Source organism: Butyrivibrio sp. Su6 (assembly GCF_900108105.1).
Classification (GTDB): domain Bacteria; phylum Bacillota; class Clostridia; order Lachnospirales; family Lachnospiraceae; genus Butyrivibrio.
Window position 1 is genome coordinate 57,672 of record NZ_FNUR01000006.1, and the last position, 57,671, is coordinate 115,342.

51 protein-coding genes (2 of these 51 cut by a window edge) are annotated in these 57,671 nt (G+C 40.6%); 41 read left to right on the forward strand and 10 right to left on the reverse strand.

The annotated features are described in order from the left end of the window. The 7 genes from C4S54_RS08295 to C4S54_RS08325 form a co-directional block, all read left to right on the forward strand. Positions 1-1,323: the 3' portion of a PTS fructose transporter subunit IIABC gene (locus tag C4S54_RS08295; RefSeq protein WP_103869114.1), read on the forward strand. It extends 597 nt beyond the left edge of the window; only the last 1,323 of its 1,920 coding nucleotides appear in the window; its start codon lies beyond the left edge, outside the window; it ends in the stop codon at positions 1,321-1,323. A gap of 79 nt (positions 1,324-1,402) precedes the next feature. Then, positions 1,403-1,666, forward strand: coding sequence for an HPr family phosphocarrier protein (locus C4S54_RS08300; protein ID WP_022773040.1), 264 nt, complete (start codon positions 1,403-1,405; stop codon positions 1,664-1,666). A gap of 52 nt (positions 1,667-1,718) precedes the next feature. Continuing rightward, positions 1,719-3,425, forward strand: coding sequence for a phosphoenolpyruvate--protein phosphotransferase (gene ptsP / locus C4S54_RS08305; RefSeq protein WP_103869115.1), 1,707 nt, complete (start codon positions 1,719-1,721; stop codon positions 3,423-3,425). Between the two features lie 117 nt (positions 3,426-3,542). After that, positions 3,543-5,162: a clostripain-related cysteine peptidase gene (locus tag C4S54_RS08310; RefSeq protein WP_103869116.1), complete on the forward strand. Its 1,620-nt coding sequence runs from the start codon at positions 3,543-3,545 to the stop codon at positions 5,160-5,162. 143 nt (positions 5,163-5,305) lie between these two features. Beyond that, positions 5,306-5,782, forward strand: coding sequence for a MarR family winged helix-turn-helix transcriptional regulator (locus C4S54_RS08315; protein WP_103869117.1), 477 nt, complete (start codon positions 5,306-5,308; stop codon positions 5,780-5,782). Positions 5,783-5,834: 52 nt separating this feature from the next. Then, positions 5,835-7,589 carry an ABC transporter ATP-binding protein gene (locus C4S54_RS08320; protein WP_103869118.1) on the forward strand — a complete coding sequence of 585 codons (1,755 nt, stop codon included), beginning with the start codon at positions 5,835-5,837 and terminating at the stop codon, positions 7,587-7,589. Between the two features lie 2 nt (positions 7,590-7,591). Continuing rightward, positions 7,592-9,532 carry an ABC transporter ATP-binding protein gene (locus tag C4S54_RS08325; RefSeq protein WP_103869119.1) on the forward strand — a complete coding sequence of 647 codons (1,941 nt, stop codon included), beginning with the start codon at positions 7,592-7,594 and terminating at the stop codon, positions 9,530-9,532. A gap of 72 nt (positions 9,533-9,604) precedes the next feature. Here C4S54_RS08325 and C4S54_RS08330 read toward each other — a convergent pair whose 3' ends face one another. The 8 genes from C4S54_RS08330 to C4S54_RS08365 all read right to left on the reverse strand — a co-directional run bounded on the left by C4S54_RS08330 (position 9,605) and on the right by C4S54_RS08365 (position 14,835). Then, positions 9,605-9,967 carry a response regulator gene (locus C4S54_RS08330; RefSeq protein ID WP_022773049.1) on the reverse strand — a complete coding sequence of 121 codons (363 nt, stop codon included), beginning with the start codon at positions 9,965-9,967 and terminating at the stop codon, positions 9,605-9,607. Between the two features lie 176 nt (positions 9,968-10,143). Further along, a complete protein-coding gene (locus C4S54_RS08335) occupies positions 10,144-10,554 on the reverse strand; it encodes a hypothetical protein (RefSeq protein WP_103869120.1) in 411 nt (136 codons plus the stop codon). A gap of 3 nt (positions 10,555-10,557) precedes the next feature. Continuing rightward, the gene (locus C4S54_RS08340; RefSeq protein WP_022773052.1) at positions 10,558-11,079 is read right to left on the reverse strand and encodes a hypothetical protein; all 522 of its coding nucleotides are present in this window, start codon (positions 11,077-11,079) and stop codon (positions 10,558-10,560) included. Beyond that, positions 11,080-11,574 (reverse strand): DUF4860 domain-containing protein, encoded by a 495-nt coding sequence (locus C4S54_RS08345; protein ID WP_103869121.1) that lies wholly within the window; start codon positions 11,572-11,574, stop codon positions 11,080-11,082. Between the two features lie 13 nt (positions 11,575-11,587). Then, a complete protein-coding gene (locus C4S54_RS08350) occupies positions 11,588-11,929 on the reverse strand; it encodes a hypothetical protein (protein WP_103869122.1) in 342 nt (113 codons plus the stop codon). 4 nt (positions 11,930-11,933) lie between these two features. Continuing rightward, positions 11,934-12,989, reverse strand: coding sequence for a type II secretion system F family protein (locus C4S54_RS08355; RefSeq protein WP_103869123.1), 1,056 nt, complete (start codon positions 12,987-12,989; stop codon positions 11,934-11,936). 10 nt (positions 12,990-12,999) lie between these two features. Further along, positions 13,000-13,992 (reverse strand): transglutaminase-like domain-containing protein, encoded by a 993-nt coding sequence (locus tag C4S54_RS08360; RefSeq protein WP_103869124.1) that lies wholly within the window; start codon positions 13,990-13,992, stop codon positions 13,000-13,002. Positions 13,993-14,001: 9 nt separating this feature from the next. Further along, a complete protein-coding gene (locus tag C4S54_RS08365; protein WP_103869125.1) occupies positions 14,002-14,835 on the reverse strand; it encodes a histidinol-phosphatase HisJ family protein in 834 nt (277 codons plus the stop codon). 197 nt (positions 14,836-15,032) lie between these two features. Here C4S54_RS08365 and gap point away from each other — a divergent pair, with 197 nt between their 5' ends. From gap to C4S54_RS08420, 11 genes are all read left to right on the forward strand, one after another. Next, a complete protein-coding gene (gap, locus tag C4S54_RS08370) occupies positions 15,033-16,058 on the forward strand; it encodes a type I glyceraldehyde-3-phosphate dehydrogenase (RefSeq protein ID WP_022773061.1) in 1,026 nt (341 codons plus the stop codon). A 163-nt stretch (positions 16,059-16,221) separates the two neighbouring features. Further along, positions 16,222-17,460, forward strand: coding sequence for a phosphoglycerate kinase (locus C4S54_RS08375; protein ID WP_103869126.1), 1,239 nt, complete (start codon positions 16,222-16,224; stop codon positions 17,458-17,460). A gap of 27 nt (positions 17,461-17,487) precedes the next feature. Next, positions 17,488-18,234, forward strand: a complete 747-nt coding sequence (tpiA, locus tag C4S54_RS08380) for a triose-phosphate isomerase (protein ID WP_022773064.1) — start codon at positions 17,488-17,490, stop codon at positions 18,232-18,234. Positions 18,235-18,429: 195 nt separating this feature from the next. Continuing rightward, on the forward strand, positions 18,430-19,215 hold the full coding sequence (locus tag C4S54_RS08385) for a histidine phosphatase family protein (protein ID WP_103869127.1): 786 nt from the start codon (positions 18,430-18,432) through the stop codon (positions 19,213-19,215). A 130-nt stretch (positions 19,216-19,345) separates the two neighbouring features. Then, positions 19,346-19,846: a shikimate kinase gene (locus C4S54_RS08390; RefSeq protein WP_022773066.1), complete on the forward strand. Its 501-nt coding sequence runs from the start codon at positions 19,346-19,348 to the stop codon at positions 19,844-19,846. Positions 19,847-19,889: 43 nt separating this feature from the next. Beyond that, entirely contained in the window at positions 19,890-20,873 is a 984-nt protein-coding gene (locus C4S54_RS08395) for an acyltransferase family protein (RefSeq protein ID WP_103869128.1), read from the forward strand. A gap of 39 nt (positions 20,874-20,912) precedes the next feature. Then, entirely contained in the window at positions 20,913-23,987 is a 3,075-nt protein-coding gene (locus C4S54_RS08400) for a DEAD/DEAH box helicase (RefSeq protein ID WP_103869129.1), read from the forward strand. A gap of 150 nt (positions 23,988-24,137) precedes the next feature. Then, on the forward strand, positions 24,138-24,446 hold the full coding sequence (locus tag C4S54_RS08405) for a hypothetical protein (RefSeq protein WP_103869130.1): 309 nt from the start codon (positions 24,138-24,140) through the stop codon (positions 24,444-24,446). Between the two features lie 30 nt (positions 24,447-24,476). Continuing rightward, positions 24,477-25,505, forward strand: a complete 1,029-nt coding sequence (locus tag C4S54_RS08410; RefSeq protein ID WP_103869131.1) for an extracellular solute-binding protein — start codon at positions 24,477-24,479, stop codon at positions 25,503-25,505. Next, positions 25,498-27,207 (forward strand): sensor histidine kinase, encoded by a 1,710-nt coding sequence (locus tag C4S54_RS08415; RefSeq protein ID WP_160110730.1) that lies wholly within the window; start codon positions 25,498-25,500, stop codon positions 27,205-27,207. Before C4S54_RS08410 ends, C4S54_RS08415 begins: the two co-directional genes overlap by 8 nt. Positions 27,208-27,255: 48 nt before the next feature. Continuing rightward, entirely contained in the window at positions 27,256-28,008 is a 753-nt protein-coding gene (locus C4S54_RS08420; protein WP_103869133.1) for a response regulator transcription factor, read from the forward strand. A gap of 16 nt (positions 28,009-28,024) precedes the next feature. On the opposite strand, the gene C4S54_RS08425 is transcribed toward C4S54_RS08420, so the two are convergent. Further along, positions 28,025-30,592, reverse strand: a complete 2,568-nt coding sequence (locus C4S54_RS08425; RefSeq protein ID WP_146059975.1) for a bifunctional diguanylate cyclase/phosphodiesterase — start codon at positions 30,590-30,592, stop codon at positions 28,025-28,027. Positions 30,593-30,788: 196 nt separating this feature from the next. Here C4S54_RS08425 and C4S54_RS08430 point away from each other — a divergent pair, with 196 nt between their 5' ends. From C4S54_RS08430 to C4S54_RS08510, 17 genes are all read left to right on the forward strand, one after another. Further along, positions 30,789-31,961, forward strand: coding sequence for an ABC transporter substrate-binding protein (locus tag C4S54_RS08430; protein ID WP_103869135.1), 1,173 nt, complete (start codon positions 30,789-30,791; stop codon positions 31,959-31,961). A gap of 64 nt (positions 31,962-32,025) precedes the next feature. Further along, positions 32,026-33,732 carry an ABC transporter permease gene (locus C4S54_RS08435; RefSeq protein WP_103869136.1) on the forward strand — a complete coding sequence of 569 codons (1,707 nt, stop codon included), beginning with the start codon at positions 32,026-32,028 and terminating at the stop codon, positions 33,730-33,732. A gap of 57 nt (positions 33,733-33,789) precedes the next feature. Further along, complete coding sequence (locus C4S54_RS08440) at positions 33,790-34,851, forward strand: ABC transporter ATP-binding protein (protein ID WP_103869137.1); 1,062 nt, start codon at positions 33,790-33,792, stop codon at positions 34,849-34,851. A gap of 129 nt (positions 34,852-34,980) precedes the next feature. Beyond that, complete coding sequence (locus tag C4S54_RS08445) at positions 34,981-35,679, forward strand: MgtC/SapB family protein (protein ID WP_103869138.1); 699 nt, start codon at positions 34,981-34,983, stop codon at positions 35,677-35,679. Between the two features lie 155 nt (positions 35,680-35,834). Further along, positions 35,835-36,386 (forward strand): TetR/AcrR family transcriptional regulator, encoded by a 552-nt coding sequence (locus C4S54_RS08450; RefSeq protein WP_103869139.1) that lies wholly within the window; start codon positions 35,835-35,837, stop codon positions 36,384-36,386. Further along, positions 36,383-37,333, forward strand: a complete 951-nt coding sequence (locus C4S54_RS08455) for a MurR/RpiR family transcriptional regulator (RefSeq protein ID WP_103869140.1) — start codon at positions 36,383-36,385, stop codon at positions 37,331-37,333. The genes C4S54_RS08450 and C4S54_RS08455 overlap by 4 nt, the downstream gene beginning before the upstream one ends. Further along, positions 37,333-38,589 (forward strand): NAD(P)/FAD-dependent oxidoreductase, encoded by a 1,257-nt coding sequence (locus C4S54_RS08460; protein WP_103869141.1) that lies wholly within the window; start codon positions 37,333-37,335, stop codon positions 38,587-38,589. The genes C4S54_RS08455 and C4S54_RS08460 overlap by 1 nt, the downstream gene beginning before the upstream one ends. A gap of 28 nt (positions 38,590-38,617) precedes the next feature. Continuing rightward, entirely contained in the window at positions 38,618-39,280 is a 663-nt protein-coding gene (cmk, locus tag C4S54_RS08465; RefSeq protein ID WP_103869142.1) for a (d)CMP kinase, read from the forward strand. Between the two features lie 15 nt (positions 39,281-39,295). After that, on the forward strand, positions 39,296-40,150 hold the full coding sequence (gene ispH, locus C4S54_RS08470) for a 4-hydroxy-3-methylbut-2-enyl diphosphate reductase (RefSeq protein ID WP_103869143.1): 855 nt from the start codon (positions 39,296-39,298) through the stop codon (positions 40,148-40,150). Next, complete coding sequence (gene rpsA, locus C4S54_RS08475; RefSeq protein ID WP_103869144.1) at positions 40,131-41,270, forward strand: 30S ribosomal protein S1; 1,140 nt, start codon at positions 40,131-40,133, stop codon at positions 41,268-41,270. The genes ispH and rpsA overlap by 20 nt, the downstream gene beginning before the upstream one ends. A 161-nt stretch (positions 41,271-41,431) precedes the next feature. Next, entirely contained in the window at positions 41,432-42,217 is a 786-nt protein-coding gene (locus tag C4S54_RS08480) for a CheR family methyltransferase (RefSeq protein WP_022773093.1), read from the forward strand. A 148-nt stretch (positions 42,218-42,365) separates the two neighbouring features. After that, a complete protein-coding gene (locus C4S54_RS08485; RefSeq protein WP_103869145.1) occupies positions 42,366-42,755 on the forward strand; it encodes a NusG domain II-containing protein in 390 nt (129 codons plus the stop codon). Between the two features lie 31 nt (positions 42,756-42,786). Beyond that, positions 42,787-43,281, forward strand: a complete 495-nt coding sequence (locus C4S54_RS08490) for a Gx transporter family protein (RefSeq protein WP_103869146.1) — start codon at positions 42,787-42,789, stop codon at positions 43,279-43,281. Positions 43,282-43,503: 222 nt separating this feature from the next. After that, entirely contained in the window at positions 43,504-46,026 is a 2,523-nt protein-coding gene (locus C4S54_RS08495) for a hypothetical protein (RefSeq protein WP_103869147.1), read from the forward strand. 105 nt (positions 46,027-46,131) lie between these two features. Next, complete coding sequence (locus C4S54_RS08500) at positions 46,132-47,448, forward strand: GTP-binding protein (protein ID WP_103869148.1); 1,317 nt, start codon at positions 46,132-46,134, stop codon at positions 47,446-47,448. Positions 47,449-47,480: 32 nt separating this feature from the next. After that, entirely contained in the window at positions 47,481-48,428 is a 948-nt protein-coding gene (locus C4S54_RS08505) for a TIGR03943 family putative permease subunit (protein ID WP_242973767.1), read from the forward strand. Positions 48,429-48,450: 22 nt separating this feature from the next. After that, positions 48,451-49,428: a putative ABC transporter permease gene (locus C4S54_RS08510; protein ID WP_103869150.1), complete on the forward strand. Its 978-nt coding sequence runs from the start codon at positions 48,451-48,453 to the stop codon at positions 49,426-49,428. Positions 49,429-49,510: 82 nt separating this feature from the next. Here C4S54_RS08510 and rpsT read toward each other — a convergent pair whose 3' ends face one another. Further along, entirely contained in the window at positions 49,511-49,774 is a 264-nt protein-coding gene (gene rpsT, locus C4S54_RS08515; protein WP_022773104.1) for a 30S ribosomal protein S20, read from the reverse strand. A gap of 279 nt (positions 49,775-50,053) precedes the next feature. Between rpsT and lepA the strand changes: the two genes are divergently transcribed. From lepA to dprA, 6 genes are all read left to right on the forward strand, one after another. Then, complete coding sequence (lepA, locus tag C4S54_RS08520; RefSeq protein ID WP_103869151.1) at positions 50,054-51,862, forward strand: translation elongation factor 4; 1,809 nt, start codon at positions 50,054-50,056, stop codon at positions 51,860-51,862. A 1-nt stretch (position 51,863) separates the two neighbouring features. After that, complete coding sequence (gene hemW, locus C4S54_RS08525) at positions 51,864-53,030, forward strand: radical SAM family heme chaperone HemW (protein ID WP_103869152.1); 1,167 nt, start codon at positions 51,864-51,866, stop codon at positions 53,028-53,030. 24 nt (positions 53,031-53,054) lie between these two features. Continuing rightward, entirely contained in the window at positions 53,055-53,648 is a 594-nt protein-coding gene (yfbR, locus tag C4S54_RS08530) for a 5'-deoxynucleotidase (RefSeq protein WP_103869153.1), read from the forward strand. A 73-nt stretch (positions 53,649-53,721) separates the two neighbouring features. Next, entirely contained in the window at positions 53,722-54,783 is a 1,062-nt protein-coding gene (locus C4S54_RS08535) for a type IV pilus twitching motility protein PilT (RefSeq protein ID WP_103869154.1), read from the forward strand. Positions 54,784-54,956: 173 nt separating this feature from the next. Next, entirely contained in the window at positions 54,957-56,525 is a 1,569-nt protein-coding gene (locus C4S54_RS08540; protein ID WP_103869155.1) for a YifB family Mg chelatase-like AAA ATPase, read from the forward strand. Between the two features lie 4 nt (positions 56,526-56,529). Next, positions 56,530-57,671: the 5' portion of a DNA-processing protein DprA gene (gene dprA, locus C4S54_RS08545; protein WP_160110731.1), read on the forward strand. 61 nt of this gene lie beyond the right edge of the window; the window shows 1,142 of its 1,203 coding nt (coding positions 1-1,142); it begins with the start codon at positions 56,530-56,532; its stop codon lies beyond the right edge, outside the window.

The following is a 57,671-nucleotide window of genomic DNA, read 5'->3' on the forward strand; positions in this document are numbered from 1 at the left end:
GGAATTGATATCAAGGTTGAAAAAGACGGTTCAGCCGGAGCAAAAGATGTTCTTACTGCAAAAGAGATCGAAGAAGCAGACGCAGTTATCGTAGCATGTGATAAGAATATTGATATGGGCAGATTCAATGGAAAGCCTGTTATCATCACATCTACTAAAGAAGCTATACATAACCCTGAAAACCTCATTAAGAAGGCAACTGACGGGGATGTTTCAATTTATCATCACTCAGGAAAGATCTCAGCTTCATCAGAAGCTACTAATGAATCAGCAGGTCGTCAGGCTTACAAGCACCTTATGAATGGTGTATCACATATGCTTCCATTCGTTATTGGTGGTGGTATCCTTATCGCTATCGCTTTCCTTTTGGATGATTTCTCAATTGACCCAAGTAACTTTGGTAGCAACACTCCTGTAGCTGCATGGTTTAAGTCAATTGGTGGTACAGCATTTGGATTTATGCTTCCAATTCTTGCCGGATTTATTGCACAGAGTATTGCAGACCGTCCAGGTCTTGCAGTTGGTTTCGTAGGTGGTGCACTTGCAAGCACAGGTGCTACTTTCGTTTCACCTGGCGGAGATGTTCCTTCAGCTTTCCTTGGCGCTTTGGTTGCTGGTTTTGCAGCTGGTTACCTTGTACGCTTCATGGAAAGGATCTGTGAGAAACTTCCACAGGCACTTGAAGGTATCAAACCTGTACTTATCTATCCTCTTTGCGGTATCTTCATCATCGGTATTGTTATGTGTGCGATCAACCCTATCGTTGGTGCTCTTAACGCATGGATAACAGCTCTTCTTGAAGGAATGGGAACAGGTTCTATGGTAGTTCTTGGTATCCTCCTTGGAGCAATGATGGCAACAGATATGGGTGGCCCTCTTAATAAGGCTGCTTACGCATTTGGACTTGCAAGTCTTGCTAACCAGAATGAGACAGGTCATATGATCATGGCTGCAATCATGGTTGGTGGTATGGTTCCTCCAATTGCAATCGCGCTTGCTACTATTTTCTTTAAGAATAAGTTCACTCCAGCAGAGAGAAAGTCAGGACCTGTTAACTTTATCATGGGTCTTTGCTTCATCACAGAGGGTGCTATCCCATTTGCAGCAGCTGATCCTATCAGAGTAATCCCATCTCTTATGGTTGGTTCAGGTGTTGCCGGAGCTCTTTCAATGGCATTTAAGTGCACACTTAGAGCACCTCACGGTGGAATCTTCGTATTCCCTGTAGTTGGTAACGTAGCAATGTATCTTGTAGCTCTTTTGATTGGATCTGTTGCAGGATGCTTTATGCTTGGTCTTCTTAAAAAGAACATTGAAGACTGATATAACACAAATTGATGATGTACAGCCGCTTCTTTAAGTGGCTGTACATCAGGTTTTCATTTTAGAAAGGATTTAAAAAATGGTATCACAGGTAGTAAAAGTAACAAATGAACAGGGAATGCACATGCGTCCGGCAAGTCTTTTTTGTCAGACAGTAACTCCTTTTAGCAGCGACGTTAAGGTTGTTTTCAACGGAACAGCTTATGATGCTAAGAGCGTTATGATGCTTATGAGCGCTTGCATCAAGTGCGGTGCTGAGATCGAGATCCAGTGCGATGGTCCTGATGAAGCAGAAGCTTTAAAGAAGGCCGTTGAACTTGTTGAGAGTGGTTTAGGAGACTGACGTTCTGGCGAGGATTGAAGATCCGAGAGCAGAACTTCAATAGGAGGTACGCATGTATAAAGGAATCGCCGCATCACGCGGTATAGGAATCGGAAGTGTCTGCGTTATTGTTGAGCACGATCTTAAATTTGAAGCGAAAAAGATTGAAGATATACAAGCTGAAAAAGAACGTTTTAATAAAGCTGTAGAGGAATTCATAACCGAAACAACTGCTCAGGCTGAAGACATCAGGAAAAAGATTGGTCCCAAAGAAGCTGAAATCCTCGAGGGCCATATAGTTATGATTTCCGATCCTTCCATGGCCGGAGAGATGACCAAAATGATCGATTCAGGCCAGTGTGCCGAGTCTGCTGTAGAAGCAGTTTGTGACATGTTTATTGGCATGTTCTCAAAGATGGACGATGACATGATGCGTCAGAGAGCTTCAGACATTAGCGATGTTAAGATCTCTATGCTCAAAATTCTCCTTGGTATAAAGGACATAGATATAAGTAAGGTGGCTCCGGGAACAGTTCTTGTGGCTAAGGACCTCACTCCATCAATGACATCTCAGATCAACAAGGAAAACGTTGTTGGTATTCTCACAGAGGTTGGTGGAAAGACTTCTCATTCAGCTATTTTGGCAAGGGCGTTGGAAATACCGGCAGTTCTTTCTGTTCCTGATATTACAAAGCTTGTTAAGGATAAAGACACTGCAATAGTAGATGGTACAGAGGGCAATGTATATATTAATCCTGAGGGAGACGTACTTTCACAGTACATTTTAAAGAGAGAAGAGTTCATCAAAAAACAGTCTGAGCTCAAGGGATTCTTTGGAAAAGAGACTAAGACTCTTGATGGCGACACTGTTGAACTTTTCTGTAACATTGGTACTCCAAAGGATGCTAAAAAGGCCATTGAATGTGACGGTGAAGGAATAGGTCTTTTCCGTTCAGAGTTTTTGTTTATGGATAACAATCATATGCCTACTGAAGATGAGCAGTTTGCTGCTTATAAAGAGGCAGCTGAGACCATGGGTGGAAAGCCTGTGATCATCAGAACTCTGGACATCGGTGGAGATAAAGATATACCTTATCTCAACATGAAAAAAGAAGAAAATCCATTCCTTGGATACAGAGCTGTAAGATATTGTCTTGGTAATAAGGACAGCTATATGATCCAGCTCCGTGCAATAGTCAGAGCAAGTGCATTTGGTAAAGTTAAGATCATGATTCCACTTGTAACCTGCGTTGATGAACTTAGAGCGGTAAAAGAGCTGGTAGAAGAGATTAAAAAGGATTTCGATGAGCAGGGAATTGCCTATGACAAGGATATTGAAGTGGGCTGCATGATCGAAACTCCTGCTGCATCACTTATAGCTGATATTCTTGCAAAAGAAGCAGATTTCTTCTCAATCGGAACTAATGACCTTACTCAGTACACAATGAGCGTTGACAGAGGAAATGCTGATGTTGCATACCTTTATTCAACCTTCCAGCCATCTGTGCTTCGTTCAATAAAGAACATCATAGAATGTGGAAGAAAGGCAGGAATTCCTGTAGGAATGTGTGGTGAGGCTGCAGCTGATCCTATGCTGATTCCTCTTCTTATATCATTTGGACTTACAGAATTCAGCGTTAATCCTGTTCTTGTTCTTACTGCCAGATGTGTTATCTCTAAGTGGAGCAAGGAAGAGGCCGATAAACTGGCTGAGAAAGTCATGGCCCTTGATAACGAGAAAGAAATCGCAGCTCTTTTAAAAGAGTCTGCAAAAGAATGATCGTATCAGATTATTTATATAATTAGATAATATAAACATATGGTAAAATAAAACTGCCGGGATACAGAGCGTATTCTGGCAGTTTTTTAGTTGCGTTGGGAAAAAGGGGAGGACTTAATGCTTAAAAAGATAGGGAAAACTATACTGATACTTCTGGCAATACTGGGGATCTTGTTTATTGTTATCATGCTAATACCTACGGATGATGAAAGTCCTGAGACGGTACAGACAGGTAATGATTTGACAGAACAGCCACAGGAAAGCAGTTACACGAATCCTTATGCTGATATCGATGTGGTATCAGTGGATACTGACGCAAAATCAGCCACAATAATGATCTACATGAATGGATCAGACCTTGAGTCAGAGGCGGGGGAGGCATGTGAAGATATAGAGGAGATGCTTACCTCTGGCATAGGGAATAATGTAAATGTCATTATTCAGACCATGGGGACAAAAAAGTGGCATGGCTTTGGGATATCTTCACAAACGGCACAGACATACAAAGTAGATAACGGAAATCTTGTTTTGGTGAGAGATAATCTGGGACAGCTTGACTGCACAGCAAAAGATACGTTATCGGAATTTGTGGGCTTTTGTAAAACAAAGTATCCTGCTGACAGATATCTTTTTGTATTTTGGAATCATGGCGGCGGCCCGGTTTATGGATTTGGTTATGATGAGTGGCAGGATGAAGAAGACAGTCTCACCATTGATGAGATGGCAAAAGCTTTTTCCGAAAACAGTGACATTCAATTTGACATGATCGGAATGGACTGCTGTATTATGGCCAGCATGGAAACCTGTTACGCCCTTTCGCCTTATTGCAAATATGCTCTCCTTTCAGAGGATTTTGAATCAGGACTTGGTTGGAACTACAGCAGGTGGATGAAGTCTTTTGAAGAAAATCCGGGAATGGCAACACCTCTTTTGGGAAAATATATTATTGATGACATAATAACAGACAACGAAAATGAAGATGGCGGTGATTCAGCCTGTCTTGCTCTTTTTAACGTATCGGTTGCCACAGATCTATTCAATGCCTGGAAAAATTATGCATATAAAAATGAATATAAGCTTCTTGACAAGAATTATAGTAGAAACCATAAGGCTAAAGGAAGAGCGATTGAGGAATGGGATTTTTGGGGATCTGATGGTAGCGATGTAACTCTTTCAGATTATTACATAAGCGACATACTGGCCCTTATGGAAAGTGTGGATAACAACAGTGATGAGGCCAAAAAGCTTATGTCTGTACTTAAGGCTTCTGTGGCATATTACGGGCACACATCAGACAAAAATGAGCTTACAGGACTCTCGGTTTCGCTGCCCTATGGAGACTCTGACTTTTATGATAAGTTGAAAGATGTCTTTAAAGGCATATCTTTAGACAATGAGTATATCGAATGGCTGGGATCATTTGTTTCAAGTGACGGATATGATGACTACTACGATTATGGTGGTTTTGAGGATGGTTGGAGCGGTTGGGGATCCTACGAAAGCGATTATGGTTTTAACTACAGCAGTGGTGGCTCGGGGCAGTATTTCTTTGATGGCGATGATTATGAAAATGACTGGGTATATGATCACGAAGAAAAAATCTGGTACATGTATGAAGGAGATGTCCTCTATCTATATGATGACGAGACCAATACTCTGTTCTATTACGATGAATATGAGGACAAATACTACTACTACGATGAAGATCAGGATGACTGGTTTGAAGTAGAGGAATAAGTAAATATGAAATTTTTATGAAGTTGGTTTTGACTTATTGACAACATGTAGCTAGCTACGTATTATATAACATGTAGCTAACTACATGTTTTCTTTTTGCGGAAAAATCATTCCGTTGAAAAGCACTGAAAAGAGAGGGATAAATGAGCTGCACAGACGAACAAAATGAGTTTTTTAGAGATCGCGAGCATGAGCCCATAGGCTTTAAGTTCAAGCTTATCCATGAGGGCTTTGTTGCAATGTTCAATAGAGAGCTTAAGGAAGATGATATTACTTTTTCTCAGGTTATGGTGATCTCGTACCTGGATGAGCACAAGGATAAAAAAGTAACTCAGAAGGATATTTCTGAAGCTCTTCATATTAAGCATCCAACTACGATAGGTCTTTTGAAGAGGCTGGAAGAAAAGGGCATGATCACAAACGTGACAGACCCTGACAATCGCAGGTGCCGAAATGTTACTCTGTCAGAAAAGGGTCTTGAATTTGTTGATAAACGAAGGGAACGAAGAAAAAACACTGACTATTATCTGGTTAATGGAATGACAGAGGATGAGATTGCAGCCTTAAGAAAGCTTTTGGATAAAGTCATAGATAATATGGGTTCGATAAATACCAGATGAGATGTTAATTATAGGGTTTTTTACCCTAATTATTTTATAAAGGGAGAGTTATATGGTTAAGACATTACTAAAAGAAATAAAGGAATTTAAATTTCCTTCCATAATGACTCCGATTTGTATGATCGGAGAAGTTATCTGCGAAATGGTAATTCCGATCCTGATGGCCAGAATCGTCGACTTAGGTATATATGGCGGCGATATGGCACTTATCTTTAGAACAGGCGGCATGATGATCGTGATCGCAATATTGGGACTTATTGCCGGTCTTGGCGGAGCTTATTTCGGAGCTAAGGCATCAGCTGGTTTTGCCAGAAACTTAAGAAAGGCTATGTTCGATAATATTCAGTCATTTTCATTCTCGAATATAGACAAGTTCTCAACTTCAGGTCTTGTAACAAGACTTACAACAGATGTAACAAACATCCAGAATGCCTATATGATGACACTCAGAATGGCTATGAGAGCACCTTCATCTCTTATTATTGCCATGATCGCAGCATTTACTATAAATGCTGAGCTTGCTTCTATATATCTGGTTGCTGTGACTATTCTTTCAGTTATCATGGTATTTATCATGAACAGGGCAACTAAATATTTCAAAGAAGTATTTGAAAAGTATGATGCTCTAAATGAGAGTGTTCAGGAAAATGTATCAGCCATCAGAGTAGTAAAGGCTTATGTAAGAGAAGATTACGAGAACAATAAGTTCAAAAAAGCTGCTCTAAATATTTACAATATGTTCGTAAAAGCAGAATCCAACGTTGTTTTCATGAGCCCTATCATGACTGGAACAGTTTATGTATGCATTCTTCTTATCAGCTGGCTCGGCGCACATATGATAGTTGGCGGAAGCCTCACAACAGGTAATCTGATGAGTCTTTTGACCTACTGCATGACAATCCTCATGAACCTCATGATGCTTGCTATGATCTTTGTTATGCTCACTATGGCTCAAGCAAGTGGTAAGCGAATCGCAGAAGTTATCGAAGAAAAAACAAATATCACAAATAATGACAAGGCCATTAAAAATGTTCCGGACGGAAGTATTTCTTTTGACCATGTAAACTTTGCATATAACCAGACTTCAGAAGAGCCTGTGCTTAAAGACATAAATCTGGAGATAAAGTCCGGCGAGACAATAGGTATCATCGGAGGAACAGGTTCTGCGAAATCTTCTTTGGTAAACCTTATAAGCAGACTTTATGATGTCACAGGCGGTTCTGTGAAGGTCGGCGGAATCGATGTAAGAGATTATGATCTTGAGACTTTAAGAGATCAGGTTTCTGTAGTACTTCAAAAGAATGTGCTGTTCTCAGGAACAATTCTTGATAACCTCAGGTGGGGCAATAAGGACGCAACTTTGGAAGAATGCCAGAGAGCCTGTAAAATGGCCTGTGCTGACGAATTTATAGAGAAGATGCCTCAGGGCTATAACACAGAAATTGAGCAGGGCGGCACCAATGTTTCCGGCGGACAGAGACAGAGACTTTGTATTGCAAGAGCTCTTTTAAAGAAACCAAGGATCCTTATCCTTGATGATTCAACAAGTGCTGTTGATACGGCTACAGATGCCAAGATAAGAAAAGCTTTTGCAGAGGAAATACCAGGAACAACAAAGCTTATCATTGCTCAGCGTATAAGCTCAGTTCAAGGATGTGACAGAATAATTGTCATGGACGATGGTAAGGTGAACGGATTTGGAACACACGATGAACTTCTTAAGTCCAATAATATTTACAGGGAAGTATATGAGTCACAGACCGGAATGAGCGGCGACGCAGATTTTGATGAAAATAGAGAGGTATGAAGATGGCAGAAACAAAACAGATAAAAGCAGGTCCCGGTGGTGGAAACAGACGTGGAATGCCAAGACCTAAGGTACAAAACCCCGGTGCTTTATTTAAAAGAATAATGGGATATGTTTTTAAATACTATCCTTTACATATGATAACTGTGCTTGTTTGCATACTGTTAACAGTATTTTCAAGCGTTCAGGGAACTCTTTTTACAAAGACACTTATTGATTCCTACATTCAGCCAATGCTTGACAGTGGAAACAGTGACTACGGCCCACTTCTTGCTGCAATGGGAAGAGTTGCGATATTCTATGGAGTAGGTGTGATCGCAGCTTTTGTTCAGGCAAAGGTCATGATCTACATAAACCAGGGAACACTAAGAAAACTCCGTGAAGAGCTCTTTGTCCACATGGAGAGTCTTCCTATAAAGTACTTTGATACAAATGCCCATGGCGATATCATGTCAATCTACACCAATGATATTGATACATTAAGACAGATGATAAGCCAGAGTATTCCACAGATGCTCAGCAGTGCGATCACAATCGTGAGCGTTCTGATCTCTATGGTTGTGCTCAGTATTCCATTGACTCTGATAACTCTTTTGATGGTTGGAATTATGCTGTTTTGCTCAGCTAAGGCCACAAAAGCTTCAGGTAAAAACTTCGTGGCTCAGCAGAAGAACATTGGCTCATTAAATGGTTATATTGAAGAGATGATGACTGGTCAGAAGGTAATCAAAGTATTCAATCATGAGCAGGAAGCAATCGAAAAATTCGATGAGCTCAATCAGCAGCTTTATGAGAGTTCCTTTAAGGCTAACGGCTTTTCCGGTGCTCTTGGCCCGATAAATGCTCAGCTTGGTAATACAAGTTATGTTATCTGCGCCATGATAGGTGGTGCGATAGCTCTTTCTGATTCAGTTGCTGTTGGCTTCACTGTTGGTGCTCTTGCAAGTTTCCTTACTTTCAATAAGAGCTTCTCAATGCCTATCAACCAGGTAAGTATGCAGTTTAACTCAATCATAATGGCACTTGCAGGTGCAGAGCGTATTTTCAGACTTCTTGATGAAAAGCCTGAGACAGATGAAGGATATGTAACCTTGGTTGATGCAGAAATCAAGGACGGACAGGTTGTTGAAGCAGATCATCACACAGGTCACTGGGCTTGGAAGCATTATCACAAGGCTGACAACACTACAACCTATCAGCCAATGGAAGGTGATGTTACATTTAATGGCGTAGACTTTGGTTATACAGATGAAAAGATGGTTCTTCACGATATCGTCCTTCACGCAAAGCCTGGTCAGAAGATTGCCTTTGTTGGTTCAACAGGTGCAGGAAAGACAACAATCACTAACCTTATCAACAGATTTTATGATATTCAGGATGGTAAGATCAGATACGACAACATCAATATCAACAAGATCAAAAAAGCTGACCTTCGCCGTTCACTTGGTATAGTTTTGCAGGATACACATCTTTTCACAGGAACTGTGCGCGACAATATCCGCTATGGAAAGCTTGATGCCACAGATGAAGAGGTAATTGCAGCAGCTAAGCTTGCAAATGCTCACAGCTTTATTAAAAGACTTCCTGAAGGGTACGACACAATGCTTACAGGTGATGGAGCAAACCTCTCACAGGGCCAGCGCCAGCTCCTTGCTATCGCCAGAGCTGCCATTGCAGACCCGCCGGTGCTTATACTTGATGAAGCTACTTCATCAATCGATACAAGAACAGAGAAAATTGTTCAGGACGGTATGGATAAGCTCATGAAGGGCAGAACTACCTTTGTTATTGCCCACAGACTTTCAACTGTCAAAAACAGTGACTGTATCGTAGTTCTCGAGCAGGGCCGCATCGTTGAGCAGGGAACTCACGATGAACTCATTGCCAAGAAGCAGCGTTACTACCAACTCTATACAGGAAATAAGGCAGAGGAAACTGCATAAAAGAAAAATGTGAACAAAAAAACCAGTAATGACGCAGTCATTACTGGTTTTTTGAAATTCGCAAAAGTATTATTATCCGATGGCTTTTTTAACGGCCTCAAGAACACGGTCAGCCTGGAAAGGCTTAACGATGAAGTCCTTTGCACCAGCCTGAATAGATTCTATAACCATTGCTTGCTGACCCATAGCAGAGCACATAATACAAACCGCATTAGGATCCGCAGCCTTAATTCCCTTTAGGGCTCCAATACCATCAAGCTCGGGCATTGTGATATCGAGAGTTACAAGGTCGGGTTTCAACTCATTATATTTTTCGATTGCGATCTTTCCGTTCTCTGCTTCGCCGGCAATCTCATATCCATTCTTGGAAAGGATATCCTTAAGCATCATACGCATGAAAGCGGCGTCATCAGTAATGAGTATTCTTTTTCCCATATTGAACCTCCAATAAGTAATTTAGTATGAGACAATTAAAACAATTTCTTTTTAAAATTTAATGTAGTTCAGTACATAATCTATTGTAACACAACATTTTAAAAATAAGCGTTAAATCGTTATGCAAATAATTAAAATTTGATAAAGTCTCTGAGAAAAATATTTTAACAATTAAATTAGTTTTGCTTAACGGGAAGTGAGTAATCATACTCAAAATCCTCGTGGATAACGATTTGCCACTGTTTTATGCTGTAGAAATTGTTTGAAATGCTCAAATTGTTTGCAGTATTAGTAGTTATCGTAATATCAAGAGATTGATTATCGGTAATTGGTATACTTTCTTTTATTATACCATCAACCATTCCTAAATCATACCCTGAATTTACTGCCGCAAGAAAAGCATTTCCTTGGTGACAAGCATTATAGTATATTCGTTCACGTTCTGCAAGCTTATTGCTTAAAGTGTAGTCTGCCCTTGAGTTTACAAGGGAAAGGCAGGCAAACGATATGAGACTTAGAACTGTAAAAATAAGTAAAATGGAGGCACTTCCTACATGGGCGCCCGGTGGTCTTTGACTTCCTGCCATTATTTATCCTCCTATGTATGTGTCAACAGATATGCTGTGGATAACATTTGGATCGTCATCAGAGGCTTCAAGAAGTGGTTCAGAAAGCTTCCTGACATCTATGATCTTGATTGTGCCGCAGATGGCGTTTCCTTTGAGCTTTACATTATATTTTGTAACATCCGAGTATGCTTCACCTGCAGGTATCTCTTTGGTACTCAGTATTGCCTCAAAAGAAGCTTTTGCTGAATTGCCATCCATGTATTCCCAGTTATCATCAAAAAAGATTATGAGATTTTTGTCTGAAAGAAATGCAGAAGGGTAGGATCTTCCGATTTCATGTATATCGCCTTTTGCGCTGACAAAGCTTTCTGCAAGGGACTGGGACCATGTGACAGCATGATTTAAATTTACTGTTCTGTCAGCCATCTCATGGGATGCTACAAAAAGTTTTACGCATACTGCTGCAGAAAGTGAAAAGAAAAAAACTGCAACTATAAGCTCCATAAGGAAAAGGCTTGTTCTTGAATTATTTCTCTGGTTCATTTAGTTTTCCTCTGTGCTTCTTTTGGCTATATAGACGGCTTCGTTCTCGCCATCAGCTAATACGATATTTACAGATAAAAGAGCTTCCGACGCATAGGAAACATCAAAAGAGTGGATTTCTAGGATCTTCTGACCTGATTGCGGATAGAAGCTTGTCAGATCCGCTCTTGCATAAAGCTCCATAAGATATCCGTTGTAGTCATAAATATAAGTGTTATATAAAGTTCCATTGACTTCCTCTTGCAAAACAAGAGTGTTCTGACCGAAGAGGTTTGTGACAAAGATTGCGCCATTGTTATCAGATTGTCTGACTTTTTCAGTGATATAAGCACAGGCGGTCCTGTGATCATAGTTGCTTCCCATGGTTTCCACGTTCTTTTTGTAGATACCGGCGCCCAAAGAAATAACGGAAAGAGCAGACAGTATAAATAAAAGCATGAGACACAGTATGAATGCCACATCTACAATATGATGTTTGTTCTTCACATATTCCATATGTTTTTCCTGCTTAATTGTTTATTTTGATGACTGTTACATCGGGATAAAGATTCGAGGCAATGGGCTGGTAATCCACAAAAAAAGTGGTTTTGTCATAGGTAAGTCCGTAATGATCTTCAAGATATGACAGATCCGGTGGATACATTCCCTCGATCGCATAGCACTGCACAATATCCCTGGCTAAAGCGCTCTCCAGCGACTCCTGCTGCTTTTCAATAGTGTTTTTTCCTGACGCGTCAACAGCAAAGTAAAATAACAGGATAATAGCAGCAAAAATGACTGCAGAAAGAACCCTGTATACGCTATCTGATATGTTTAAAATTTTGCTTTTCTTTTCAAACCTGTTTGTCATTTACTTATCCTATAGATGTCATGATGCCCATAAGCGGCATGATTACTGATAAAAGGATCATTCCTACTATTATGGAGAGTATTATTACCAAAGTCGGTTCTATGATAGAGATTATTGATGAGATCTTTCTCTGGGTCTCACGCTCAAATCTGTCAGCAATCTGTTTCATTGCCTTATCCATTGATCCGGATTTGAATCCAACATCCACCATCTGTGCATAGAATGATGTGAATATTTTTGAAGCTAAAAGAGCTTCCGGAAAAGAGCTTCCGTCAATGAGCAATTCTTTACACTTGTCGATTTTCTCTTTCATTTCATTTGATTCCACAAGCTTTTTTACCAGGGCGAGACCCTCAAAAGTGTCCATGCCACTTGAAAGAGTCAGGACCATTCCGCTTGCAAAACGCTCGCTTTCAAGCTCTTGCATAAGCTTTTTGGTCGGTGCGAATCTGCCGATGAATTTTCTGAATGCCTGGCGGCCTGAGACGGTATAAGTGATATAGAAAAATAAAATTGCCAAAAGAACCAGAATCGCTACGAGTATAAAGGAGTATCTGTTAAGGATATTTCCCAGACTTAAAAGTGACTGGGAAAAACCGCTCATTGCAGTTCCAAGCTGAGCAAAGACCTGCTCGAAAATAGGAAGGACCTTTAAGACAAGTACCAGCACAACCACAAGCATCATAAATACCATGACGAGAGGGTAGCTGATGGCACTTTTTATACTGGATTGTATACTGTCTTCCCTTTCGTAGTAGTCGGCAAGAGAGTCCATAACTACATCTATGTTTCCGGATTCTTCACCGATCGTTACCATGTGAGAGACATAATCCGGGAAAACTCCGCTCATAGTCAGGGCAACATGGAATTTTTCGCCGCTCCTTAGGACCTGACTGATAGAACTAAGGATCTCTTTTATGGAAGCGTCATCAGTGTCCTGAGTTAGTATCTCAATGCTGTCAGAGGGAGCAATACCGGCCCTTAAAAGAAGAGCAAGCTGCCTGCAAAAGCTTGATATTTCGTAGCTGTTTAGCTGTTTGATTTTTCTTTTTGTTTTCATAATCCATTCCCTAATAGATGTATTTTACGGAGTAATTTGATCCGTCTCCAATAAAGCTCTTTAGTTCTTTTTCATTGACATTGGATGCAAAGGTTGGATCCATGAGTGACCACTCTGTTCCGTCAAACTCGATGATTCCGTTGACCCAGCCAACATCTGTTATATAGGTGCTTATCCATGCGTGATAAGCAGTTCCTGCGTAGCCGACTTCCATTCTGGTAGGGATCCTCTGACTTCGCAGCATGCTGCTCATAAGTACTGCATAATCAAGACAGATTCCTTTTTTAGTTGAAAGAACTTCATCAATATCAGGAATATAGCCGCTTTGAACGGTTTCGGCTTCTGTGTAGTCGTAGGTGATGTTGTCAATCATAAAGTTGTAGACTGATGAGACAACTTCCAGGTCGTTGTTGCAGGAATAACTGAGCTCCTGTCCCTTGGAAATAGCCGCATCATCTTTTGTGAAATTGACATATTGATTGGGATATAAAAAAGGTGAAAATTCATTGGAAATATTTACCTCGACCATCTGGGAAAAGACCATGGAATACTGAGTCTTTTCTATGTTCTCATAAACATTTACAAGGTATTCACCATTGCCTGACTGAAGAGGGAAAACCTCATCAGTGGGAGTCTGTGAATTTAGATTATAAGTATATGTAGTCTCATCAGGTCCTGTTATCTGCAGCTTGACCTTGGGCGATTCGCCGGTATATCTGACGATCACGTATCCTTCAGAAGAGTTGGAAGCATCAAGATGAGCAAATTCATTCTCATATGTAACAGTTCCGCTCGCTTCAGGAACAAGGCAAACAGGAGTATTATCCCTGGCGCCCTTTACAGGAGCAGAAGCTGTACTTACTTCCTCTGATCCGGAACTTGAGTCAGAGGGAATAGTGCGAGACTCAGAAACAGTTTCACTGCTTCCACACCCTGAAAGAATAAACAGGATCATGCCTGAAACTATAAATATTTTTTTATCAAAAAAACGATTAATCTTCATTATTATATTTTACAATAGTTTGTGTGCTGTGGGGATTCTTTTTTTGAAGGTGTAGTATTCGGTGAATCCACAGTCTTTGACAATATCTGTCATGACATCAAAATGCGTCGCAACTCTGTCGGGAGTGTGGGCATCTGAGCCAAAAGTAATTATCTTTCCGCCCATTTCCTTATATCTTTTTATTATTTCAGGGCATGGATTGGGCAAAAGATCCATATCCGCATATGCAAGGACTTTTGAGTTCAGATCCAGTCCCTTGTCATTCTTTATAAGATGCTCAAGGATCGCATCGATCTTTTCACTATATCTTTTGTAGGAATAGGTATCATCGCCCTCGGGAACATAGCGGGATATATAATCAAGGTGCCCAAGAACGTCAAAGTCCGTGAATTTCGTGATGTTCTCCAGGGTTTCATCAAAATACTTATTGAAAATATTATCCACAGTATCAGCTTCCCAAAAGTCGCTGTAGAAAGGGTCTCTTTTATCTAACAGATGTTGTGAAGCTATAACGAAATCAAAATCATGCTCTTTGACAAATTCAAGATTTTCTTTTACGCAGTCATCCTGCATTCCTACTTCAACGCCAAATCTGATAGTTATCTGGTCCTTATATTTATTATTGTAGTAAGAATATTCTTTATAATAAGCATCAACATCAAGCATAAATGGGTCCGGTGGAAGATCCGGTAAAAGAGGGTAATTCAGGTCCAGGTGCTCTGTGAAACAGATCTCGCTAAGTCCCTGCCTGATAGAAGATAAGATCATCTCTTCCATTGGCGCCTGACTGTCGCCTGAATTGTGGGTGTGCATGTGATAGTCCGGTGGAAGTAATTTATTCATAATATCCCTGCTCCAAAGTTATCAATATTGAGAAGTACATGTTTAGTATTTTTTAAGCATATTCTAGCATAAAATTTTACAATCTTACTTGATTTATGCATAAAAGTTTATTAGAATAAGAGTTGCTGATAAAAATTTATCAAATATGATATTGTAACAGCAACTAAATATATAATTCATTTTAGGAGGAACTTAAAATGGCAGTTAAAGTAGCAATCAATGGTTTTGGCCGTATCGGTCGTCTTGCATTCAGACAGATGTTTGAGCACGAAGGAACAGAGATCGTAGCAATCAACGATCTTACAGCTCCTAAGATGCTTGCACACCTTCTTAAGTATGATTCATCACAGGGCAAGTACAAATACGCTGATAAGGTATCTTACGGCGAGGATTCCATTACTGTAAACGGTAAGGAAATCAAAATCTACAAGGAAGCTGATGCTAATAACCTTCCTTGGGGAGAAATCGGAGTAGACGTTGTTCTTGAGTGTACAGGTTTCTACACATCAAAGGATAAGGCTCAGGCTCACATCAACGCTGGTGCAAAGAAGGTTGTTATTTCTGCTCCTGCAGGAAATGATCTTCCTACTATCGTATATAACGTTAACCACGAGACACTTACAGCAGATGACAACATCATTTCAGCTGCATCTTGCACAACAAACTGCTTAGCACCTATGGCTAAGGCTCTTAACGATTTCGCACCTATCCAGTCTGGTATCATGGCTACAATCCATGCTTACACAGGTGATCAGATGATCCTTGACGGACCACAGAGAAAGGGTGACCTTAGAAGAGCACGTGCAGGCGCTGTTAACATCGTTCCTAACTCAACAGGTGCTGCAAAGGCTATCGGTCTTGTTATCCCTGAACTTAACGGCAAGCTCATCGGAGCTGCTCAGAGAGTTCCTGTTCCAACAGGTTCAACAACACTTCTTTTCGCAGTTGTTAAGTCTGACAAGGAACTTACAAAGGAAGCAATCAACGAAGCTATGAAGAAAGCTTCAGATCCTGAGACATTCGGATACAACGAGGATGAGATCGTATCTTCAGATATCGTTGGAATGACATATGGTTCACTCTTCGATGCTACACAGACAATGGTTACAGCAATCGGCGATGGCCTCTATGAAGTTCAGGTTGTTTCATGGTATGACAACGAGAACTCATACACATCACAGATGGTTCGTACAATTAAATATTTCGAGAAATTCGTTAAGTAATCACCTAGCGAGGTTTTTTCGAGCTTGGTGTACTACTTAGTTCTGGCGAGCGTAAGCGAGAGCAGAACTTCCTTGTGAATGCATTGAGCAATTATCAAAGGGTCCGGTCCCTTAGGACCGAACCCTTTTTTCTTTGAAAAACAATCCCAGGAGGAAAAATAATATGAGTCTTAACAAAAAGTCAGTTGATGACATCAACGTAAAGGGCAGACGCGTACTTGTTCGTTGCGATTTCAACGTACCTCTTAAGAACGGCGAGATCACAGACGAGACAAGAATCGTTGCAGCTCTTCCTACAATCAAAAAGCTTATAAAGGATGGCGGCAAGGTTATTCTTTGCTCACACCTTGGAAAAGTAAAAAATGGCCCTAACGAGGGTGAGTCACTTGCTCCTGTAGCTAAGAGACTTTCAGAGAAGCTTGGCAAGGACGTTAAGTTTGTTGATGATTACAACGTAACAGGCGCTGCAGCAACAGGTGCTGTAGAGGCTATGAAAGAGGGAGATGTTGTTCTTCTTCAGAATACTCGTTTCAGAGGCAAGGAAGAGACAAAGCCTGAAGAGGCTGGTGAGGCTTTTGCAAAAGAGCTTGCTGATCTTGCTGATGATTATGTTTGTGATGCATTCGGTTCAGCTCACAGAGCACATGCTTCTGTAGCAGTTGTAACAAAGTACATCAAAGAAAAAGGCGGAAATAACGCTGTTGGATATCTTATGCAGAAGGAAATTGACTTCCTTGGAAATGCAGTAGAGAATCCTGTAAGACCTTTCGTAGCTATCCTTGGTGGTGCTAAGGTTGCTGATAAGCTCAATGTTATCAACACTCTTCTTGAGAAGTGCGATACACTTATCATCGGTGGTGGTATGGCTTACACATTCCTTAAGGCTAAGGGATATGAGATTGGTAACTCTCTTCTTGACGACAGCAAGATCGACTATTGTAAAGAGATGATGGAAAAGGCTGAGAAGTCAGGCAAGAAGCTTCTTCTTCCTATCGACACAGTTTGCATCGATGAGTTCCCTAACCCTATCGACAACCCATCAATCGCTACAACAATCGTTGATTCAGATAAGATTCCTTCAAACAAGGAAGGTGCTGATATCGGACCTAAGACTATCGAGCTTTACTCAGAAGCTGTTAAGTCTGCTAAGACAGTAGTTTGGAACGGACCTATGGGCGTATTCGAGAACCCTGTTCTTGCAAATGGTACAAAAGAAGTTGCTAAGGCACTTTCTGAGACAGAAGCTACAACAATCATCGGTGGTGGTGATAGTGCAGCAGCTGTTAACCAGCTTGGTTTTGCAGACAAGATGAGCCACATCTCAACAGGTGGTGGAGCTTCTCTTGAGTTCCTTGAAGGCAAGAAGCTTCCTGGCGTATACGCAGCAGATGACCGCGCTTAATAAAGTCAACTTAAAGGAGAATACACAATGGCACGTAGAAGAATTATTGCAGGCAACTGGAAGATGAACAAGACTCCTAGCGAGGCTGTTGCACTTGTTGCTGAGCTTAAAGATTTAGTAAAAAATGATGCTGTAGACGTAGTTTACTGCGTTCCAGCTATCGATATCGTACCTGTAGCAGAGGCTGTTAAGGGTACAAACGTACATGTAGGTGCAGAGAACTTCTACATCGTAGACAACGGTGCATTTACAGGCGAGATTTCAGCTCCTATGCTTAAGGATGCTGGTGTTGAGTATGTTATTATCGGACACTCAGAGAGAAGAGATATCTTCGGTGAGAACGATATCCTCATTAACCAGAAGGTTAAGAAGGCATTTGCATCAGGTCTTACACCTATCCTTTGCTGTGGTGAGTCACTTGCACTTCGTAAGGCTGACACATACAAGGAATGGATCGAGAGACAGATCACATGGGATCTTGATGGCGTAACAGCTGATCAGGTTAAGAAACTTGTTATCGCATACGAGCCTATTTGGGCTATCGGAACAGGCGAGACAGCTACAGCAGATCAGGCTGAAGAAGTTTGCGGACTTATCCGTAAGCTCATCGCTAAGCTTTATGATCAGGCTACAGCTGATGAAGTTCGTATCCAGTATGGCGGATCTATGAACGCTGGCAACGCTGCTGAGCTTCTTTCTAAGGAGAACATCGATGGTGGTCTCATTGGTGGAGCTTCACTTAAGCCAGACTTCGGTAAAATCGTTAATGCTTAATAAATGATATAAAAAGCGGGCATCCGTCAGATGCCCGTTTTTTTATATCATAGGAAATTGCTTCCTATGATATAAAAAATCGCTCCGCTAAGGAAGCGCACTCGCGCGATTGGAAGATGTTGCATAAATGCAACCGCGCTCGGCGCGAGAATGTCGCAAGCGACATTCTATTTTAATATCATAGGAGATGGAATAATGAAATTGATATTTATAAGGCACGGAGACCCAAATTACGAGATTGACGGATTAACAGATAAGGGCAAAGTGGAAGCTCAGCTCTTGGCAAAACAGATTAAAAACTTAAGTATAGATGAAGTTTTTGTCTCACCTCTTGGAAGAGCAAGAGCTACAGCAGATTACTCGTTAAAAGAGCTCAATCTGACTGCTACGACCTGTGATTGGCTCAGAGAGTTTCCTGCTGAATTTGATGCCAATATTGCTGATGATGAGACAAAAAGGGCATATAAAACAGAACTTAGAAAAGACGAAAACAACGGGATATATCATAAACGAATTCTGTGGGATATGCTTCCTTCATACTATGGTGATCATCCTGAGCTTTTTGATGTTATTGGATGGCGTGATTCAGACCTTGTAAAGGCATCTGATATGATCACTAAATACGATAATGTCATACAAAATTTTGACGCGCTGCTTTCAGACCATGGGTATAAAAGAGATGGCCTTATATATAAGACTGATAATGGCAACGACAAGACACTGGCCTTTTTCTGCCACTTCGGTATAACCGGTGTATTGTTATCACACCTATGGAACGTATCACCATTTGTTCCGCTTCAGTTCCTTGCAACAGCTCCTACGTCAGTTACTGAAGTTGTAACTGAGGAGCGTGAAAAGGGAATTGTAACTTTCAGGACACTTCGGGTTGGCGATACAACTCATTTATCAATGGGCGGTGAAAAACCTTCATTCTCTGCAAGATTCTGTGAAAAGTTTGAAAATATGGACGAACGACATTGATAATAAGGTATTTTACGACCAATCGAGTTGGTTTAATTGCCTTAATTGTGATATAGTTACTTGGTATGCGTGGTGGCAGATAGATTTATCTTTTGACCTGCTATCAATAGGCTGGAAAAATGGAGTGATCATGAAAAAAAACAATATAATACTGATAGGTATGCCTGCTTCCGGAAAGAGCACAGTAGGTGTAATTCTTGCGAAGATTCTTGGATATAACTTTATTGATGCGGATATAGTGATCCAGGAGAAAGACGGAAGAAAGCTCTCTGAGATTATAGAAGCAGAAGGAATAGATGGATTTGTGGATCTGGAAAACAGGATCAATTCTGAAATTGAAACTGAAAAGACTGTTATTTCCACCGGTGGTAGTGTGGTGTATGGAAAAGAAGCCATGGAGCACTACAAAAATATAGGAAAAGTTGTGTATCTTAAAGTCTCTATGGATGTCCTCACAAAGCGCTTAAATGATGTTAAGCAGCGCGGAGTTGTTATGAGAGAGGGGCAGTCTTTGGTCTCACTTTACAACGAAAGAACTCCTCTATATGAGAAATATGCTGATTACACCATTGATGAAGGAACTCATACAATGGAAGAAGTGATCGCTGACATTCTCTCAGCAATCAGCTAATGGTATATATTACCTGTTAGATTATGACAGGTAAGGGAAAATTATGAAAAGAGATTTTAAATTTGATAATATAAAGGCTTTGTTGATATTTCTGGTGGTTCTGGGACATTCACTGGAATATTTATATGGAGTTAAGGGCACATATGGAGCAATTAGAGCAGTTATCTATTCATTCCATATGCCGGCCTTTGTTTTTATTTCAGGTTATTTTGCCAGCAGATCAAAAAGCTCTGTATCAGAAGTTGTTGTCAAATACCTTGTAACATATCTGATATTTAACACGCTTTTTGCAATCTCTCCCTGGCACGTGGATTCACCTTTTAATTTTTTGTTTCCTCAGCTTATTTACTGGTATCTGTTGTGCCTGTGTTTCTGGAGAATATCTGTGGGAGCGATTGCCGGTATAAGGTTTGCAGTGCCTCTTTCAATTCTTTTTACACTTTACATCGGGACATGTCCGCAGGCTGACAGATTCATGTCTATATCAAGGGCTGTGTGCTTTTTTACATTTTTCCTGATAGGATACAAGTTTTCTTTTCGATGGATAGAGAAGATAAAAAAGCTATATATGGCCTGCGCACTGGTCGGAAGTATGGCACTGACAGTAGCGTTTTACTACAGACATATCATTCCGGTTAAGATGTATGAGTATATCCAGTCGTATTCATCGACAAAGGTTGGAAATGCAGCCGGAATAGAGATGAGGATAATCATGATGTTGCTATCGCTTATCATCACGCTTTGTCTCATAGGCCTGATGCCCTCAAAGGAATACTTTTTCACCATACTTGGGAAAAACAGCCTTTGTATCTATCTTGTCCACATTTTTGTTATCAAGGCTGTAGCCCAAAGCAAGGTATTATCTTTTTCAAACACCTGGGCCAACGTGGCTGCCGCAGCTATGCTGTCTCTAGCCATATGCTTTGTTTTATCACTGCAGGTACTAAATACAGCTTATAACAGGTTTATCAGTAAAATATCCGGTGTGCTCATTATTCAAAAAGACTTACATATTAGCCCTACTTGAGGAAAGTAGGGCTTTGCTGTGCTATAATAAAATATTGAGATGAATACTAATGGTAAAGATGACAATTTAAGAAGCACTTTTGTCACCGCCTCAGGGAGACGGTTTATTTCTGATGCTCCAAAAGAGTACCATTACACTTCATTTGAGACCAAGAAACTTCTAAAGGCATATTCGCCTGAAAGCGCTTCACCTGCTATGTACAAAAAGACTGCGCTGGTTGAACTTGAACCTCATGTTTCCTATAACAGGGACAAGATGCAGCTTAGTTTTAACATTTTAAGTGCAGGTGGAATAAGCTATGTATTAAAAGATATTTCGGATTTCGTTACTGCTGTGGCTGAAAGAGAGACTGTAAGCTATGGCAAGCATCTTACTTTTACCCATGACATGGCAGCATTTTCAGATAAAACTCAGAGGATAATTGAGTTTTTAAATGATTATTTCAGAGAAAAAAATGCATCCTTGTATCCATATGGTAAAGGGCACAGCAAGCAGATCGAACTGTCCGGAGTCCAGATAGATGAGTTCATGAATTCTGTCGACGAACTCTATTTTGTGAATGCGGATTTCAGAGCGCATTTCACAGAAGAAAGGCTCCTTCAAAAAGCCATAGTATTCCCTGAAATTGATCTAAATATCGAGAAGACTGCAACCGGAGTAAATTTTGAGACCAGCTCTTTTACCATGTTTGAAGGGCACTCCAATATTTATTTTGAGAGGCGCAAAAAGATTCATGTGATTCCCAGAAAGGATGTGGCGCAGATCCTGCCGTTTTTAAACTTCCTTTCTGCCAGAAGAACAGACAATGAGCTGTTTATCGCGGAAAAAGATCTGACGCTTTTTACTACAGGTCTTTTACCGGTTCTTCAGGAATATATGAACGTGAGTTTTGATGGATTTGATCCATCAAGATATTCCCCTGATGTGCCTAAGTTCAGGATATATGTGGATATGCCGGATCATCTCACCATTTCCTGTGATGTTCAGGCAGTATATAATTCCGATACCATAAATGAAGAGATATATCATATATTTGCGACAGATTATCCGGAAAGCGCTGCAGACAAGGAATCAGAAAAAGAAATAAAGATAAAAAGAGACCTTTATCAGGAAAATCAGACAGCAAGGAGTATAAGCCCCTTCTTTGATGAACTTGATAGTAAAAAGGGCCTTCTTTTGCTAAAGGCTGATGATTACAGCGAAGATAAAATATATGTCTTTTTGACTGAGAGCCTTCCGCAGCTTGAAAGGCTCTGCGAGGTATATCTTTCTGATGCCATCCACAAGATAAATATAAAAGCTGCGCCAAAGGTGAATTTCGGTGTTTCTTTTGTTTCAGATCTATTGGAAGTATCTATAAATCCGGAGGATATTTCGGTAAAAGAACTGGATGAGATACTTCATAAGTATGATAGAAAGCGAAAATTCTTTAAACTAAAAAACGGAGATGTAATTGACCTTGCCAGCAAGGAAATGGGAGTTATTTATTCTCTTTCCGACGGTCTTATGCTATCCAAAAAGGATCTTGAGGAGGGACATGTTGCTGTCCCCAGGTTCAGGGCGTTGTTTTTGGAGGACCTCTCAGATCAGAGCAGAGATTTTGACTATAACTATATCAGTAAGAGCAGGGATTTTAAGGACCTCGTAAATTCTTTTGCCGGTGATTATGAAAAAGAATTTACGGTACCTGAAAGCCTTAAGGGGGTACTTAGAGACTATCAAAAGACAGGATTTTTCTGGCTTAAGGCCTTAAAGAGAAATGCCTTTGGCGGAATACTTGCCGATGATATGGGACTTGGAAAGACTCTGCAGATATTGTCACTTCTTTTGTCCATAAAAGAAGACAATGAAAAGAACGGCGACAAACATCGCTGCAGCCTCATAGTGTGCCCGGCATCCCTTGTCTATAACTGGCAGCATGAGATACATAAATTTACGCCTCAGTTAAAGTGTGAGCTTGCAGTAGGAATAAAGCCTGACAGGGAGAGGGTTACATCTGAGATTGATGAAGAAAAAACTGATATTATCATAACTTCCTATGACCTTCTAAGACGTGACGCAGAGCTTTATAAATATCTGTCGTTTGAGTGCATGATAATTGATGAGGCTCAGTTCATCAAAAATCCAACCACTCAGGTGGCAAAGGCTGTAAAAGGCATAAAGGCGTCATTTAAGGCGGCGCTTACCGGAACTCCTATCGAGAACAGATTGAGTGAGCTTTGGAGCATTTTTGATTACTGCATGCCGGGATATCTTTTTAACTATAAGAGCTTTAAGGAGCGCATTGAGATTCCGGTTACAGTTGATGGCGACAACGAAGAGATGGAACATCTAAAGAGGATGATTTCCCCATTTGTTTTAAGGCGCCTTAAAAAGGACGTGCTGAAAGACCTTCCGGATAAGCTTGAGGAGACAATTGTTGCTCAGATGACAAAGCCTCAGGAAGAGCTCTACAGAGCCCATGTTCAGAGGGTGAAGCTTTTAGTTAATTCTAAAGATGAAAAAGAGGTTACAAGAGACAGGATTGCGATTTTGGCTGAGCTTACAAGACTCAGGCAGCTATGCTGCGACCCGGGACTTATCTATGACAACTACGATGGCGGTGCAGCTAAAGTGGATCTTGTGATCGAGATGATAAAGAGTGCGGCAGAAAGTGGGCACAAGGTACTTTTATTCTCACAGTTCACTTCCATGCTTGACAGACTGGTGCAGAGACTTTCAAAAGAGGATATAAAGCATTATCTTTTGACGGGATCGACTAAAAAAGAAGACAGAATAAAGATGGTTGATGCCTTCCAGGAAGATGATACTCCTGTGTTCTGTATATCGCTGAAGGCGGGCGGAACGGGACTTAATCTCACAGCAGCCGATATAGTTATCCACTATGACCACTGGTGGAATGTGGCAGTTCAGAATCAGGCCACGGACAGAGCCCATAGAATAGGGCAAAAGAATGTAGTCACAGTCTATAAGCTTGTGATGAAGGACACCATCGAAGAGCGAATCATAAATCTTCAGAACAGAAAGAAGGAACTTGCCGACCAGCTCCTTAATTCTGACGCTTTGAGTACGCCAAAACTTTCAAAAGAAGAGCTTCTTGAATTGCTTGGATGAAGGGCAATACATTAAATATAGATTAAATTGTTCTGATCTAAATTTTACTTTTTTTTATTAATGGCATATGTGGTATTGAGTTATAATATAATTACTTTTTAGAGAAAAAATGTTTTTATATTAAGTAATCAAAAGCAGGAGGGGATATCGATGTCAGGAAGAGAAGACCTTATAAATCAGCTTGCAGCAAGTATGGGCGCTGGGGATTTTGCTCAGACCAAATATAAAGAATCAAAATATGATGCCCAGACAGGAACGCTGTATTGCGATGGAATAATGATCACAAAGCCTGTCATTGAGAAGGCTGAGCAGCATTTTAAAACTCTTAAGTCTAAATGTAGCTACAATGACCCTGCTTCCCGTGAGATGGCTATGATCTATCAGGTCGCCATTGAAGGGATCAACATGATCAGAAACAGTGGCCAGCAGACAATGAAGGAAGACAGAAGCGGAGAGTAATTGTTTTTTGTGGGGGAACGCATTAGATACATGACTAGATTTAGACTACTCGTGGGGATTGCTTTATTCATAGCAGTAATAGGGGTGTGCCTTTTGCTTTTTAATACAAGGCAGGCGGATGAACTGGTGGCACAGGAACGACTTGTTGTGGTTTCACCCCATCCTACGGAATTCATTATCCCTCTTGTTCAGGAATTTGAGAATGAGACCGGGATTTCTGTTGAAATAATCAGTAGCGGCACTTCAGCTGCAATTTCAGATATTATTTCCGGAGATGATATAGACCTTCTTTGGGGAGGGTCTATTCTTTCTGTGGGCCCGTATAAAGAGCTCTTTTACGCCTATAATACCCTGAATAAAACTGTGTTTTCTGAAGAGTGTAAGAACGTAAGCGATGAGTTTACGTGTTTTTCTGATGTTCCAAGCATTATCATGGTTAATAATGACATTATTGGAGATATAGAAGTTAATGGTTACGAAGATCTGCTGGATGAAAGACTTAAAGGGAAAATAGCCTTTGCAAATCCCTATAAATCCTCATCTTCATTTGAACAGCTGGTAAATATGCTCTATGCCATGGGAAATGGAGATCCTGATGAAGGCTGGGACTATGTTAAAAAACTGATCGGACAGCTTGATGGAAATATGCTTGATAGCTCCTCAGAGGTGTACAAAGGAGTTGCCGATGGAAGGTTCCTGGTGGGGCTTACTTTTGAAGAAGCTGCAGTAACTATGCTGAAAAGTGGAAAGCATATAGGGATCATATACATGAAAGAGGGCGTAGTTTCAACGCCTGATGGAATATACATAAATAAGAATTCAAAAAGAATTGAACAGGCAAAGAGGCTTGTTGATTTTCTTACATCAAAAGATGCCCAGATGTTCATGGCCAAGAATCTGGGAAGACGCTCTGTCCGCAAGGATGTAGAGCCATCAAACATGGTAATATCCTATGATGAGATGAAAAAGATAACTGTGGACAAAGAGAAGGTTATCGCAAATAAAGACAAATGGACAGATAAGTTTTTAGAGCTTTATGAGGAGGCTGCGAATGAGTAAGAATGTAGGCTCCTTTCAGGAAAACATAAGAAAGACTTTCATAAGATTCTCCATTGCTCCTGTAGCGGCTATAGTAATGGCTGTTTTTGTCCTGTTTGCAATAGTATGGATAAATTTCATGGAGGATTCCAATAAATCCGATAACGCTGCATCATGTAACGAGATAAAAAGAATCATGAATATCTACTATGAAATGATGGATGATGTCAGTGATATCCTTTTGCCAGAGACTAATGACAATAACTCATTGGAGATTATTATAGATAGCGCTGACGCTGCAAAAGTGACACTTCCGGTTGATGAGATATTTTCTGCGCTCTATAACAGGACCGCTCCTTTCGGTGATATCGGAAATCTTATTATCCTCTCGGGTGACAGAAAAGTTCTTTTCTCAAGTAAAAAGAATACGCCTAAGTTCTTGATCGCTGAAGAATACGCTAATTGGGGTGTTTGGAAAAGTATAAAGACGAATGAAGGGAAAACTGCAACAGTTTTATACGGTAAAAATCTCTGCATAGGAAAAGGTGTTTATGAAGGAAATACCTTGAAATATGCTATTTGCTATATTGTCCCAAATGAAGTTATTTCAGGTGCCATAGTTGTTCAGGACAGATTTGTTATTTTAACTGACAATAGTGGATGGGTTTACGCCAGCAACACCAAGATGATGCAGGATGCGTATGGCCAGATAGACAGCTCTTTTTACAATAAAACAGGGTATGTGAGGCAGTCCGGAAAACTGTACTACGCCTTTTCAAATAAGACTGACAAAGGCCTTGTGCTCTACACGATCAATGATATTTCAAGGAGCATTGAGCTTATCTGGGTAATGGTTGCCATAGTAATAATTATTTTTATTGCCATTGCTCTTATTACCATACGCAGTACATCCAAGAGCTCAAAGGAGTACACAAAGGACATAAAGAAGATTGAAGATGCCTTTGAAGAAGTGCAGAACGGTAATTTTGATGTGAGCCTTGATATAGACAGCAGCACAGAGTTCATGGTAATTGGAAATGACTTTAACAAGATGCTTCAGGGTCTTAAGGATCAGATAGAGCAAAATAAAGAACTGGCAGAAAACGCTGCTTTTTCCCAGGTTAAGCAGCTTGAAAGTCAGTTTAATCCGCATTTTCTTTTTAATACTTTGGATAATATCAGATTCATGGCAAAGATTGATGCAGCAGCTGCCGACAAGATGATCGTTTCTTTGTCAGGTCTTTTACGCTATAGTATCAGGGAAGTCCGTGAAGAAGTTACGGTAAAAGAAGACCTGGATAACCTCCAGTATTATCTGAATATCCTGCAGATAAGGTTCAACAAGCGTTTTGCATATAAGTTGGATGTGGCAGAGGATATAATGGAATGCCTTATCCCAAAGCTTCTCATACAGCCGCTTTTGGAGAATGCGGTTAAATACGGCTTTGGAACAAAGGAAAAGCTGTGCGTCAGTATCAGGGGCTATCAGATGCAGGAGATGCTGGTGTTTATATGTGAAGATGACGGCGCGGGAATAGAAGAAAAGCAGCTAAAAGAAATCCGGGATAATCTAAAGGAAGACAGCAATACAACCATGCATTACGGCCTTTACAATATCCACCGAAGGATACGTCTTATGTATAAAGGTGATTACGGCCTTGATATCTCTAGTGTTAAGGATAAGGGAACAATAGTAAGGCTCACTATTCCAAAGCACATCTGATGATAGGGGAAGGCTTTTGGCGGAGTAAAAAACACAGAATGAGGGATTATGTACAGAGTATTGATTGTTGAGGATGAAGATATCATAAGAAAAGGCATAGCCTACACCATGGACTGGGTAGGAATGGGATGTACAATAGTCGGCGAAGCTGCAAATGGCAGAGAAGGGCTCGATAAGATAAAAGAACTTTCGCCAGACATAGTGCTTGTTGATATCATGATGCCTGTAATGGATGGCATTGAGATGATAAGAAGGGCAGGGGAGGATGATAATATAAGTGACCTTAAAACAATCATTCTTACCAGCTACGCAGATTTTGATTATGCCAAAAAGGCTATAAATCTCGGAGTTTCTGCCTATCTTATGAAACCTGTAGATGAAGAGGAACTAAAGGTCAGCGTAGCCAAAGTAATCTCTGAAATAGAAAAAGAGCATCGCCTTGAACAGATAGAGCAAAAGAGTTCAGATGTATTCATAAAAACTGACAAGGAAAATGATTATATCCAGCAGATCCTTGATGAAACCAAACTTCACTATTCAGAAAAGATAAGCATAGAAATTTTCTCCGACAAATTTGGAGTATCTTCAAGCTATCTGTCTCGCAAATTCAAGGAATCCACAGGAACCAGCTATCTTGATTTCCTGAATAAATACCGGGTCCAGCTGGCAGTAAAGCTTCTTGAAACCGGTAAATACAAAGTATACGAAGTATCCGACCTTACGGGTTTTTCCGACTACAAACACTTCAATACAGTATTCAAGCGCTACACTGGCTCTTCGCCTTCAGAGTTTGTGAAGTGATACATGGGGACGGGCATCATTTATTGTGCTGCTTTATCTCGTTTTTGTTTTTGTACATTTCTTTGTCAGCACGCTCAAAAATCTGGGATAGTGTTTTGTCACCTTTCGTATATTTAGAGAGACCGGCTGCAACAACAACGTCCCCCTTGTACTGATTTTTGATGTTGTGCTTTTTTAGTTTGGTCATTATAGATGAACTGTTAAGGTAGTCCAGACCTTGGATTATTGCTACGAATTCATCACCACCAATTCTAAATACAGGGCTGTGCTTGAAAAAGCTACAAATGGTCGAGCAGCCTTTTTGGATGTATTCGTCACCGGCCTGATGACCTAAAGTATCATTTACCTGTTTGAGACCATTTAAGTCAAATACAGCCAGGGCAAAATCCTCGACGGTACCATCTGAGATCATTTTATTCATCATGAGCTCAGTTTCGACATATGCATGTTTGTTCTTTACGCCTGTTAGCTCATCAATGATGGCCTTGTTCTCTGCAGCGTAGAGGTTTTCGTTGTATTCCTGTTCGCGTCTTACAATTTCGTCAATATCAAGAATGCCAACGATAAGTTTTTCATCATCCGCCTTGTTATCCATAACAGCTCTGAGGGAAACGTATATAAATGAATTGCCATATATAAGTCTGTGATGGTGTTCAAAAACACCGGCAGACCGTACATGTTTCATCACCTTTTCTTTGGTAAAAGCAGATAACATGCCATCCACATCATCCGGATAGACAACTTTAGGAGTGATTTTTATCATATCCCCAAAGAAATCATCACCCTCTTCAGGAAGTTCTGTGGCAACACGTTTGTTACTGGGGATATATTTATTATAGTGACCTGTAACAGGATCAACAGAGAAAATATATATGTAATTGCCTGATAGAGCGCCAATCCTGGAGTATATTATTTCTTCTTCCTTTGCATGCTCAAGTAATTCGCGGGCCTTTATCTGCGCATCCACATTGTTAATGCCGATAATTACATGGTTTCCTTTTCCCTTAACTTTTACCGCTTTAACAGTGACAAAGGTCGGGACACCCTTAATAAGCATTCTTGTAACAACGGAATATATTCCACTCTTTTCAAGTTCGCTTGCTACTATTTCTTTTGTGAACAATTTTTTGAACTGTTCTTTATCCTCTTCAATGATCGGAGGATCAATGTTGTCCTTGTCCAGGTCAAAGAAATTAGAACCTTTTCTTTCAAAAGATATATCGCGACTCTCGCCATGGGAAGAATACTCGGTGAAAGAATCATTATCCATATCCACAAAGAACAGTGTTATATAATCCTCGCTGAGTGCTCTTGCAATGTAGTTGTAAGTCAGTGAGTCCTTACTGTCGGGCTCAGAAACAGACAAAATTACTGTGGCAACAGCTGCGTCACCGGTAACAGGATTTACTGCAATCCTGAACATGAGCAGCTGAACGATTCTTCCGTCATTCATTCTGTCATCGATTATCACTCTTCTTCCATCCGCTGCGCACTGCCTGGCGGCATTAAAAGAGTAGTAACCAACTCCCGGATTTATTGAAGAGTAGTCAATCTCATTTATTTCTTTGAACTCAGGAAATTTTTTTAATATAAAATTTCGAAAGCTCTTATTGCATCTGACAAATGTTGCTTTATCCTTACCCATGGAAAAAATTACCATAGGAGTAGCATCGAAATAATCGGAAAGGGGCTTGTCATCATTCTGAGAAAGTGACAGGTCATAAAGGTTTATTTTTCCTACCTGTTCAAAGTAAGAGGACTCTTCGGGATTCTCAAAACCGATCTGTATGCCTTTTTCATTTCTTTCGACAATCTCTGCCAGTGATACCGGGTGAATGTAGTAGTAGCCCTGAAGCTTGGTGCATCCTATCTCTGTCAGAAAGTCTGCCTGTTCTTTTGTTTCAATTCCCTCAGCAACAGTATCTGTTCCAAGTGAAAGTGCAGTCTTTACAACTTCGGTGAGAAGTATCTGCCCGGCCTCATCCTTGCCGATAAGGTGAGTAAAAGCATCATTTATCTTAAGAAGATCAAAATGAATCTTTAAAAGGATCAAAAGAGAAGCATAGCCACTTCCATAGTTATCCATCCATACTTTGATTCCGGCTGACCTGAAGCGCTCAATTATATCCTTGTAATAATCCATGTCTGAGGAAATATCTTTTTCAGACAGTTCGATACACAGCTTTTCTCTAGGGAGTCCTGACTTGTCGATAAGCTTTGTAATCTCAGTTACCATATCACAGCATTTAAAATCAGTCCCAGACAGATTTACTGATTCGGGAACTATAAAAAGATCATGGGAAGCCTGGCCTTTTAGCTTCTTTAATACCCTGTCCACCATATAGAGATCAAGTTTATAGGTCAGATTATGTTTTTCAAGTATAGGGACAAAAAGAGAAGCTGAATAGACATCACCGTCAGGTGTTTCCCACCGTGCGAAGGCTTCTTCATCGGAAACTCTGCCGTTTGCAGCACGAATCAAGGGCTGATGGTAAGCTTTTATCCATTCTTCTTCCAAAGCCCTGTCCAGGTTATTCAAAATGTATTTTTCAAAATCAGAATTAATAGCTTTACTTGAGCCCAAAGTTGGCCTCCCGAGAATTTTGAAAAATAAAGTGTGACACAATACCAATTTAATTTTATCACAAAAATGACAATAACACAGAAAAAATTGGTTCAGAAAATCGGATATAAAAACAGAAATTTAGGTATAGAGGAAATCTTAAATGTTTTATGCTTTTTTTATCAAATGTTTATTTCATTTGGAAAGGAGAAGGAAAATGAAAAAGAAATTAGCGTTGGTATTGGCAGGACTTATGACGTTAGGCCTGATAGGCTGTGGCTCTCAGAGTCAGCCTGCAGCTACAGAGACTCCTGCAGCTGAGACTAAGACTGAGGAGACAGCTCCTGCAGAGACACAGGCAGAAGCACCTGCAGAAGAGGCAGGTGGTCTTGATGCGATCATTGAAGCTGCAAAAGCAGAGGGGGAACTTATTGTCTACGGTTCTTGTGAGGAAGAATATTTAGCAGCTGCATGTGAACATTTCCAGGAGCTTTATGGAATCAAAGTTCAGTATCAGAGATTATCAACAGGTGAAGTACAAAGTAAGATCGAAGAGGAAAACGGAAATCCTTCAGGAGATGTATGGTTCGGAGGAACAACAGACCCTTATAACGTAGCAGCTTCAGAAGGACTTTTAGAGCCATATGAGGCACAAAATGCAAGTCATCTTTTGAGTGATAAGTACCGCGATGCTCAGGGTCAGTGGTATGGAATCTACAAAGGAATCCTTGGCTTCATGGTAAACAAGGATGAGCTTTCACGTATGGGCATTGATGAGCCCGCTGATTGGAAGGACCTTCTTGATGAGAAGTACAAAGGCCTTATCTGGCTTTCAAACTACAATACAGCAGGAACAGCAAAGCTTGTTATCAATACTATGATCCAGAAATATGGACATGACGAAGGTATTCAGTATCTTGTTGATCTTGATAAGAATATCGAAGTTTATACAAAGTCAGGTTCAGGCCCATCAAAGAATGTTGGTACAGGTGAGTGCGTTGTAGGTATTGGTTTCCTTCACGATGGAATCACTCAGATAGTTGACAACGGATATGGCAATGTAGGACTTATCATTCCTTCATCAGGAACATCCTTCGAAGTTGGTGCAACTGCAATATTTAAGGGATGCGCACATCCTAATGCTGCAAAGCTTTGGATTGAATATGCCCTTAGCCCTGACTGCGTAGAACTTGCTGCACAGAACGGCTCATATCAGTTCCTCGTAATTGATAATGCAAAACAGCCTGAAGTAGCAGCAGAGTTTGGCCTTGATCCTGAAAATGTTATGGATTACGACTTTGAAGATGCTAAACAGAATACAACTACTTATGTAGAAGAAGTTATGACTGCACTTGGAAGTGCTGCAGACGATCGTTTCAAGACAGAATAATGTGTTTATTTGGGGCGGATGTCATACATCCGCTCCAATTTGTTATAACAAGGAGGACATAACAATGGCAAAAAGTCAAAGTGCCAGCCTTGACAGGAAAAAGCTTATGGCGGACCCAATTATGGTCTCAACCATCGTGCTTTTGATTGTTTTTTTGACTGTATTTATTTTGTATCCGCTGGCAATACTGTTGGTGGATAGCTTTATTTCTGAATCGGGATTTACCTTAGACACATTTAAAAGAGTTATGGAACTGGCAAATTTTAGAAGGGCCATAACCAATACTTTAAAAGTAGGATTTTTGGTGGGCATTGCATCTGCCCTTATCGGACTTTTATTTGCATATGTGGAGGTCTACGTAAAGCTCCGCACAAAATTCATGGAAGGACTCTTTAAGGTGGTATCAATGCTTCCTGTTGTTTCACCGCCATTTGTTCTTTCACTTTCAATGATCATGCTTTTTGGAAAAGCAGGAATTATAACACGATTTCTTTTGAAAATATATGACAACAGCGTGTATGGCTTTTGGGGAATTGCTATAGTACAGACGCTTACCTTTTTCCCTGTCTGCTATATGATGCTGAAAGGTCTTTTGAAAAATATCGATCCATCCCTGGAAGAAGCTGCAAGAGACATGGGAGCATCAAGATTTAAGGTATTTATGACAGTGACACTGCCACTTATCCTTCCGGGTCTTGGAAATGCATTTTTAGTAACATTCATTGAGTCTATAGCAGATTTTGCCAACCCAATGATCATCGGCGGATCATATGATACTCTTGCAACAACCATATATCTTCAGATAACAGGTGCATATGATAAGCAGGGAGCTGCAGCGATGGCGGTAGTTCTTTTGGCAATAACACTTGTAATGTTCATCGTTCAGAAGTATTACCTTGAGGCTAAAAGTACCGCTACACTCTCAGGAAAGGCTTCGAGAGAAAGAATGCTCATCACTGATAAGAGTGTGACGGTTCCTTTGACGATTCTCTGCTCAGCGCTGGCAATCTTCGTTATCATCATGTACATCTGTGTTCCTTTCGGAGCAATGTTCCGTACATGGGGATATGATTTCCACCTGACATTTAAGTGGTTTGGACTTGTCTTTAGCAAGTATAAGGGCCTTAAGGCCTTTAAGGACAGCTTTATCCTGTCACTTATTTCTGCGCCGATCACAGCTCTTTTGTCCATGATCATTTCTTATCTTGTTGTAAAAAGAAAATTCAAGGCAAAGGGCTTTATCGAAGCTGTTTCAATGCTTGCCATGGCTGTACCAGGTACTGTTCTTGGTATTGGATACATAAGAGGCTTCTCCGGGGGCCTTTTTGGAACCGGAATCCTTCAGGGACTTTACGGAACAGGTGCTATTCTTGTTATCGTATTTATTGTTCGTAGTCTTCCAACAGGAACGCGAAGCGGAATATCAGCCCTTCGCCAGATTGACAAGAGCATAGAAGAATCGGCTTATGACATGGGAGCAGACAGCTTCAAAGTATTTATGACTGTTACGCTTCCACTTATCAAGGATAGTTTCCTTAGCGGCTTTGTTACATCATTTGTCCGTAGTATTACAGCTATCAGTGCGATCATACTTCTTGTTACACCGTCTTATCTGCTTATTACGGTTCAGATCAATGAGTTTGCAGAAAAAGGATCTTATGGCATCGCCTGTGCTTTCGCCACAATTCTTATCTGCATAACCTATGGAGCTGTTTTGATAATGAATATGATCATCAAACGATTTGGAACAAGTAAAAGAGTGATGGAATGAAACCTGGGGACGGGGTTCGTGGTCCATTTTTCGAAAACATAGATGGAGAGGAATATTATGGCAAAAGAGAAAAAAGGCGTACGCCTTGAACATATTTCAAAAATTTATAAAGACCCAAAGACCGGAAAAGATTTCTATGCAGTAAAGGATGCAAATATAGAGATAGAACCTGGAAGCTTTGTGACACTGCTTGGACCTTCAGGCTGTGGAAAAACTACAACCCTTCGAATGATCGCAGGATTTGAGAGCCCGGATGAGGGAGAAATCTATCTTGGAAATGAGGCTATAAATGCCTTGACACCTAACAAGAGAGATACTGCAATGGTTTTCCAAAGCTATGCGCTTCTTCCTCACTACAACATTTTTGACAACGTAGCTTATGGACTTAAGCTTCGCAAGATGGATAAAGATGTTATAAAGAAAAAAGTTACTGACATATTGGCGCTTGTTGGACTCGAAGGTATGGAAAACCGAATGACAAATCAGCTTTCAGGTGGACAGCAGCAGAGAGTTGCCCTTGCAAGAGCACTTGTTATTGAACCGGGAGTTCTTTTGTTTGATGAGCCATTATCAAACCTTGACGCCAAGCTTCGTGTATCCATGCGTACTGAAATCCGCAGGATCCAGCAGGAAGCAGGAATTACCGCTATCTATGTAACTCATGACCAGAGTGAGGCCATGGCTATATCTGATAAAGTAATCATTATGAACAAAGGCCTTGTTGAGCAGATATCAACTCCTCAGGAGGCTTACTACTACCCAAATAACAAGTTTGTAGCTGATTTCATCGGCGAAGCTAATTTCATGAGTGCCACCGTGAAAGCACAGGATACAGTTGTTATTGATGGAGCAGAAGTCAAGTGCGCAACAGGAAATATGGAGATCGGAGCATCCTGCAGTGTTGTTCTTAGACCTGAAGGAGCATATCTTGGCGATACAGGTGCTATTAAAGGAAAAGTTATGTATTCCTGCTTTATGGGCGCATACCAGGATTATCACATCCAGGTTGCTGATGCTCTTGTTAAGATCCAGGAGTACAACCCAAAGAACCGCAAGATCTACAATGTTGGCGATGAGGCTTTTCTTAACTTCCAGGAAAACACACTTTACGCACTGTAAAACAAAAAGTGAGAGTTATTATTATAAATACAGCAAGGAATGAAATAGATTCTGTCATTCCCTGAATGTATTATAATAACTATCACAATATCTTTTGGATATTATTTTATGGGGAATGGAGTGAGTTTTATGAACGGAATGACGATGCTTGAGTTTTTAGAAGGAACCAGTGATATTGCTGTAGCAATAAGGCTTATTCTGGCAACGCTCTTTGGATGCCTTGTGGGTTGGGAGAGAGTAGTCAAAAGACATAGCGCGGGTATTAAGACTTTTGCGCTTGTGAGCCTTGGAAGTGCTGTTACCACGGCGCTTAATATTTACCTGGCTATGCTTCCGGGGCTTTCGGCTGATACCAGCAGAATCCCTGCAGGCGTTGTAAGCGGAATCGGCTTTTTGGGAGCTGGAACTATCCTTGTTACAGGCCGAAAGCAGATCAAGGGACTTACCACTGCGGCAACCCTTTGGGTAACAGCCTGTATGGGAATGGCCATTGGCGGCGGATACCTGGTAGTTGGCACTGTCTGCTTCATACTGATAATGATAGCTAACGTTATCCTTATGCAGCTTAGTAAAGTGGTTGAAGAATACAGCAAGTACTTAAGTCTTTACATCGAGGTCAATAAGAATGCAGGTGTAAAAAAGCTGTCGAAATGGATATCAGATCAGGGCTTTGAAGTCAGCAGTATGACAAAGAGCAAAGAAAAGACTCTTCTTTCATCTGATGCTGCACTTATCGTAGATATCGATTTTGATAGAAAGAGATCCCATCGGGATGTTATAAATGCTCTGAATGAGCTTGATTTTGTAAGTTACGTGGAAGAAATCTGATCATCAGAATGTGGTTTTTGTGAGTGGGATAAGCGCTGGTAAAATAGCGGAATATCAGGAAAAGGCTGTGATTGACACAGCCTTTTTCATTTTGTAAAATAATAACGCATGCTCTTTTAAATAACATAATTATTTTACTGTTGGGGAGGGATACCATGTCCAGAAAAGCAACCATAACGCAAAAAGAAATCGTAAATGCGGCATTTAAGATCACAAGAAAAGAGGGCTTTGAGCAGATCACATCAAGAAAACTTGCTGCGCAGGCAGGATGCTCTACACAGCCTATTTTCCGTATCTACGAGAATATGGATGCACTTAAGATCGACGTTTATAATAAAGCGGCAGCATATTATGAAGATTACTACAATGACAGTGCAAAGACCCATGAGACACCATTCGTTGATCTCGGACTTGCTTACATTGGTTTTGCGCAGAAATATCCACATCTTTTCAGACTTCTTTTTCTCTCTGAAAAAGACAAGGATACAAAGAGTATGTATGATCTTGTAAATGGATCAGCTGAGAATGTTGTAAAGGAGATCAGCAAGGCTCAGAGCATGGGGGTAAAAAATGCACAGCAGCTGTTTATGCAGATGTGGGTATTTATCCACGGTGCGGGATGCATGGCTGTAACAGGTGATTTTGATCTTGATGAAGCTGCTTCAGTAGAGATGCTTGAGTCAGCTTATAAGGCATTTAGTCTATGAAGTTCGAAAATGATGTTGATGTTATCACCCGAATAAATGAATGCTATCCCAAAATGAGCAAAGGTAAGAAATCAATTGCGCTCTACATCTGCGATCACTATGAACAGGCAGTTTTTATGACAGCAGCAGAGGTTGGCAAGATTGTTGGCATGAGCGAATCTACGGTTGTAAGATTTGCCATGAGCCTTGGATATGATGGTTATCCTCAGTTCCAAAAGGCTCTTTCTGTCTGGGTTAGCGACAAATTTGGTTCAGTTGAGAAGGTTGGACGCAAGTTTGGGAAAAGCAGTGACGGAGAAATCCTGCAGACTATCCTTAGATCTGATATGTCCAACATTGAACAGACTATAAATAATATTGATGTTGCGGCATTTAAGACAGCGGTTGATATTATTTTAAAGGCTAAGACGGTTTATATCGTGGGACTTAGAAGCTGCGAGCCTTTGGCGGATTTTTTACATTTTTATCTGAATATTATCAGAGGCAACAACGTTCTTATAAAGACTACAAGTGTTTCTGAGATGTTCGAACAGATGATAAGGATCAACGACAGGGATTGTATAATAGGCATAAGCTTTCCAAGGTACTCCATGAGGACCTTAAAGTGCATGGAGTTTGCCAATGACAGAAATGCCAAGGTTATAACTATCACAGATTCTGTTCATTCACCAATGAATCTGTATTCTTCCTGCAATCTTTTGGCAAAGAGTGAGATGGCATCTATTGTTGACTCACTTGTGGCGCCCCTTAGCGTTATAAATGCTTTGGTTGTCGCTCTTTGCATGAGAAGGCCTGCTGATGTAAAGGCAGATCTTAAAATGTTAGAAGAGGCCTGGAACAATTATCAGGTATATTTAAACGATGAAATAGACTTTGCCTCTGATGCGCCTATGATAGGACTTCCGCTTCAGAACAGGCCTAAAGAGTCAGAGCAAGAGGATTTTTAATGAAGAAAATTGCAATAATTGGCTGCGGAGCAGCCGGTATGATGGCGGCGCTTTCTGCAGCTTCTGGCGGCAGCAGCGTCACTATTTTTGAAAAAAATGAAAAGCCCGGAAAAAAGATCTACATAACGGGAAAAGGCAGATGTAATGTGACAAATGCCTGTGCTGTAGAGGACTATTTTGGCTTTGTGCGCAGAAATGCACGATTTTTATACAGCGCTGTTTATGGTTTTGATAATAGTGCAGTTATGGACTTTTTTGAGAATAACAACTGTCATCTGAAGATAGAGAGAGGAGAGAGGGTTTTCCCTGTATCTGACCACTCTTCAGATATCATAAGGACCTTGTTTGATGCTGTAAAAAGGGCAGGAGTACAGGTGTTATTTGATACTACTGTTTTATCTGTTGAGGCATCGGGAGGAAAAGTGAGCGCAGTGACTTATTCATCAGGTGATGACCCGATCACAAGAGAAGAGTTTGACTCTGTGATCGTGTGCACCGGTGGAATGTCTTATCCTTCAACGGGTTCTACAGGAGATGGGTACAGATTTGCAAAAGACATGGGACACAGCATAGTTACGCCTGCTCCTTCACTTGTACCATTTGAGATAAAAGAAAGCTGGTGCAAGGACCTTCAGGGACTGTCACTTAAAAATGTCGGACTTAAGATGTTCACCATCGACAGCAGATCTGCCAAAAAGAGAAAGCCTGTCTATGACGGCTTTGGAGAGATGCTCTTTACCCACTTTGGAATCAGTGGTCCACTTGTTCTTACAGCAAGCTGCTATTATGATAAAGAAAAACAGTATGAGCTCTTCCTTGACTTAAAGCCCGCTCTTAATGAAGAACAGCTTGATAAAAGAGTTTTGAGGGATTTTGAGGAAGGCCTTAATAAGAGCTTTAAAAATATTTTGGGAGGTCTTTTCCCTTCAAAAATGATTCCTGTTATGATAAAGTTGTCAGGAATTGATCCTGAAAAGAAGGTTAACGAGATCACCAAAGAGGAAAGGCTTGCCTTTGTAAAGCTTATAAAGAGCGTTCCTATGACGATAACAGGAACAAGGGGCTTTAATGAAGCTATCATTACAAAGGGCGGAGTTAATGTAAAAGAGATAAATCCTTCCACTATGGAATCCAAGATTGTCGCAGGCCTTTACTTTGCAGGAGAAGTTATAGATGTAGATACCGAGACCGGAGGCTACAATCTTCAGGTTGCCTGGTCTACGGGACATCTTGCGGGCGAAAGCGCAGCAATGTAAGATATTTTTATAAGGAGTTTTTAGATTTATGAGTAAGCAGATTGCAATAGACGGACCTGCAGGAGCAGGAAAAAGCACAATAGCCAAAAAAGTGGCTGCTGAGCTTGGCTTTATCTATGTTGATACAGGAGCTATGTACAGAGCCATGGCTTTATATATGATAAAAAACGGTATCAGAGCTGATGAGCCGGAAAAGATAAGTGCTACCTGTGAAAGCGCCGATATTACTATCAGACACGAGAACGGAGAACAGGTTGTTTTATTAAACGGAGAAAATGTTAACGGTCTTATCAGAACAGAGGAAGTGGGAAATATGGCTTCCGCAAGCTCTGTAAACGGTGATGTCAGAAGAAAGCTTGTAGAGCTTCAGCAGAAGCTTGCAAGTGAAACTGATGTTGTAATGGATGGCCGTGATATTGGAACAGTAGTGCTTCCAAATGCTAATGTTAAGGTGTATCTTACAGCAAGCTCAAGAGTAAGAGCCGAGCGCAGATTTAAAGAACTCACTGCAAAGGGAGAAACTTGCGACATCGATGTGATCGAAAAAGATATTATTGAAAGAGATTACAGAGACATGCACAGGGAGATATCACCACTTAAACAGGCTGATGATGCGACACTGGTGGATTCTTCAGACATGACAATTGATGAAGTTGCAAAGACAATTGTTGACCTGTATAAAAATAATTAGGAAGGCATTAAGTAGATGGAAGTAATAGTTGCTGAGCACGCCGGCTTTTGCTTTGGAGTTACAAAAGCTGTTGAAACAGTATATGATCAGATAAAAAACGCATCTGATGTGAATATTTATACATACGGACCTATTATCCACAATGAGATAGTTGTCAGCGACCTCGAGAAAAAGGGCGTAAAAGTGATAAACTCAGTTGAGGAGCTTGATGGCATATCAGAGGGAACTATAGTTATAAGATCCCATGGGGTTACCAAGGAAGTTCATCAGAAAATTGAGGAAACCGGGCTGAATATCATTGATGCTACATGTCCTTTTGTAAAAAGAATCCATAAAATTGTGGATGAGGAGAGTAAGGCCGGAAAAAGCATCATTGTAGTAGGCAGTGCCAACCACCCTGAAGTTGAAGGAATCGTGAGCTATGCAAGGGGACCTGTATTTGTGATCGACTCACCAAAAGAGGCAGAAAATTTCAACGAAAACAGGGAACTGGAATACACATTAGTGTCCCAGACTACATTTAACAGGAATAAATTTCAAGAAACCGTTGAAATCTTTGAAAATAACGGTTACAATATTAATATTGTGAATACTATATGCAATGCAACCGACGAACGTCAGTCAGAAGCTGAGGAAATTGCAACCAAAGCGGATGCCGTGATAGTCATTGGTGGCGCCCACAGTTCCAATTCCAGGAAACTGTATGATATATGCAGTCAGAAATGTGAGCAGACATATTTTATTCAAACCCTGGAAGACTTGCATTTTAATAAAAATAATGACATCAAGCTTGTAGGGATTACCGCCGGGGCATCAACCCCAAAGAACATTATCGAGGAGGTTCAGAATTATGTCAGAACAAACTTTTGAACAGATGCTTAACGAATCGTTCAAAACAATTCACACAGGGGAGGTTGTTGAGGGAACTGTTATTGACGTTAAGCCTGACGAGATAATCCTTAACATTGGTTACAAGTCCGACGGTATCTTAACAAAGAGCGAATACAGCAACGACAACAGCATTGACCTTACAACCGCCGTTAAAGTTGGTGACACAATGGACGTTAAGGTCCTTAAGACCAACGACGCAGACGGACAGGTTATTCTTTCATACAAGAGACTTGCCATCGACAGAGGCAACAAGAGAATTGAGGAAGCCTTCAATAACAAAGAGGTACTTACAGCTAAGGTTGTTCAGGTACTTGAGGGTGGACTTACAGTAGTAGTTGATGAAGTTAGAATCTTCATCCCTGCAAGCCTTGTTTCTGATAGCTATGAGAAAGACCTTTCAAAGTATCAGGATCAGGAAATTCAGTTCGTTGTAACTGAGTACAATCCTAAGAGAAGAAGATATATCGGAAACAGAAGAATGCTTGTAACAGCTGAGAAGGCTGAAGCAGCTAAGAAGCTCTTTGATTCTATCAAAGCTGGCGATGTTGTTGACGGTATCGTTAAGAACGTTACAGATTTCGGTGCTTTCATCGATCTTGGTGGAGCAGACGGACTTCTTCATATTTCAGAAATGAGCTGGGGACGTGTTGAGAGCCCTAAGAAAGTATTCAAGGTTGGCGATACAGTTAAAGTTCTTGTTAAGTCAATTGATGGCAGCAAGATTGCTCTTTCAAGAAAGTTCGACAACGAGAATCCTTGGAAGGATGCTACAGAGAAATATGCTGTAGGCAACATCGTAAAGGGTAAAGTTGCAAGAATGACAGACTTCGGTGCTTTCGTAGAGCTTGAGCCTGGTATCGATGCACTTCTTCATGTTTCTCAGATCGCTAAAGAGCATGTTGAGAAGCCGGCTGATGTACTTAAAGTAGGTCAGGAAGTTGAAGCTAAGATCGTAGACTTCAATGAGGAAGAGAAGAAGATAAGCCTTTCAATCAAGGCTATGTTCGCTTCAGAGCCTAGCGAAGAAGCAGCTGAAGACGGAGACGTTGTTTCAGTTGATATCGACAAAGTAATCGCTGAGCAGAATGAAGAGAACTAATCAGATAAAATTTTCAAGGGACTGTGGTTTATACCACAGTCTCTTTTTTTACTGTCTCTTTAGAATAATTTAATTTTACATAAAATTGTATCTAATATAGAATTTAATAAGAGACGTTATAACAAATATTTGTCTACTTAATGTTAGGAGGATATCTACCTATGGAATACGATTACGAGTGGTTTAAAAAGGGTGTCTATGATTTGACCAAGATCGACCTTAACGCATATAAAGAAAAACAGATGAAGAGGAGAATTGATACTCTTATCGGAAAGTATGAAGTTAAGGGCTATGATGGATTCCTTGCACTTATAAAGAAAGATAGAGAAGCTCTGGATTCTTTTGTAACATACCTCACAATTAACGTTTCTGAGTTCTTCAGAAATATGGATCAGTGGAACCTTATGGATAAAGAAATGGTCCCTGAGCTTATGGGAAAATTCGGAAAGAATTTGAAAATCTGGAGTGCTGCCTGCTCTACAGGTGATGAGCCCTATACGATTGTTATGCTCCTTTCAAAGCATGTGCCTCTTAATCAGATCAATGTCTATGCTACAGACCTTGACGCTGTAGTTCTTGCAAAGGCTAAGGCTGCTATTTACGATAAAAAGGAAATTGCAAATGTACCAGAGGAGTTTAAGAAGAAATACTTCACAGAAACACCTGATGGAAAAATGAAGGTTTCAAGTGAGATCACATCAAGAGTTACATTTAAGCAGGCAGATCTTTTAAGAGACCCATATCCGAAGGATTGTAACCTCATTGTATGTAGAAATGTTCTGATCTACTTCACAGAAGAAGCGAAGGATGACATTTTCAGAAAATATTATGCCAACCTTACACCGGGAGGAATTCTCTTTATCGGCAGCACAGAGCAGATTGTAAACTATAAGGATATCGGATTTATCCGTAAGAACTCATTCTATTACGAAAAACCAAAGGCATAAAGATTTGATATTGCATACATAAATGTATAAGCAGCCCCTTGTCATACTTGCGTATGGCCAGGGGCTGCTTTTTTGACATGTGAAAAATAAATTGCTAAAGTTTAATTGTGAGAAAATATAGGGAAATTGGGCAAGTTGGGGATTTGTGATGGATAAAAAGAGTAAGATCCGCTATGATATCATACTTATAATTGGACTTTTAGTTATTACAGTTATTATTGCACTGGCTGTCAGACTTACGCAGAAGACAGGAAAAACTGTGGTGGTTTCAGTTGATGGAGTAGTAAAATATACATTTCCTTTGGATGAAGATATTGAGTTTAAGATAGAAGGGTATGAAGGTGGCACCAACTACCTTGTGATCAAGGATGGTGAGGCTTACCTTACTGAAGCTTCATGCCCCGACCTTTTATGTGTTCATATGGGGAAAATAAGTAGTCAGGGCCAGTCAATCATATGCCTTCCAAATAGAGTTGTTGTGGAAATAAGAGATGACAACGAAAATGATCTAAAAGAATACGACACAATAGTTGGTTAAATCAGATAATAAGTGCTGTTAGGGGATAATGATGGATAAAACAAAAAAGATAGCTACATATGGTGTTATGGCTGCACTTGCAATGATACTCAGTTATGTAGAGATGCAGCTTCCGGCTTTCGTGGCCATTCCAGGAGTTAAGTTGGGGCTTACAAATATAGTTGTACTTGTTGCGCTTTACAAAATGGGATATAAAAGCGCCCTATTCATCAATATTGTCAGGATTATTGCAGTCTCACTATTATTTGGCACTTTTATGAGCTTCGCCTTTTCTTTTACAGGAGGAATGCTCAGTACATTAGTAATGATACTCCTAAAAAAATCTGACAAATTCAGTGCGGTAGGAGTAAGTGTAGCAGGCGGTATTACCCATAACATAGGCCAGATCCTTGCTGCAATGCTCCTTTTAAACACAAAAGCCATCATCTGGTACCTTCCGGTTCTCTGGCTTTCGGGAATCCTCAGTGGCCTCCTGATAGGACTTATCGGGGCCCTGATCGTCAAAAGGATAAAATTCATGCAGTAACTTTCATATGTACAACTCCTACTCCTTTATAAATGTTTTTCGTGCAAATAAAAAATGTTCTTGCATTCTGATATGATTTGTGTATAATGTTTCTTTGTCGGCATTCAGCTGACATGAATCACGGAAATTCTTCCGATGATTTTCCACTTTTAATTTATTGACGACGCTTGCATGGGGCGTGTTTGTGCCTTTTTGCGAGCAATTACAGAAAGGGACATTGTTATGAATTTTAGAGGAAAATGGGACAAACAAAACAATTCGGTTAAGCTTTTGCTAAAAAAGCTTAAGAGGCACGACACGCTTGTGGTGGCAGTTGCGGTCATTATTGCGCTTGTGCTATGTGGAGGCCTGATCTACATCAGTACTCCTGTGGCTATGGCTACAGCAAAAGAAGAGTTTGCTGAAAGTGAGAAAGAGAGTAAAGAAGCAACAAATGAAAAACTTGATGAACTCCATGAGTATTTGACAGAGCTTGATAAAAGCATTGTTGACAGTAAAAATGGTCTTGATTCTTTTTATGAGCTTACAAAAGAGGATAAGACAAATGAGCATATAACTGAGAAAGTTACGACTCTTGGTGGTAATTTGAAAGAACTCCATAGCGAGGTGATTCAGACAGATAGTCAGATCCAGAATATGAAGGAGCTTATTGAGAAAAACGGAGGCGAGAATAAGGAGAAACTCAATCAGGAATTTAGCCAGGTTTCTGAAAGATTTAATCAGATAGAAAATAATTATTCCAAGGCCCAGACTGACAATAAAGAGCTTATGGATTCAATTAAAAATCTTATAAAGAGCAACGACACGAAGATGACAGGAGAGAATCTCAAGCAGTACACTGATCTTGTCACAAAGCTTTCTGATCTTGATAAGAACTTTACAACGGATATGGGCAAGTCTGTAGATCTTTTGGAAAAGAATATAAAAGAGCTTAACGAGGCCACTGAAAAGAGACTTGCAGAGCTGGATAAAACAACAAGCAGTAAGCTCGATGAGATGAATACATCCACGAAGAATAAGCTGGATGAAATGAATACATCCACAAAGAATAAGCTCGATGAAATTGATACAACCACCAAAAATAAACTTGATGAGATGAATAACTCAACAAACAATAAGCTCAGCGAAATGGATGCATCAACAAACCGTAAGCTTGATGAGATGAATACATCCACAAACAATAAGCTCGATGAGATGAATGCATCTACTAACAGCAGACTTGATGAAATGGGCAATTCTACTAATAGTAAACTTGATGACCTGGATAAAAGAACCGGCAGCAAATTGGATGAGCTTGGGAAAAACACTAATAATAAGCTGGATGAGATAAATAAGGCGACAAATGACAGATTAAATTCCATGGACAAGTCTACAAGCGACAAACTGGATTCTATGGATAAATCCACAAACAGCAAGATTGATGCAATGGGTAAGTCAACAAACAGCAAACTTGATGCTATGGATAAGGCTACCAGCAGTAAACTTGATGGAATGAACAAGACAAATACAAACAAGTTTAATGAGCTCAACACATCGATAAATAACAACTTTAAAAATATTACCAATACTTCTTTGAACAACACAAATGGTTTAAAGAGCTATATAACAACTGAACTTAATAAAACAAACGGAAAGATTGATAAGGTTTTTCAGCGTGTGAGTGATGGCAAAAAGCTATTGGCATCCACATTACTCACTAAGGGCGTTAAAGTCAGACAGGATGCCACATTTAAGGAACTTAGCGATGCTATAAATAAGATCCCGCAGCAGGTTGTCTTGGGAAATGGTGATGTTGCAGGCAAAGTTGAGTATGAATATCACTATCATAAGGATGGCGCCGGAAGAGTCTGTGATGAAGAATATGTTCCGGCTAATCGAAAAGGTGGATGTTACAACGTTTCAGTGACTCATAAGCATACTGACAGCTGTTATAAGATTGAGTACTGGTATTCATATAGAACAAGAAAAGACTGCGATAATCTGTATCACGTGACAGACCGTGATAACGGCGATGATCCTATCTTCAGATGGCGTTGTAATTATTGTGGATCGGAATATGACTCTGATGACGGTTACCATTCAGAATCCACTACAGATATCAATGTCTTCCGTGACAGAGGTAAGAGCGATCCTGAAGTGCATATGAATAAGATAAAAATATGTAAATATGAGGATGGACAGCTTTTGGGATACCGCCCATCCTGTGGTTATGTACACGGACAGATACTGAAAGCACATATTTCTTTTAACCAGAATTATAAGGACTATAACAGTACAGTGAATGTGCCTAGTCCAAGGAATGTAATGACTTCACACATGATGGTTTCTGATAAGACAATGGATCTTGAAAGCCTTTTTAAGGGATTTGAATTCTCTGATGATGGAAGTGCTGTATTTAAAGTGCCGATAGATGAGAGCACGGAAGGAATGTCTGATGCAAAAGAAATGTCGCCTATCGAGAGCTTGGATGAAAAGAAAAGTGAAGAGGCGGCACATGAACAGAGTACAATGGACAATTCTGGAAAAAATCTGAGTATTCAGGAAAATAATTCTTCAAATCAAAATGATTCATCAGCGCCGGAATCTATAGCACAGGAGAGCAGTTTGATTGAAAGCTCCTTTGATAATTATGAAATTTCTGAGAACAATACTCAATATGATGACGGAGTTAAAGAGGAAAAAGAAGAAGCAAACGATGCAGCGTCTACTGATTGCGCATCTGATCAGACTACTGATAATGAATAACAGACGCATTTCCCCCTTTCTTGACATTCATTTGTGGGCTGCTATAGAATAGACCTTGTTGTAGTAGTTATAGCACAGATAATGAATGTGCAGATTGGAGATATAATGACCAAGATAGATATTATTTCAGGATTTTTGGGAGCTGGTAAGACAACTCTTATAAAGAAGCTTTTAAAGGAAGCACTTGCAGGAACTAAGGTAGTTCTTATTGAAAATGAATTTGGTGAGATCGGAATTGACGGCGGATTTTTAAAGGAAGCCGGAATTGAGATCACAGAGATGAATTCAGGTTGTATCTGCTGTTCACTTGTAGGTGATTTTGAGACTTCACTTAAGCAGGTTATGGAGCAGTACGCACCTGAGCGTATCCTTATCGAGCCTTCAGGAGTAGGCAAGCTTTCAGACGTTATGAGAGCTATTCAGAATATTGCAGATACTTCTGATGATATGGAACTCAACAGCGCTGTTACTGTTGTTGATGTTTCAAAGGCAAAGGTTTATATCAAGAACTTCGGTGAGTTCTTCATTAATCAGATTGAGAACGCCGGAACAATCATCCTTACAAGAACAGACAAGGCTGATCAGAAAAAGATCGAAGAGGCTGTAGAACTTATTCGTAAGCATAACGAAAAGGCTACTATCATCACAACTCCACTTAATGAGATCACAGGAAAAGAAATCCTTGATACATTTGAGGGCAACAATGACCTCGAGGCAGAGCTTTTGAAGATGGTAATGGAGCAGGAAGAAGAGCATCACCATCACCATCATCACCACGGAAGCCACAAGACTGTTGCTGAGGATGGTTCAGTAGTTTACAGTGCACACCACGATGATGACGATGATGACGAGTGCTGCTGTCACCATCACCATGACGACGATGAAGAGCATGAGTGCTGTCATCACCACGATCATGATGAAGATGAGCATGAACACGAGCATCATCACCACCACGATCATGACGAGGATGAGCATGAACATGAGCATCATCACCACCACGATCATGACGAGGATGAGCATGAACATGAGCATCATCACCACCACGATCATGACGAAGATGAGCATGAACATGAGCACCACCATCACCACGATCATGACGAAGATGAGCATGAACATGAGCACCATCATCACCACCATGATGCAGCAGATGTATTTATCAGCTGGGGAATGGAGACACCTCTCAAATATACAGAGGATGAGATAAAGGGCATGCTGGCTCAGCTCGAGGATGATGAGAGATTTGGTATCGTTCTTCGTACAAAGGGCGTTGTTCCAAGCACAGACGGATCATGGATCGAGTTTGACTATGTACCAGGTGAAGCTGATGTTCGTAAGGGCGCAGCAGATGTAACAGGTAAGTTCTGCGTAATCGGATCTGAACTTAAAGAGGAGAACCTTGAGAAGCTCTTCCGCAGACTTTGATAGACAGAAGTTAAGCGATTATGATAAGGAGAATGAATTTGAAACCAGTATATATAATCAATGGCTTTCTCGACAGTGGAAAGACAGATTTCTTCAGATATACAATTGCACAGCCTTACTTCAGAACAAAAGGCAAGACTCTTTTGATCGTCTGTGAGGATGGCGAGAATGATTATGAGGAAAAGCTTCTTAAATCTACAAACACTGTTATTGAGAAAATAGAAGACGAGGAAGACTTTAATCCGGATGCGCTTATTGCACTTGATGCAAAGCACAATCCTGAGAGAATCCTTGTTGAGTATAACGGAATGTGGAACTTTAAGAACTTAAAGCTCCCTGTAATGTGGAATCTTGAGCAGCAGATAACTGTAATAGACGCTTCAAGTTTTGAACTGTATTTCAACAACATGAAGTCTCTTCTTGCAGAGCAGATCAGAAATTCTGACCTTATTTTATTCAACCGCTGCGATGGAATTGAGGACCTTGCTTCTTATAAGAGAAATGTTAAGGCTATCAACCAGAAGGCTGATATTATCTTTGAAGATAGAAATGGTGAAGTGGACGTAACTCTGGATGAGGATCTTCCTTTTGATCTTAATGCTAATCCTATCGATCTCAACAACTATGGCTATGGAATGTTCTATCTTGATGCTCTTGACCATGTTGACAGATATGAAGGCAAAACGGTCAGATTTAAAGGTATGGTGCTTAAGCCAACAGAGTTCCCTGAGAACCGCTTTGTTCCGGGAAGAATGGCAATGACATGCTGCGCGCAGGATATGCAGTTTTTGGGCTTTGCATGTGAGTATGACAAGGTAGCTGACCTTAATGAAAAGGATTGGGTCCTTGTTACTGCAAAGGTTGAGAAGCAGTATGTTGAGGAGTATCAGGGCGAAGGACCTGTTCTTAAGGCTATATCAGTTGAAAAGACAACAGAACCTGATAATCCGGTAATAGATTTTTCGAATCCGGAACAGTAAGTAGTTTTTTGGGGGGATTATTTTGTTTAATTATTTACCACATCAGTGGCTTTTTCTATTCTATCTATACAGCTTTTTTGGGTGGTGCTTCGAATCCACTTATGTATCTATATTAAATAAAAGGTTTGTAAACAGGGGCTTTATGCGAGGCCCCTTTTTACCTTTATATGGCAGTGGCGGGATAATGATGCTTGTTGTATCAAAGCCCTTTTATTCCAATATACTTTTGGTCTATCTGGCAGGATGCGTTGGTGCTACAGCCCTTGAATACGTTGTGGGCGTTTTGATGGAACTGCTTTTTAAGGTTAGATACTGGGACTATTCGGATAAGTTCCTTAATATCAATGGGCATGTATGTCTTGAATCCACACTTGTTTGGGGATTTTTCACTGTTGTTTTCACGCATTATCTTCAGATTCCTGTGGAAAACTTCATAATGTCCATACCTTACAATTTCCTCACTGTTTTTACAACGGTGCTAACTGTTTATGTGAGCTGCGATTTTATGGTGGCCTTTAAGACAGCCATCGATCTAAGAGATTTCCTTGTATATATGGAAAAAGCTAAAGAAGAAATGGGCAAAATGCAGAAGAGACTCGATGTTATCATTGCCTTTAAGGGCGAGGATGTTCGTGAGACCATTGGTCAGAGAGTAGATGGCATAAGCTCAGAAATTGGTAGTAGAGTAGAAGTTTTGAGCTCTGGAATTGGCAGCAGAGTAGATGTACTTAGTGGAAAATTGGAAAAATCTTTCGCCGGTTTAAAAGAAAGGCTCTATCATGATCCTTCTCCAAGCATGTTAAATGTAAGAGAAGAGGTTGGCGAAATGTATGCAAAGTACCGTATCCTTATGGATAGGCTTGCTCCAAAGCCAATAAGAGGCTTCTTTGAATGGTATAGAAACAGGACTATTCTTGGTAACCCCGGAATGGTTTCGGGTAAGTTTAAGACAAGCTTGGAAGAGATAAAAGAAAAAGCTGCAAGCTTTAGAAAGAAATGATCAATAGAAAAGTAAAAAAATAAAACCACATGTCGGTGAGAAGACATGTGGTTTTTAATTTATATATTCTTATAAAAAAAGATTAAGCCATCTTATTTACAGCCTGAGCAAGACGAGAAACTTTTCTTGATGCTGTGTTCTTCTTGAATACACCCTTTGACTCAGCCTTGTCAATTGCAGATGTTGCGTTAAGAAGTGCCTTAGCAGCCTCGTCCTTGTTGCCAGCTTCGATAGCAGCACGAACCTTCTTGATCTCTGTCTTTACAGCTGATTTGATGATCTGATTTCTCTCAGCCTTTTTCTTATTAACTAAAACTCTCTTCTTGGCGGATTTAATATTTGCCATAATTACCTCCGAATATTATAACTATTTGTATTTTTAGTGATGATAATGACTGAGGCTAGACACGGAAAGCCTTTTGTCACATACTCTAGAATATATTAGATGAAATATCGCAAACTGTCAATAGATTTTTGGTTTTAAGAGTTTTTTCGAGGACCGAATTGTGGTATATTATGATGACAGGGTCGAAAGTTATTTATGACGGAGCAATTCGTGTCATCAGTTAGGGGCAAGATTTACTTTGGCCCTTTCATTATCTAATTTTAGAAAGAGGATTTTTGCGTGGATCAGAGTAAGATTAGGAATTTTTGTATAGTAGCACATATAGACCATGGTAAGTCAACTCTTGCTGACAGAATGATCGAGAAAACCGGCGTTCTTACCAGTAGAGAAATGCAGAACCAGGTCCTTGATAATATGGATATAGAGCGTGAGAGAGGAATCACTATCAAGTCTCAGGCTGTCAGAATGATTTATAAGGCAAAAGATGGTGAGGAATACACCTTTAACATGATAGATACTCCAGGACATGTAGACTTTGGATATGAAGTATCCAGAAGCCTTGCAGCCTGTGATGGTGCTATTTTGGTAGTCGATGCAACACAGGGAGTTGAAGCCCAGACACTTGCTAACGTGTATATGGCACTTGATCATGACCTTGATGTTTTCCCCGTAATTAATAAAATTGACCTTCCAAGTGCCCAGCCGCAGGAAGTTAAGGACGAGATAGAGGATGTTATTGGAATTGAGGCGCAGGATGCACCTCTTATTTCAGCTAAAAACGGAATTGGAATAGAGGATGTATTAGAGGCGGTTGTTCATAAGATTCCTGCTCCGGCCGGAGATTCAACCAAGCCTTTGACAGCGCTTATTTTTGACAGTATCTATGACTCTTATAGAGGCGTTATTGTATTCATCCGTGTAAGAGACGGCATTATCAAAAAAGGCATGAAGGTGAAATTCATGGCAACAGGTGCTGAGGCCGAGGTTGTAGAAGTAGGATATTTTGGTCCCGGAAGATTTATTGCCAGCGATGAACTTACTGCCGGAGATGTAGGTTACTTTACTGCATCCATCAAGAATATTCAGGATACACGTGTTGGTGATACAGTTACTGATTTTGCAAAACCATGTGCAGAGGCACTTCCCGGATACAAAAAGGTTATGCCTATGGTTTACTGCGGACTTTATCCTGCAGATTCTGCACATTATTCCGACCTTCGTGATGCCCTTGAAAAGCTTCAGCTTAATGATGCATCTCTTTTCTACGAACCTGAAACATCTCAGGCTCTTGGATTTGGTTTCAGAGCAGGCTTTTTGGGACTCCTTCATTTGGAAGTTATTCAGGAAAGACTTGAAAGAGAGTATGATCTGAATCTTGTAACCACAGCCCCTGGCGTTGTTTACAAGGTTCATAAGACAGACGGAACAGTATTTGACCTCACCAACCCTACTAATCTTCCTGATCCATCTGAAATAGAATATATGGAAGAGCCTATCGTAAATGGCGAGATCATGGTTACAACTGATTATGTTGGTGCGATCATGCAGCTTTGCCAGGAGAGACGTGGTAAGTACCTCAGTACTGACTATATTGAGCAGACAAGGGCAATCCTTAAGTATGAGCTTCCACTTAACGAGATCATCTATGATTTCTTTGATGCCCTCAAATCCAGATCAAGAGGATATGCATCTTTTGACTATGAACTTAAAGGCTATGAGAGGTCTGAGCTTGTTAAGCTCGATATTCTGATAAACAGAGAAGAGGTCGATGCGCTGTCATTTATAGTCCACAAAGACGGGGCTTATGAGAGAGGCCGTAAGATGTGCGAGAAGCTTAAAGAGGAGATTCCAAGGCATCTGTTCGAGATTCCTATCCAGGCAGCAGTCGGTGGCAAGATAATCGCAAGAGAAACTGTTAAGGCTTATCGCAAGGACGTTCTTGCCAAGTGCTATGGCGGTGATATAACACGTAAAAAGAAACTTCTTGAGAAGCAGAAGGAAGGTAAGAGAAAAATGCGCCAGATTGGTAATGTTGAAGTGCCACAGGCAGCTTTCCTTTCTGTTCTTAAGCTTGATAATACCGATTAAGATGAAAAATAATCTATCACTATATGTTCATATTCCTTTTTGTGTAAAAAAGTGCCTGTACTGCGACTTTTTATCTTTTCCTGCAAATGACGATCTGATAAAAAGCTACGTTGAGGCACTTAGGAGGGAAATTGTTATTTCTTCACCAGAATTTGTGGATAACAATGTCAGATCCATATTTTTTGGTGGAGGAACGCCCTCGTTTGTTGATGCAAAAGAGATATGCGATGTGTTACACCTTATAAAAGAGAACTTTAATGTGTCTGCGGACGCAGAAATAAGCATTGAAGCCAATCCTGCTTCTGCAATGAGAGAAAAGCTCTTTTCATACCGGGAGGCTGGATTTAACAGGCTGAGCATCGGAGCGCAGTCGCTGAATGATGAGGAACTAAAAAAGCTCGGAAGAGCCCATGACAGCAGGATGTTCTTTGAAACCTATGATAATGCAAGGAGCGTCGGCTTTGACAATATCAACATTGATATTATGAGCGCGCTTCCTGACCAGAGTCTTGAAACATATCTTGGTACAGTAAAAAAGGTGATCAGTTTAAAGCCTGAGCATATTTCAGCCTACAGTCTGATAGTAGAAGAAGGGACTCCTTTTTATGACATGGAGCTAAGTCTCCCATCAGAAGAGCTTGATAGGGAAATGTACCATGAGACAAAGAGTCTTTTAGCTGAGAGAGGCTATCACAGATATGAGATATCTAACTATGCTTTAAGTGCACAGACAGAGTGTTTTCACAATAAGGTTTACTGGAGACGTGGCAATTACTTAGGCCTGGGTCTTGGGGCTTCATCTATGGTAAAAAACACCAGGTGGAATAATGTTACTGACATGAGTCAGTATAAAAAGGCCTTTGAAAGTGATGCTGCCTTGGAATACAAGGAGAACGTGCAGACACTCTCTAAACAGGAACAGATGGAAGAGTTTATGTTCCTGGGATTAAGGCTTGTAGAAGGTGTGGACGTTGACAGTTTCAAAGATTGTTTTGAGTGCGACATTTATGATGTGTATTCTGAGACAATTGAAAAGTATACAGGGATGGGACTTTTGGAAACTTATGATTCTCTTAATGAGGATGGAAACATGGCCCATAAACTGCGTCTGACTGACAGGGGACTTGACGTAAGCAATACAGTAATGGCTGATTTTTTATTTACTTAATTTTTTACAGAGGAGAATGTGGGGATGAATTACAATTTTTTTGCACTTATATCCAGAATGAAATACATTGACAGATGGGCACTTATGCGAAATACAAGGGCAGAAAATCTCTGTGAGCATTCTATGGAGGTTGCGATCATAGCCCATGCGCTCTGTACGATCGGAAATGTGCGATACGGCAAGAACCTTGATGCTGACAAAGCGGCACTTATAGGTCTTTATCATGATGCGTCAGAGATCATAACGGGTGACATGCCTACTCCGGTAAAATATTTTAATGCAGATCTTAAAACTGCCTATAAGCAGGTGGAGACCATAGCAGATAATAAGCTTTTGGAAAAACTTCCGGAAGATTTAAGACCTGTGTATGAAGAGATTTTCAAGTCTTCTGAAGATGAGAATGAAGTTTATATGAGAAAACTTGTAAAGGCAGCTGATAAGCTATCTGCCCTTATCAAGTGTATAAATGAATTAAATGCAGGTAACAGCGAATTCAGAACTGCAAAAGAGAGTACCGGCAAATCGATCAGAAGCTTATATCAGGACCTTCCTGAGGTTTTGGATTTTGTAAATGAGTTTTTGGCTTCCTATGGAAGCACTCTTGATGAACTCACATGATATGGATATTAATTGCTTTTTAGTTAAATTAGATTCATAATTATAGACATAACAATGATGAGGGGCTTTTTATATGTCAAAAATAGAGGATATCTTAAGAGAAGCGAAGGAAAAAGGAGCATCTGACGTACATATTACAGTAGGTCTACCTCCTAAAATGCGATTAAATGGCAAACTTATCGCAATGGACAATTACGATAAGATGATGCCTGCAGATACTAAGCTTATTGCTGACGAAGTAATGAATGACAAGCAAAAAGAAAAGCTTGAAGAAAACGGTCAGCACGATATGTCTTTTTCTATTCCGGGAATAGGGCGTTACCGTCTTAATATTTTCAAGCAGCGTGGCTCCATTGCTATGGCTTTTAGAGTTGTTGCAACTCAGATTCCGACAGCGGAAAGTCTTGGCATACCGGAAACAGTAGTTGACCTCTACCAAAAACAAAGAGGCCTTGTTCTTGTAACAGGTCCAACAGGAAGCGGTAAATCAACCACACTTGCTTCTATCATTGACATGATCAACAACAACAGAGAGGCGCATGTTATCACTCTTGAGGATCCTATCGAGTTTACCTATCAGCACAGAATGTCAATTGTAAACCAGAGGGAGATCGGAACTGATTCAAACAGCTATGCCAACGCACTTAGGGCAGCTCTTCGTGAAGATCCTGATGTAATCCTTGTGGGCGAAATGCGTGATCTTGAGACTATAAGCACAGCCATTACTGCAGCGGAGACAGGACACCTTGTTCTCTCAACAGTACATACTATAGGTGCTTCCAATACAGTAGACAGACTCATCGATGTATTTCCTTCTCATCAGCAGCAACAGATACGTATTCAGCTGGCTGGAGTATTGGAAGCTGTTATTTCCCAGCAGCTCATTCCTACAACTGATGGCGTTTCCCGTGCAGCAGCCTTTGAAGTTCTCCATGTAAACAGCGCTGTCAGAAACCTCATCCGCGAAGGAAAGTCCCATCAGCTCATAACCTATATGCAAACATACCGCAAACAGGGCATGATGACAATGGATGACGCCATCCTTGAACTCTACCGTGCTCAAAAGATATCCCGTGAAAGCGCCCTTCAGTTCGCACAGGATCCTGACACCATGCAAAATAAAATGCTCAGATAAGAAAATGGCTACGTACGTAGCCATTTTTTTGCGTAGATTTTTGACTTGCACGAGGGGAGTTTTTGTTGTATAGTATGCAAGTTGGTTAAAATTGTTAATGCTCAATAGAAGTTTGCAAAGTTCTTTTGCAGACTGATTACCCATATTTAATTTAATAGTGAGAGAGGAAGTTTATGTTTAGTACAGTTACTTCGGGAGCTGTCAGGGGCATTTTGTCTTACCTTATTGAGGTAGAGGTGGATGTTTCGACGGGACTCCCTGGTTTTAGCATGGTTGGCTTTATGAGCGGCGATGTAAGAGAGGCTGGTGACAGAGTTAAGGTGGCACTTAAAAATATAGGTGTTAAGATACCGGCTTCTAAGATCACGGTCAATCTGTCCCCTGCAGATATCAGAAAAGAAGGCATTGTGATAGATCTTCCAATGGCTGTTGCGATACTGATCGCCATGGGGGAACTGGAAGAAAAATGTGTTAAGGATATGGTTATTTTAGGTGAACTTGGTCTTGATGGAGAAGTTAAGCCGGTGAAGGGAATTCTTCCAATTGTTACTAAGGCAAAAGAGATGGGAATAAAGACAGTTCTTTTACCAAAAGATAATGCAATGGAGGGCGCAGTTGTCGATAATATCAGGATTATTGGGGTTGGGTCACTTCAGGAAGCAATCTGTTATCTTGCTGCGTCTGAAAATGAAAGGGATAGTCTCATAAAGCCCACAACTGTGAATGTCAGAGAAATATTTGAAAGGGATTTAGGCAGAGAAGACGGCCTTGATTTTGCAGATATCAACGGTCAGGCTGCAGTTAAAAGAGCTGTAGAGGTTGCGGCAGCGGGATTTCATCATCTACTCCTTGTGGGACCGCCGGGATCAGGAAAGAGTATGGTGGCCAAAAGAATCCCCTCCATAATGCCAAAGCTTTCTTTGGAGGAGAGCCTTGAAGTGTCAACAATCTATTCGGTTGCCGGAGAACTTAAGGAAAATCAGGCGCTTATAACCAGAAGACCATTTATGAGTCCCCATCACTCCATAACTGAGACGGCTCTTACGGGAGGCGGCAATGTGCCACGCCCCGGCGTAATTTCCCTGGCCCACCGAGGAGTTCTGTTTCTTGATGAAATGGCAGAATTTCCAAGGACTAAGCTTGATATGCTACGCCAGCCAATGGAGGATAAGTTTATACATATAGCAAGAAGCAGAGGAACTTTTTCCTATCCTGCGGATTTTCAGTTAGTAGGGGCTCTAAACCCTTGCCCCTGCGGGTATTATCCGGACAGAAACAAGTGTAAATGTACATCTAACGAGATCAAAAGATATCTTGGCCATATTTCAGGACCAATTCTTGACAGGATCGATATATGCGTAGAAGCGCCAAGGGTAGATATATCCGATCTTTCTCAGAAATCCAGAAGTTTAAATGAATCAAGCAAAACCATAAGACAAAGGGTGATGGCGGCCAGAAAAAGACAGGAAGAGCGATTTAGGGGAACAAATCTTAAGTTCAATTCTGAAATGTCACCCGGAGACATCCAAAAGTATTGTCCACTTGGTAATATTGAACAGTCGTATCTTGAGAGTGTCTTTTCTAAGATGGAGCTGAGCGCCAGAGCCTATCACAAAATTCTCAGGATTGCCAGAACCATTGCGGATCTTGAAAACAGCGAAAAGATAACAAGGCTGCATATTATGGAGGCAGTAAGCTATCGAATGACAGATGGCAAATATTGGAGCCAAAGAGAGGAGTAAGCTAATGACAGAAAACGAATATGCCTATTTTTTATACAATATCCCGGGGCTTGGGAATAAGGGTATTTATAGTATTTTGGGGACTGGTGTTACCTGCAGGGATATTTTTAACATGGATGAAAAGAATTTGAGCCTCCTCGTAAAAGAAAAGACTTCAAAAATAAAGCCTGCAAAAGAAATAATCGAAAGAAGAAAAAACTGGAATTTTGAAAAAGAGGCAGAAAAACTAAGAGCCCAGGGGATAAGGTTTATTTCTGCCTGTTCTGATGAGTTTCCGGAGCGATTAAGGTATATCCCTGATCCGCCATTTGCAATCTATGTAAAGGGAAGGCTTCCAAAACCGGAGATCCCTTCAGTATCTATTGTTGGGGCACGCATGTGCTCTGATTATGGGAGGTTTATGTCAAGAGAATTCGGTAAGGGCCTTGCTATTGCAGGAGTTCAGGTTATAAGCGGAATGGCAAGAGGAGTCGATGGCATAAGCCAGAAGGCAGCAATAGAAGCAGGAGGAAGTTCCTTTGGAATTCTGGGCTGCGGTGTAGACATCTGTTATCCCGAGGAAAACAGGGATGTATATAACAGGATATGCGTAAATGGCGGCCTTATTTCAGAATATCATCCCGGTACTGAGCCAAAACCTAATCTTTTTCCTATGCGCAACAGAATCATAAGCGCGCTGGCCGATATATTGCTTGTGGTTGAGGCCAGGCAGAAGTCCGGAACTCAGATAACTGTGGACCAGGCTCTTGAGCAGGGAAAAGAGGTCCTGGCAGTTCCCGGGAGAGTCACTGACAGATTAAGCGATGGCTGCAACTTTTTGATCAGTCAGGGGGCGGGAGTTGCTCTTTCTGTGGGAGATGTACTTGACAGGCTTTGGAGAGGCACAGCCGCAGGCAATAACGATGACAGGACCAAAGATAAAAATGCAGATGCCCCCGAAGAAAAAAGCATTGTTTGTGGTGAAAAGTGTAGGAATGATCAGAATGATAATGAGGATGACTTTGGATTGGAAGAGCGAAGATCAATAGAAGATGAGATCGTCGATGTTGTGGATATCATCCCTGTTTCCGCTTCATCTATCATGGAGAGATTGTATGAAAAAGAAATTACCATTTCCGTTCCGGAACTTATGGGGAAACTAATGGA

Bases quoted from the DNA above. Each gene is read 5' to 3' on its own strand.
- C4S54_RS08300 (WP_022773040.1), top strand. From the start codon at position 1,403: ATGGTATCACAGGTAGTAAAAGTAACAAATGAACAGGGAATGCACATG.
- ptsP (WP_103869115.1), top strand. From the start codon at position 1,719: ATGTATAAAGGAATCGCCGCATCACGCGGTATAGGAATCGGAAGTGTC.
- C4S54_RS08310 (WP_103869116.1), top strand. From the start codon at position 3,543: ATGCTTAAAAAGATAGGGAAAACTATACTGATACTTCTGGCAATACTG.
- C4S54_RS08315 (WP_103869117.1), top strand. From the start codon at position 5,306: ATGAGCTGCACAGACGAACAAAATGAGTTTTTTAGAGATCGCGAGCAT.
- C4S54_RS08320 (WP_103869118.1), top strand. From the start codon at position 5,835: ATGGTTAAGACATTACTAAAAGAAATAAAGGAATTTAAATTTCCTTCC.
- C4S54_RS08325 (WP_103869119.1), top strand. From the start codon at position 7,592: ATGGCAGAAACAAAACAGATAAAAGCAGGTCCCGGTGGTGGAAACAGA.
- C4S54_RS08330 (WP_022773049.1), bottom strand. From the start codon at position 9,967: ATGGGAAAAAGAATACTCATTACTGATGACGCCGCTTTCATGCGTATG.
- C4S54_RS08335 (WP_103869120.1), bottom strand. From the start codon at position 10,554: ATGGCAGGAAGTCAAAGACCACCGGGCGCCCATGTAGGAAGTGCCTCC.
- C4S54_RS08340 (WP_022773052.1), bottom strand. From the start codon at position 11,079: ATGAACCAGAGAAATAATTCAAGAACAAGCCTTTTCCTTATGGAGCTT.
- C4S54_RS08345 (WP_103869121.1), bottom strand. From the start codon at position 11,574: ATGGAATATGTGAAGAACAAACATCATATTGTAGATGTGGCATTCATA.
- C4S54_RS08350 (WP_103869122.1), bottom strand. From the start codon at position 11,929: ATGACAAACAGGTTTGAAAAGAAAAGCAAAATTTTAAACATATCAGAT.
- C4S54_RS08355 (WP_103869123.1), bottom strand. From the start codon at position 12,989: ATGAAAACAAAAAGAAAAATCAAACAGCTAAACAGCTACGAAATATCA.
- C4S54_RS08360 (WP_103869124.1), bottom strand. From the start codon at position 13,992: ATGAAGATTAATCGTTTTTTTGATAAAAAAATATTTATAGTTTCAGGC.
- C4S54_RS08365 (WP_103869125.1), bottom strand. From the start codon at position 14,835: ATGAATAAATTACTTCCACCGGACTATCACATGCACACCCACAATTCA.
- gap (WP_022773061.1), top strand. From the start codon at position 15,033: ATGGCAGTTAAAGTAGCAATCAATGGTTTTGGCCGTATCGGTCGTCTT.
- C4S54_RS08375 (WP_103869126.1), top strand. From the start codon at position 16,222: ATGAGTCTTAACAAAAAGTCAGTTGATGACATCAACGTAAAGGGCAGA.
- tpiA (WP_022773064.1), top strand. From the start codon at position 17,488: ATGGCACGTAGAAGAATTATTGCAGGCAACTGGAAGATGAACAAGACT.
- C4S54_RS08385 (WP_103869127.1), top strand. From the start codon at position 18,430: ATGAAATTGATATTTATAAGGCACGGAGACCCAAATTACGAGATTGAC.
- C4S54_RS08390 (WP_022773066.1), top strand. From the start codon at position 19,346: ATGAAAAAAAACAATATAATACTGATAGGTATGCCTGCTTCCGGAAAG.
- C4S54_RS08395 (WP_103869128.1), top strand. From the start codon at position 19,890: ATGAAAAGAGATTTTAAATTTGATAATATAAAGGCTTTGTTGATATTT.
- C4S54_RS08400 (WP_103869129.1), top strand. From the start codon at position 20,913: ATGAATACTAATGGTAAAGATGACAATTTAAGAAGCACTTTTGTCACC.
- C4S54_RS08405 (WP_103869130.1), top strand. From the start codon at position 24,138: ATGTCAGGAAGAGAAGACCTTATAAATCAGCTTGCAGCAAGTATGGGC.
- C4S54_RS08410 (WP_103869131.1), top strand. From the start codon at position 24,477: ATGACTAGATTTAGACTACTCGTGGGGATTGCTTTATTCATAGCAGTA.
- C4S54_RS08415 (WP_160110730.1), top strand. From the start codon at position 25,498: ATGAGTAAGAATGTAGGCTCCTTTCAGGAAAACATAAGAAAGACTTTC.
- C4S54_RS08420 (WP_103869133.1), top strand. From the start codon at position 27,256: ATGTACAGAGTATTGATTGTTGAGGATGAAGATATCATAAGAAAAGGC.
- C4S54_RS08430 (WP_103869135.1), top strand. From the start codon at position 30,789: ATGAAAAAGAAATTAGCGTTGGTATTGGCAGGACTTATGACGTTAGGC.
- C4S54_RS08435 (WP_103869136.1), top strand. From the start codon at position 32,026: ATGGCAAAAAGTCAAAGTGCCAGCCTTGACAGGAAAAAGCTTATGGCG.
- C4S54_RS08440 (WP_103869137.1), top strand. From the start codon at position 33,790: ATGGCAAAAGAGAAAAAAGGCGTACGCCTTGAACATATTTCAAAAATT.
- C4S54_RS08445 (WP_103869138.1), top strand. From the start codon at position 34,981: ATGAACGGAATGACGATGCTTGAGTTTTTAGAAGGAACCAGTGATATT.
- C4S54_RS08450 (WP_103869139.1), top strand. From the start codon at position 35,835: ATGTCCAGAAAAGCAACCATAACGCAAAAAGAAATCGTAAATGCGGCA.
- C4S54_RS08455 (WP_103869140.1), top strand. From the start codon at position 36,383: ATGAAGTTCGAAAATGATGTTGATGTTATCACCCGAATAAATGAATGC.
- C4S54_RS08460 (WP_103869141.1), top strand. From the start codon at position 37,333: ATGAAGAAAATTGCAATAATTGGCTGCGGAGCAGCCGGTATGATGGCG.
- cmk (WP_103869142.1), top strand. From the start codon at position 38,618: ATGAGTAAGCAGATTGCAATAGACGGACCTGCAGGAGCAGGAAAAAGC.
- ispH (WP_103869143.1), top strand. From the start codon at position 39,296: ATGGAAGTAATAGTTGCTGAGCACGCCGGCTTTTGCTTTGGAGTTACA.
- rpsA (WP_103869144.1), top strand. From the start codon at position 40,131: ATGTCAGAACAAACTTTTGAACAGATGCTTAACGAATCGTTCAAAACA.
- C4S54_RS08480 (WP_022773093.1), top strand. From the start codon at position 41,432: ATGGAATACGATTACGAGTGGTTTAAAAAGGGTGTCTATGATTTGACC.
- C4S54_RS08485 (WP_103869145.1), top strand. From the start codon at position 42,366: ATGGATAAAAAGAGTAAGATCCGCTATGATATCATACTTATAATTGGA.
- C4S54_RS08490 (WP_103869146.1), top strand. From the start codon at position 42,787: ATGGATAAAACAAAAAAGATAGCTACATATGGTGTTATGGCTGCACTT.
- C4S54_RS08495 (WP_103869147.1), top strand. From the start codon at position 43,504: ATGAATTTTAGAGGAAAATGGGACAAACAAAACAATTCGGTTAAGCTT.
- C4S54_RS08500 (WP_103869148.1), top strand. From the start codon at position 46,132: ATGACCAAGATAGATATTATTTCAGGATTTTTGGGAGCTGGTAAGACA.
- C4S54_RS08505 (WP_242973767.1), top strand. From the start codon at position 47,481: ATGAATTTGAAACCAGTATATATAATCAATGGCTTTCTCGACAGTGGA.
- rpsT (WP_022773104.1), bottom strand. From the start codon at position 49,774: ATGGCAAATATTAAATCCGCCAAGAAGAGAGTTTTAGTTAATAAGAAA.
- hemW (WP_103869152.1), top strand. From the start codon at position 51,864: ATGAAAAATAATCTATCACTATATGTTCATATTCCTTTTTGTGTAAAA.
- yfbR (WP_103869153.1), top strand. From the start codon at position 53,055: ATGAATTACAATTTTTTTGCACTTATATCCAGAATGAAATACATTGAC.
- C4S54_RS08535 (WP_103869154.1), top strand. From the start codon at position 53,722: ATGTCAAAAATAGAGGATATCTTAAGAGAAGCGAAGGAAAAAGGAGCA.
- C4S54_RS08540 (WP_103869155.1), top strand. From the start codon at position 54,957: ATGTTTAGTACAGTTACTTCGGGAGCTGTCAGGGGCATTTTGTCTTAC.